The organism is Pseudoalteromonas sp. 120-MNA-CIBAN-0494 (assembly GCF_040308885.1).
Lineage (GTDB): Bacteria > Pseudomonadota > Gammaproteobacteria > Enterobacterales > Alteromonadaceae > Pseudoalteromonas > Pseudoalteromonas nigrifaciens.
This window is the reverse complement of sequence record NZ_JBEOOE010000023.1, coordinates 1-57,463: the sequence shown is the minus strand read 5'-3', so window position 1 is coordinate 57,463 and position 57,463 is coordinate 1. Positions and strand designations below refer to the sequence as shown.

The window sequence follows — 57,463 nt, the reverse complement described above, 5'->3', positions numbered from 1 at the left end:
AGGGCTAACTATTCCGATTCATCCCATCGACGCCGCTTCGCGTCGATCAATGGGTTTTCTCGGAAAATTTCGATAAAAACAGCAAGATTATAATAATAAAGAGATATAAATGAGTGACTTAACTGCAATAGCTAATCTATCAATATTATTGGTCGAGCCTTCAGAAGTGCAGCAAAAACTGATCATAAAATCATTAATACAAAGTGGTGTAAAACAAATAGAAACCGCCACTACACAAACCCAAGCTTTAACCCTACTTGCAAATTACAACCAGATTTAGTTATTAGCAGTATGTACTTAGCTGACGGCACCGCCGATTCACTGCTACAAAACATTAGGTCGAACCCGCGCACAGAGCACCAAGCATTTATGTTGGTGTCGAGCGAGCGTAATAAAAAGTATCTTGAGCAATTAAGGCAATCGGGCGTGTTAGCTATTTTACCTAAGCCCTTTACCAGCGAAGCTATTACCCGAGCGCTTAAAGCTACCTTAGATATAATTAGCGAACAAGAAGTAGAGCTTGAACACTTTGATGTTACTTTGCTGCGCGTATTAGTGGTTGACGATAGTCGCTTTGCTCGTAAACATATTATTCGGGTGCTTGCTGGTATGGGAATACCTGCGCCGGTAGAGGCTGAGAATGGCAAACAAGCAATTGAGCAGCTAAACGAGCAAGCGTTTGACTTAATAGTAACCGATTACAATATGCCGGAAATGGATGGCAGAGAACTAACCGAAGCGGTTAGAGGCTCAAATAGCTACTCGCACATTCCTATTTTAATGGTGAGCTCAGAAGCCAATGAAACCCACCTAGCAAACATCTCTCAAGCCGGAGTGGATGCCATATGCGACAAACCGTTTGAACCAGCAACAGTGAGAGATTTACTATTTAAAATAATGTCTTAACAAGTTTAAGCAAGTACTCGAAGAAATAGCAGTATTTTAAGTTATTAACCTGATCTCTGGTTAAGAGATTTACTAACGTATTGAATCATAGTTATATTTAATTTTATTTTCTCTAGCCAGAGGTTTTCAGTGAAAACAAGGCGAATTTACGCGTCAATAGCTGGCCTATTGCAAGAAAATTCAACGCAGTTAGCGCTGAAAATAGCTGCTTGAGATAAGTTTATTATCCGGAGCTCAGGTTTATTACTTTACCCCGAATATTTAGGGTATAAAGCAATAAAGAGACAATTTTATTTTTGCTATTTATATACTAAAGTATAAAGGTTAGTAACTCCTGACTACTTTAGCTAAGGACACATTATGTCTGATCCCGATATCAATAATCTCAATAGTAAAGACGCTGCTGGTGAGCAAATAGAGGCAATTGTTGCAGCAAAAAAAAATGGCTATAGATGAAATTCTCAAAGAAAAAAGAATTGCAATTGCAGAGATCAGAGCTGAAATGGACTTAGCTATAGATGAAATACTCTGTGAGTCGGACAACCCTGAAGAAGGGCTTAAAGTTAATGATATGGCCGAAGCAGTTAAAAGAAAACGCAAAAAAGGCAAAAGAGACAGTGATAGAAGAGTGCGCGATGCTGATTACGACAGCCATGAGAAAAAGCACCGTGAAACATAAAATTAATAGTACCAGCGTTGGTTATTGTAATAGTTCAATGGTGAGTTAACTACCCAGAACACCTTATACATGCAACATTACTTATGCAAAAGGCCAATTTTATTGGCCTTTTGCATACTTATTACCAGAATTAAAGCTAGACTAAAGAGTAGGGTGGCAGAGTTAATTAACCTGCTCTTGGGTTAATGGCATTAAACATAATTAGTTGGCTCACTGGTAGAAAACATTAAATAATAATCTTACAGCTGCCCTAACCTGTAAATAAGCAATGCGGTTTTTTTTATGTTTTTATCAAGGCTAGTTAAATCGGCAGTTTCGTTTTTAGTGTGCGCGCCACTGCCCATTAAGCCCAAGCCATCAAGCGCCATATTAACATGGCTTGCGGCAAACGAAATATCTGCAGCGCCTGCATTGCGTGGGTTGGCAGCTACTACTTTGTTGAAGCCTAAGTCGTGGCTTGCGTCGCTGTATAATGCTAATAGCTTTTTATTGCCATCAGTTAATGCCATTGGCGGGTAACCGTCTTCAAAAATAAGCTCTGCTTTACTGCCATTTAAACTGTTGCTAGCAATGAGTTGCATTGACCTTTTTGCGTTTTCGAATTGTTTTGGTGAAAGTGCGCGTAAATCGCCTGCTATATGTACGGTTTGTGCTATTACATTACTTTTACCAAACGCAGTTGCTGACGAATTAGCGCTGTCGTAGTCGGCATTTGTGCCACCCACAATAAGCCCTGGGTTAAAAGTTAAATTAGGTTGTGTGGCAAGTTGTTCTCTAAAGCTATTTAAAATACGCGATGCTTCGTAAATAGCGCCATAGCCTACATTATCACTAAATATTTGCGACGAATGCGCCGCTGCAGCACTTACGTTTAGCGTCCAGCCGGTATAACCACGGCGCGCCGCCATGGCGGTTTTAATATTGTTATCGCCATTTTCAAAGCCTAAAGCAACGTCTGCCCACATTGCCGCATCAACAATGGCTTGTTTAGATAAGCTAAGCGGACGACCGCTGCTTTCTTCATCGCCAGTGAGTATTACTTTTATGCTTACATTTTCAAGTAAGTTAAGCGCTTGCAAGCTTTTAAGTGCGGTAATTATTATCGTGTTACCGCCTTTCATATCGGCAACGCCTGGGCCACTGGCTGTATCGGCATCAAGCTGTTTGTAGGTTGTAAAATCATCGTGTTTGGCAAAGACTGTATCTAGATGGCCGATCATCAGTATTTTTATTGCATCGGGGTTTTTACTCTCAAAGGTAGCCAATACATGCCCTGCGCGGTTAAACGCACTGCCATCCAGCCATTCTACTTTAAAACCAATGGCCTTAAATTGCTCGCTTGTAAGCGCGCCTACTTTTTTTACACCTTCAATATTAAGCGAACCGCTATTAATATTTACGGCTTGCTCTATTTCTTTAAGTGCTTGGGGAATGTTTTTATCGACCTGTTTTACTATTTCACGCTCATTTTTATCAAGCGCAGCATGACTTATAAGCGGTAAGGTACTAGCAAGTGTGAGAATGATTGCATGGCTAAATTTTAAAAATGACATAACAGCATAATAAGTGAGAAATAAGAGTATTTAATATGAAGTAAAATTAATAAGGATTCAATAGAAGTAGATTGTGATTTTTAACTAATTTTATAAGCAATAACGAGTTACAAGTTTAAGGGTGAACGCGTTATTAGTTTAAACACAGGTATTTAAATATAACCACTTAATTAATAATCAACGGGTATAATTAATCAGCTATACGTCTGATATTACTGAACTCCACCATTTTGGGGTTTTGCTACATTTAGAAAAGGTAAGGCGAAGCTAACTAACTGTTTACAGTTGTTTATTTTATAGCTTGGTTAAGTTTTTGTAATATAGGGGTATTTCGATTTGTGAAATGACAAATATCGTAGGCTAATTTTTAGTCGTGCCGTTGTAACCTCCGGCTGCTGTGATACTATAGTGATACATTACTTAAGTTCTAGATAGGATTTTTTATGAAAGTTGAGCTAGTTACGACTCTTAAACGCCAAGCTACTAAAATATTAGCTGATCTTCATACTTCAAAAGAGCCTGTGTTAATTACAGAACATGGTAAACCATCTGCTTATCTAGTTGATGTTGATGATTATGAATTCATGCAACAACGAATAGCAATCCTTGAAGGTGTAGCGCGCGGTGAACAAGCTATTAAAAATGGCCATTTATTCTCTAATCAAGAAGCAAAAGAGAAAATGAGTAAATGGCTGAAATAATATGGACATCTCCAGCTCTCGATGATTTAAATTATGTTGCTGAATATATTGCTTTAAATAATCTGATTGTGGCTAAAAAATTGGTTCAAAAAGTATTTGAGAAAGTATCAAGGTTAGAAGATCATCCAGAATCAGGTAAAAGGCCTGCTGAGCTAAATAACTTAAACTACCGAGAAGTTATTGTTAATCCGTGTCGTATTTTCTATAAAATTGAAAATGATAAGGTTTATATTTTACATGTAATGCGACAAGAGCGAGATTTACGCAGGTTTCTTTTACAGAATTAAATACGGTTAACAAGTAAATCCACTAGTATGAAAATTTGGCTGAATCCATCTTGATTACTAAGAAAATCGCAAATTAAAATAGAGCGACAAGTGCAGTTTAAAAAATATAACAGGGCTTTTAAACGACCAAAATTTTTCTCTTAAACAGCTCTCAGCCCATATTTAGGACAAGCAACCACCAGGTTTAATACCACTTGTATTAAACCTGACAGCCAAAATCTACCAAGCTACATTTAATTAGTCGGCATTAAATAAATTTCGCGTACGCTGTTGCGCTGGTTTGCTTCAATAGCAAAAAGTACTGCGTCAGCGACATCTTGTGGGTCGAGTTTGTCGGGTTTAGCTTCATCAAAAAATGAGGTATTTACCATACCTGGTGCTATGGTTGTACAGCGGCCATTCCACTCACTCATTTCCTCAGCTAAGTTTTGTCCAAAGCCATAAGCAAACCATTTAGTTGCACCGTAAATAGAGCCGCCAATTGGCTTACGGCCAGCAGCAGAGCTGGTTAAAATGAAGTGTCCGGTGGTTTCGCGTAAATATGGCAGTGTTAATTTTGCGCTCCACAATAGGGCTTTAATGTTTATATCGATCATGGTTGACCACTCATCCGGATCACCTTTTTCAGTGCCAGCAGTTGAAACCCCCATGCCTGCGTTAGCAAAGGCTACATCTAATCGGCCAAACTTTTCAATGCCTTTGGTAACTACGTTTTCGAGCGCGGTAAAGTCGGTGGCATCTGCGGCTACAGCCATTGCGTTATCTGATCCTAGCTCGGCAACAAGTTGGTTAAGTTGCTCTTCTCTACGGGCGGTTAATATAACTTTATGACCGTTGTTTACTAAGGTTTTTGCCGTTGCTTCACCAATGCCACTAGAAGCGCCGGTTATGAGTACTATTTTCTCTTTTGCCATGGTTTTTTCCTTATTAACAAATGAATGAAGGCGCAGCTCAATGTGCGCCATGCAGTTATTGCGCTATGTCAAAATTGACTGATAAATCGTCAGCTTGCGTTAGACTAATTTGTTTCAGTTGATAAATATTAAAGTCTGCATCTACTTGCTCTGCATCGTCTATGTGTGCGCTACACGTATAACCAAGTTGGTAGTCGCCTGGTGTTATGAATGCGAGTTCAAATTCGTATTCATTATCGTCCGCATCAAATACAACATTGGCAGTCGCCAGCGGAGCGTTATCAGGCGTTTGGTCATCTATTTCATGCATATCTGTTGGGGTTTGTGCCTGCGCAGAGTAAAGGTAAACAGCATGGCCAAATGATGAATCATCAGCGGCAAGACCAATGTTGTCAGTCTCGCAATTGTTTATAAGTGTTTGGCTTACAGAGCCTTCAATATCTTGTGATTCAGAAAGGTTTTGTAAACGCACACCGCGAGGTTTTAAAAATATTTCGTCATTATTTTGTGGATCAACTAACGATTTTTTTAAATCAAACTCTAATACAAACTCGTTGTCGGTTTGATTGAGTGTAAAGCCATCTAGCTGAATTTCACCCACGCCATCGTTACCTTTTCTTTTTACGATAAGCGGTGCAATGCTGCCGTCTTCATAAACTACGTGAGATGTTAAGCTAAGGTTGTTCGTGTCGCCGTTTATCACTTGTGCGCGGATCCACGAATAATCCCCAGCAGGTACTTCTTGATCGTCAAGTAATTGAAAAATATCGTCGCCCGTATAGTCTAGTAAATTGACCATTTGCGCTAAGGTGGAATCGTTTTTAGAGCGAGTTGCAAAGCTAACTTCTTCACCTGCTTGGGCTTTAATTGTTATTGAATCAAACACTACGTTAACTTGTTTTAAACCAGTGACTGGTGCGTCGGAAATGCCTAAGCTAAAAGTGGTTTTATCACTTGCTTGCGGTGGGGTTGTTTCAGCCTCGTCATTTGATGAGCCACAGCCTGCTAAGGCAAAAATAATAGCGCTACTTAATATTGTTGATTTAAAGTTCATGCTTGTTTCCTTTTATTTGATTTGTTAAGTGTATGTATTTAACCCTTAACCTAAATTGAATTAAAAATATGAAGAGTTAGAACTTTTAACATGCTGTTTTAAATGGTTTTTAATTTTATCGATTTAATTGTTTTTTACTATATACTCGCGCCACTTCTTTTGAAGTCGTTTTTATTAAATTTAACCATAATTTTGCTGAGTTTCAGCCACATTTATCGGAACAAACATGAAAGATAAACTTTTAGCATTTTGGCAAAGCCATTCAGAAACAATCATCACTTTAGGATACAAAGTGATTTTAGCTTTGGTGATTTTAATTGCCAGTGGCGTAATTGCCCGCGCTGTTAAAAGAGCAGTTAATGGCTCTAAATCGCCGCTTAATAAATTAGATAAAACTTTGCTGCCTATTATCTCTCGCCTTTCGAGTTACTTGGTTTATATAATTGGCTCGTTATTTATTTTAGATATTTTTGGGGTCAATACCGCCAGTTTAGTGGCACTAATGGCCGCTGCAGGTTTAGCAATTGGTTTGGCGTTAAAAAGTACGTTAAGTAATATAGCTGCAGGTATTATGTTATTAATACTGAGACCTTTTAAAGTAGGTGACTTTATTGATGCCAGTGGTACATCGGGTACGGTGAGCGAAATAAACTTATTCACTACTATTTTTAAAACCACCGACGGCCTTTATATAGCCTCTCCTAACGGCAAAGTGTGGGGTGGTAATATTAAAAACTTTACCCGTAACGGTAAAAGACGCATGGATATTGTAGTGGGTATTTCGTATGCCGATTCAATAGACGATGGCTTAAATGTACTTAAACAAATAGCCAGCTCAGAAGGGCGTTTACTAGCAGAGCCAGCGCCAAAAGTAATGGTGGTATCTATAGCCGAAAGTTCGGTAAACCTACAATTACGCGCATGGACTGTAAATGGTGATTACTGGCAAACAGTGTGGGATCTTAATAAGCGCGTTAAAGAGTCTATTGAGCAAGCAGGGCTAACAATTCCATTCCCGCAGCGCACTTTGCACTTACCTGAGTCGCTAGCAACAAGCGTTACAATTAATAAAGACACTGCAAAAGTAGATTAATATTAGCAGTATCAGCACACATAAAAATAGCGAGCTAAGGCTCGCTATTTTTTGTTGTATCGTTTGTAATTATTTAACCTGAACTCTGGTTAAGAGATTTACTAACGTATTGAATCATATTTATATTTAATTTTATTTTCTCTAGCCAGAGGTTTTCAGTGAAAACAAGGCGAATTTACGCGTCAATAGCTGGCCTATTGCAAGTGAATTCAACGCAGTTAGCGCTGAAAATAGCTGCTTGAGATAAGTTTATTATCCGGAGCTCAGGTTATTTAGCTTAAGTAAGTAATTAACCTTCTAATTGAAAGTCGTACACTGAGCCTAAATTAAGTAGTTGGGTTAGCTCATCAAGTGCTTGGTAACTTTCGCTCAGCAGTGCTGGGTCGGCAAAGTCTTTAGCACCTAATTGATCGCGGTAGTTACGTTGTGCCCAGTTACACAATTGCGTGTATTTAGTGTCGGTTAAAATAACGTCTGGGTTTACTGCAGCGAGTTCTTGCTCGTTCAAAGCAACCCGTAAACGCAAGCAAGCTGGGCCGCCGCCATTTTGCATACTTTGGCGTAAATCAAAAAAGCGTACTTGGTTTATAGGATTATCGGCCATGATCATTTCTTCAATGTAGTCGTTAACCGCGCTATTACGTTGGCACTCTTTTGGCGCTACTAATAACATAGAGCCATCACTTAGGCTTACTAGCTGGCTGTTAAATAAATAACTACTAACTGCATCTTGAATACTTACTTTACTTGTAGGTACTTCAATAATATAAAATTGTTTATTACCAATGTAGGCTTCGCGAATATCTTGCAATGCTTGCTGCTGATTTAAAAATGCTTGCTGATGACACAGCAGTACGTTGGCATTACCTACAGCAATAACGTCGTTATGAAACACCCCTTGGTCAATCACATCTGGGTTTTGCTGCAGTAAAATTTGGCTGGTATCTTTTAAATTATGTAAGCGGCAAATAGCTTCTGAGGCTTCGAGGGTTTGCCTTGCAGGAAATTTAACCGGTTTTGGTAAATGGCTGTTAAATGCACTGGCCCCAAACACAAACATTTCTAGGCCTTGCTCGCCATGGCTGTCGCAAAAACGGGTGTGGTTTGCTGCACCTTCATCACCAAAAAAGCCTTGATCGGGTAAATGGGTATGATGCGCAAAGTGGTTTTGGTTATTAAACATTGCTTTTAACAACCGCGTTGTGGTGGCAGGCTCTAACGAGCGATGAAACTTATTGTTTAAATTTGCAGCGGTAAAGTGCACTTTACCATCGGTTGTATCGGGCGATGGCGACACAGTAGCGGCGTTTGCTGTCCACATTGCTGAGGCTGAATAACATGCGCGTAATAAAATAGGATCGGCGTTAAAAGCTTTATTAATAACTTGCGCGTCGTTACCGCTAAACCCTAGGCGGCGCAGTATATTTAAGTCGGGGCGTGCATGGGGTGCAAATACACCTTGAGTTAAGCCTTTATCGTGCATGGCTTTCATTTTTTCAAGGCCTTGAAGTACCGCCTCTTGGGGATTTGAAAAGCTAGCGGCGTTATTTAACGAAGCAACGTTACCATACGATAACCCCGCATAATTGTGAGTAGGGCCAACTAAACCATCAAAATTAACTTCTAAGGCAGGCATACACATTCCAAATAAATTGTTTAATAGAACTAACAATACAATGCATTGGGTTTACTTGCAAAGCGACACCAACAAGAAAAGCTTAACGGCTGAGAATACGCTCTTTATCAGCGGTAGTACGCGGATTATTTGGCTCGTTTACTTGCCAAAAACTAACATCTAAACGCCATAGTAAATAAAGTGTGTGATATAAATTAAACATAGCTTTTCCTTTGATTTTTTTTAAACACATAAAGTAATAGGAAGAAGTATGCCAACGTTTAATTGAATATTTTATGAATACGAATCAATGAATTAGTGTTTTATATAAAAAAGTTGCTAGCTTTTTGCACTTATATGGTGGGTTTTTTGGGCTGTATGCACTTATTTGATACACGCGCTATTTTAAACGGTTTATGCATTAATCAGATAAATCGTTAACGACTAAGTCGAGTAACTGCATTAGTTGTTTTGCTTGCTCTGTATTTACGTTATTAAATTTACACAGCACTTTGCTAGGTATATCAGCCGCTTTTAGCTTTAGTGATTGCCCCTGTTGAGTGAGTTGCACTAAACGCTTGCGCTTGTCGTGCTCGTCTTTTACTACGGCAAGTAATGACTTGTCGGTCATTTTTTTTAGTATTTGGGTCATTGCACCGCCATCAATCGCGGTGTTATTTATAAGCTCGGCAATGGTTATTTGGTCCTGCTCCCACAATGCCATCATTACTACATACTGCGGGTAAGTTAAATTAAGCTCAGCTAACGGCTCCCGATAAGCGCGAGCAATACTATTAGAGGCCATATATAAACGATGACATAACTGATTTTTTAATTTTAACTGCTCAAATGACATGCTTTAACCTCTTTGCTGAATAAAGTGCATTTTAATTTGCATGCAAAGTATTTGCAATCTATATTTAGTTGCTCTATTATTTTGCACACAAACTAAATAAGTTAATTAATTTTTTAAATTTTGGAGTTCATTATGAATGTATTACAAAACGTTGCCTATACAGCAAAAGCAACTGCAACCGGTGGCCGTGAAGGCACTGCTAAATCTGATGATGGTCGTTTAAATGTAGATTTATCAACTCCTAAAGGCTTAGGCGGCGATGATGGTAAAGGAACTAACCCTGAACAGCTATTTGCAGCAGGTTACGCGGCATGCTTTATTGGTGCGCTTAAATTTGTAGCGGGCAGCGAGAAAATTACTCTGCCAAGTGACACGCACATTAACTCAGAAGTGTCGATTGGCGCTATTGACGGTGGTTTTGGTATTGCAGTTAAGCTAGCGGTGTCGCTGGGTGATATGGATAAAGCGCAAGCACAGGAGCTTGTAGATAAAGCGCACTTAGTATGCCCATATTCAAACGCAACACGCGGCAATATTGAAGTTGAGCTGTCGGTTATTTAATAACGGCACTCGCTAATATTTAAAAAGCACACAATAACCTTGTGTGCTTTTTTGTTTTTGAGGTCATAAAAATAAATATACGAAAAATCGTATATTCACTATTTCATATATTCATTTTTTGTTTTATTGTGTACATATTAACGATACGAGGACGCTATGGAACAATTCAACCCCCTGCAATTTTATAAATGCCTAGCGGACGATACACGGTTAAAGGCCATACTGCTTATTGCTGATCAGCAAGAGTTATGTGTTTGCGAATTAGTTGCGGCACTTAATTTAAGCCAACCTAAAGTGTCACGTCATTTAGCACAGCTTCGCCAATGCGGATTGCTTACAGATCGAAAACAAAACCAATGGGTGTACTACAGTATTAATAAGGCACTACCAGATTGGGCACAAACAGTAATTACGCAAACACGTGTTGCAACAGCAGCATTTTACAAAAGTGATTTAGAGCGCTTAAATGCTATGGGTAATCGCCCTGAGCGCTGTTGCTAAGTAACCTGATCTGTGGGTAATAAACTTATCTCAAGCAGCTATTTTCACTGAAAACCTCTGGCTAGAGAAAATAAAATTAAATATAACTATGACTCAATACGTTAGTAAATCTCTTAACCAGAGTTCAGATTAAGTAATTAATATAACAAAAGGTATTTTATTATGACCATTAAAGTAGGCATTAACGGTTTTGGCCGTATGGGGCGTTTAACGCTGCGCGCAGCGGTTGACTGGCCAAATATAGAGTTTATAAAAGTAAATGATATAGCGGGCGATGCTAAAACCCATGCCCATTTATTGGAGTTTGACTCAGTGCATGGGCGTCTACATCATTCTGTTACTGCTACTAATAATATTATTGAGGTTGGCAAACACAATATAACTGTAAGCAACCATAAAACCATTAACGACAACGATTGGTCTGGTTGCGATGTAGTAATAGAAGCCAGCGGTAAAATGAAAACGACCCAGTTACTAAATGCGTATTTAGCCCAAGGTGTTAAACGCGTGGTGGTGACCGCACCGGTAAAAGAAGAGGGCATTTTAAATATAGTAGTAGGGGTGAACGATCATCTTTATAAGCCAAGTGAGCACAAAATAGTTACTGCGGCCTCCTGTACCACCAACTGCTTAGCGCCTATTGTAAAAGTGCTGCAACAAAAAGTGGGAATTAAACACGGCTCCATAACCACTATTCATAGTACTACCAACACGCAAACCATTATTGACGCACCACATAAAGACCTACGCCGAGCACGTTCTTGTGGCACAAGTTTAATACCAACAACAACAGGCAGCGCAACAGCCATTACGCATATTTTTCCTGAGCTTAAAGGCAAATTAAACGGCCATGCTGTACGTGTACCACTTACTAATGCCTCAATTACCGATTGTGTGTTTGAACTGCAGCGCAGCGTTAGTGAAGATGAAGTAAATGGCTGGTTTAAAAGTGCGGCTAATAACGAGCTTAAAGGTATTTTAGGTTACGAGGAAAAACCACTGGTATCGATTGATTACGCAACCGATCCGCGCAGCAGCATAATAGATGCGCTTTCAACTATGGTAATTAACAACACTCAGCTTAAATTATACGCTTGGTACGATAACGAGTGGGGCTATGCAAATCGTACTGCAGAGCTAATGCTTAAAGTTGGTTTAAGTGATCAATCAAATTAATAGGCTAATTTAATGTTTGCGCAACTAGCTAACTTACCAAGCTCACTAAAACAGTATTTTATCATTACCGGCAATTATTGGGCTTTTACTTTAACCGATGGCGCACTGCGAATGTTAGTGGTGCTGTATTTTCATCAGTTAGGTTATGGCGCATTAGCGATTGCTATGTTGTTTTTGTTTTATGAAATATTTGGCGTGATCACTAACTTAGTGGGGGGATGGTTAGGAGCGCAACTTGGCTTAAATAAAACCATGAATATAGGCTTAGGGCTGCAAATACTTGCGCTTGCTATGCTTTGCGTGCCAACAGATTGGTTAACGGTTGCTTATGTAATGGCAGCACAAGCGTTAAGTGGGATTGCCAAAGATCTTAATAAAATGAGCGCCAAAAGCGCGATTAAATATTTGGTGCCGCAAAACAGCAGCGGGCAAAGTAAATTATATAAATGGGTTGCCATACTTACTGGCTCTAAAAATGCATTAAAAGGAGTGGGCTTCTTTTTAGGTGGGGTACTGCTTACTTTATTTGGTTTTGTTGGTGCGTTGTTTACTTTAATCGTTTTATTGAGTGTTGCCTGGGTTATAAGTTTAGTCTTTTTAAAAGGCGATATAGGTAAGGCCAAAAACAAACCTAAATTTAAAACGTTATTCTCTAAATCTCGCGCTATTAATTTACTTAGCACAGCACGATTGTGTTTATTTGCCTCGCGAGACGTGTGGTTTGTAGTGGCTCTGCCTGTGTATTTAGCCACGCAATTTAACTGGAACCATACTTGGGTGAGTGGCTTTATGGCACTGTGGGTAATAGCGTATGGGTTAGTGCAATCGCAAGCACCGCGAATTACTGGGCAAGTTATTACCTCTGGTTTTAATACAGTTAATAAAGCATATAAATGGGTTACGCTATTGTGCGTTGTAACTGGCATTTTAGCGCTGCTAATGCAATTTAATAGTGCGGTAAATTATCCGCTTATAGTGGGCTTATTTATTTTTGGTGGGGTGTTTGCTGTTAACTCATCGCTACATAGTTATTTAATAGTGAGCTTTGCCAGCAGTGATGGTGTGTCGCTCGATGTAGGCTTTTATTACATGGCCAATGCCATGGGGCGCTTACTGGGTACTGTGCTTTCTGGTTGGGTATTTCAGCTTTATGGGTTAGTGGCGTGTTTATGGGTTAGTGTTTTTTTACTCATTATGGCTGCAATAGCCACCGCTTTTTTGGCTAAACATGAAGGCTAAACTTTTGTATGAGATTGCTGTTTTTACACTAAATTAATAGCTTCATTTTATAGAACAACTAAACTATATACGTTAATTAATTAAAGGGTGTGATGAATGCGGGAAATAGCGTTAGCAAAAAAGTTATTGTGGCTCTCAGTGGGCAGTATATTTATAACTGTATTAGTACTGTCTAGTATTTTATGGTGGCAGTTATCATTAAGTAATAAAGATTTAGCGGCCAAGTCTGAAGAATATATAGTTGCTGAAGTAGAAGAAAAACTTAATGCAAACGCGGCTGTTTACGGTGAAAGTATAGCTGGGTTTATTAACGAAGCCTACCGAATTCCCTATACATTGGCAGCATTACTTAGCGACGCAGCCCAGCAAAATAGCTTAAACCGAGATACAGTGGTAAGTATTAACCACGCTATTATTGAAAAAAACACTCTTTTATCATCGGTTTACTCACAGTTTGAAGCCAACGCTTTTGACGGCCAAGACGCCTACTTTCAGCAAGGCTATAAACATTCTGTTGATGGTGCTGGCACACTTGAAGTATATATTACCCGCGACGAAAACGGTGTTATTGAACAGCAAAAAGTAGCTAACGCCGCAGATAAATACATTACAACACTTAACGAGTTTGGTATTCGAGAGGCACATTGGTATTTATGTGCTAAAGACACACTTAAGCCGTGTATTATGGAACCCTACCTATACGAAATTCCCTCTGGCGATTCGGTTATGCTAACGTCTTTAACAGTGCCTATTTTAAAATCAGGGCAGTTTATTGGTATTACTGGCGCTGACTTAACACTACCTACATTTCAAACCATGACAGAGCAGCTTTCTAAGCAACTTTATAATGGCAAAGCAAAAGTAACCTTGCTGAGTGATTTGGGGTTAGTGGTTGGTAGCAGCCATTATAAATCTAAATTAGGGCGTCCTTTTAAAGAAGCTGTTAACGCAGTAACGATTAATAATTTAGAAAAGCTAAAAGATCACAGTGGTATTTTTAAAGCTAACGATCAGTATTTAGTTAATTACCCAATTAATATTAAGCTTGCTAATAGGCAGTGGTCGTTAATTATAGAAGTACCAGCAGAGCTTGCACTGGCAGGGCCGCAAGCTCTTTCGCAAAACATGCAGCAAACTGCGCAGTCACTAGGGGTTATTATTTTAATAACCGGTTTAGCAATTGCAGTTGTTGCTTTTATTGTTATGAAGCTAGTTATTGGCAGTATTGTTGCTCCACTGCAGCAAATTCAGCAACGCGTTGATAACCTTGCCAGCTCAGAGGGCGACTTAACTCATACGCTGCATGTAGAGTCGCATGCAGAGCTAATTGCATTAGCCGATGGCTTTAATCGATTTTTAACTAAGCTTAGAGTGTTAATTGCACAGCTAAAAGATGTGTCTGATCAAACTAAGCAGCAAGGTAAAATTGCCCAGCATATTGCTATTGATACTAAACATAATGTACAGGCGCAGTTTCACGAAATTGAAAGCGTAGTTACCGCAATGAATGAAATGAGCGCAACTGCGCTTGAAGTTGCTCGCGCATCAGAACAATCGGCGCAACAAGCGGGTGAAATTAATAACTTAGTGGTAAGCAGTGAAACGAGTTTGTCATCAGCCATGAGCCAAGTTAAAACCATGTCTGAGGAAATCAAAGAAGCTAACCAAGCGGTGCAAAAAGTGGCGTCGCGCAGTAACGATATAACGCAAATTTTAGATGTGATTCGTACTATTTCAGAGCAAACCAATTTACTTGCGCTAAATGCTGCAATTGAAGCTGCACGAGCGGGTGATCATGGTCGAGGCTTTGCGGTTGTTGCAGACGAAGTGCGTGCACTGGCGTCAAAAACGCGCTCATCAACCGATGATATTAGTCGATTAATTGATAGCTTGTTGCTTGAAGTAGGTAATGCCTCAACGGTTATCGAAAAAGGCGTAGTACGGGCACAAAGTGCAGTTGATGAAACTTCAGTAGCGTTTGATGCACTGCACAGCGTGGTAATTAAAGTGGACGAAATTACCAATCAAATTACGCATATTGCTACCGCAGCTGAAGAGCAAAGCTTAGTGAGCGAAGAAATAAACCGTAATTTAACGCTGATATCAGACGCGGCTTCGCAGCTATCTGATTTATCTTCACAAGCAGGCGACAGCAGTGAAGTACTTAATAAATTAGTTGCGCAACAAGACTCAGAACTTAATAAGTTAAAAACGTAATAGTTATTTAGCACTGAGACAAAATAAAAACGGCAGTAATTTAAATTACTGCCGTTTTTGTTCAAATAACTAAAATGAGACGTTTATAAGCTTTTTATGATCTTAAACATTTGATCTATCATTGGCTGAGCCAGTGACTCAACACCCGGGCGATTAAAATAACCACGTAAACCAGTAAACTGCACTTCAAAAAAGCGTGCATACTCTTGCGCAGATATATTATTACTTAACTCATTTTTTGCTATTGCTTGTTCAAAAAGAACCGAAAGGTAGTTTTCAAATTTATCAATTAAATCTAAGCTTAGTTGATATAAATTGCTGTCTTTATCTGCAAATTCACAGTTGGCCTTTACCAGCATACAAATAGCACTAGGCGCACTTTCTTTTTTTGTTATTACATTTTCAACAAAAGCGCGCAGCCCACCCAAAATAGTATCTGATGTGGATAGGCACTCTTTAATCTGGCTCTCCATTTGTACTGTGTAGTCTCGTAAAGACTCAATATAAAGCCCTTCCTTAGAGCCAAAAGCAGAGTAGATACTGCCAGGTCGCATATTAATAGCTTCTTGTAAATCACGCGTCGATGTTGCATGAAAACCCTTTTCCCAAAATAGCTGACTTGCAAGGCGGACAACTGTCTCACGCTCAAACTTAATCTTATTCGCCATCTCATTTCTCAATTATTTGAACACATGCTCAATTTTAACTTGAACAACTGCTCAAAATAAAATGGTATGTGTCTCGAAGTTAACTAACTAATTATTTATTGGAGCTAAACATGACAGAATTTACTTTATATACAGCAGAAAATGCACCTGAAGAATCAAAATCTCTTATGGCCGATTCAGTAGCTGCGTTTGGTATGGTACCGAACCTACATGCAGTAATGGCAGAAGCACCTACTTTACTTAAAGGTTATCAAGTACTGCATGAGCTGTTTCAAAACACGTCATTTAATGCTGAAGAATTAACGGTTGTATGGCAATCAATTAACGTTGAACATAACTGTCATTATTGTGTGCCAGCCCACAGTGCAATTGCAGCGTCAATGAAAGTTGATCAAGGTATTGTTGATTCGCTAGTAAATAAAACACCACTTGCTGATCCTAAGCTTGAAGCACTTCGTGAAACCACACTTGCAATGGCACGTGACCGCGGTGTGATAAGTGATGAGCAGATTGAAAAGTTTTTTGCAGCGGGTTATGGCAAGCAACAACTGCTTGAAATTATTGTAGGCTTATCGCAAAAAGTAATGAGTAACTACACTAACCACCTTGCAGATACGCCAGTTGATGAACCATTTAAAAAATTCATAAAGTAGTTTATAAATTCTAAGTAGTTATGAAAAAGGCAGCCTTGGCTGCCTTTTTCAATTAAATGTTGTTATAAACGCTTTATTGAAACTTAACCTGCTGGTTACTGCGTGTATAGGTTCGGGTTGCAGGTTTAGTCCACTCGCCTTTTTTTAAGTACGAGGTTGATACAATAAATTCATCACCTTTAATTTCGCTGGTAGACTTAACTTTAGTTATGCCTTCTTTATTTCCCGTTACTTCTTCATAGGCTACAAACTGAGTAGGGCTAAGTATCTTCATTGTGCCTTTAGTGTAAAACCCCGCCGTAGTGAAATAATAAAATACTAATGAGTCTTTTTTACTATCGTAAAATATCATCGACTCGCCGCCATACTCTCCTTCATTGATTGAATGTATAGTACGAATAGCTTTACCGTTTAAAGCCCGCTGCCATTTACTAATGTCTTGCTTTGGCTTTGCGCCTTCAGGGACTGTAAAATTAGCCTGCCATGTGCCTAAATATGGCTTAAATGCGCTGAGCTCTTTAGCTAAATCAGCTGGATGTGCATTTACAATGGTTGTAAATACAATGCAAAAGGTTAGTATCAGTGTTTTTAAATATGACATAATTACTGCCTAGTATAAGTGAATCTGGGTATGGCCTAGATACAGTATAGGTGAGAGTTACTTGATTAAAAAAGCATTATTACTTTTTTCGATTGGTTTTTTGTGTGTATTAACCGTAGGAGGGCTGTTTAGCTATTGGCCCACAATTGCCGCAAGTGTGTACGTAGTTATGAGTACAATTACCATTTTAGTTTATAAATGGGACAAACGTTTGGCCATGAGTAAAAAGCAGCCAGTGGTGAGAGTGCCTGAGCGAACTTTACACCTTTTAGCATTATTATGTGGCTGGCCGGGGGCGTTAATCGCTCAGCAATGGTTTAGGCATAAATCACAAAAGCGTATTTTTATAGCCGTACTTTGGCTCACCATAATTATTAACTGCAGTGCGTTATTTGGCGGCTACTATTATTGGCAACTAGGGTAAAACATTACTCGTAGATAGCTTAAAGTAGTTCAAAAAATGACTATTAATTAAAATATTAAAAATAAAAAGGAATAATATTAATGAAATCTTTTATTTTAGGTCTTGGCCTAATGTTTGTAAGCCTGCCAGTATTTGCGAATGACTTAGAGCCCGCAATAAAAGACTTTGGCTTTTTTTATAATGTACCCTCACATGCACCTATAACGCAAAACACACATTTTAAAATTGCCTTTGATGTTGGTAAAGGCGCGCAAAAAGGTGAGCAAAATAATGGTATGAATTCTTTAGCGCGGTTTATTAATATGCATATAGCACATGGTATTAAACCAGAAAATATAGAGCTGGCACTCGTAATACATGGCAGTGCAAGCGTAGATGTGCTTGATAATAATACATATAAAAACCGCTTTGAAGTCGATAACAAAAATCAAAGCTTAATTGAGCAATTACTTGTTAATAATACGGTGGTTTATGTATGTGGGCAGTCGGCCACGCACTATAAAGTAGCTCCTGAGCAGTTAATAAAAGGCGTAAAAATGTCGTTATCGGCAATGACAGCACATGCGCAGTTACAACAGCAGGGCTATACGCTAAACCCTTTTTAATGATAAAAAACATATTATGCTTTGGGGATTCCAATACTTGGGGTTTAAATCCGCAAACAGGAAAACGATTTAGTGCTACAGTGCGCTGGCCAGCGAAGCTTGCTGTAAAGTTAGGGGCTAATTTTACAATAATAGAAGCTGGGCAGCCTAACCGTGCTTTAGTAAACAACCCACCGTTTGCAGGTGAGTTATCGGGCGTAACTTATTTACAGTCTTACTTAAATGAACTTAAAATAGATTTAATTATTATAGATTTAGGTACTAACGATCTGAAAAATCGGTTTAGTTTAAATGCGCACGATATTGCCGCTGGGTTAACAGCATTAATAGATTCAATATTGAATTTTTATGAGCAAAGCAATGCGCCAGGCTCTCCAAAAATTTTAATACTTAGTCCCGCTCATGTACGAGAAGTCGGAAGTTACGCAGGCGTGTACAAAGGGGCAGAGCAAAAAGTAGTGCAATTAGCTGCAGCATTTGAAAATGTTGCTAGTATAAAACAATGCTCATTTTATGACTTGGCAAGGATTGTGAGTGTTTCAAATGAGGATGGTGTGCATTTAGACGAAAAACAGCATCAAAAAATTAGTGATGCATTAGAGGCGATTATTCGTGAGTTTTAATTTTTAAATATTTATTGTAAATATATTATCAGAAACTTGAATTTTCAGTTACTTATGTAATTATTAAAGGACTTTGCATAAATGGGGATACCTCAATTTACAATGAAACAGCATCCTAAAAAAATAATAGTAGTACTGCTATCAGGTGGATTTATATTTGCATTAGGTTGCTTTATTTTATTGTACTTTGCGGGTCAAAAATTAGTAGCGCAAACACATTCAGACTCACAATATTTACTCTCCCAAGTAGACGATGGTGTAGAGGAAAGCGTTCGTGTTTTAACTAAATTAAATAACCTAAATTTTACTACTTGTAACGAAGCGAATTTACTTGCTATGCGGCGGATGCTATTTGATGCCAAGTTTGCTATTGATATAGGCTACTTTAAAAATAATACATTAACCTGTACTACAGGTACTGGTATGCTTGAAAATCCTTTACCAGATAACCAACCAGATTATATTGTAAATAAAAATAAACCCTCACAAATAGGCATACGCTTTGAGCCTGAACTTTACTTATTACTCTTTACCGAGCGCCCACTAAAAGTACTAATTATTCGCCAAGGCAATTATAACCTCATACTAAAATCAGAAGTATTCGATCCTAAAATTATTGTAACGCCTAATTGGCAGGTTTTTTATAAAGAATCTGAAAACTTATTTCATTTAGCTGGGCAAACAGGGATTCATAATAATATAAAAAGTAATGACTATTTACATTACGAAACGAATATAACGTGCAGTAATAATAATAGAAATTATTGTGTTGCTTTGTATTTGCCATGGGATATATTTTTTGCCGATAATCGTCAACTATTTATTATTTCGTTTATTTTAATTTGCTTGGTGAGTATTTCGTGTGGCTTATTAGTTGATGAGCACCTAACTACGCGCCGCTCAATTGTAAGCAGGATACGTAGGGGATTAAAGAGCGGTAATTTTTATTGGGTTTATCAGCCAATAGTTAATTTACAAAGCGGAAAAATAATTGGTTGCGAGGTACTTGCGCGCTTTAAAGATGATTACGGGGTGCTTACACCGGATCAATTTATTCCTATACTTAGACAAATTAATTTAACTTGGTCTTTTACCAAAATAATGATTAACACTGTACTTAATGAGTTAGAAAGTGCAGAGCAGTTACCAAGTGGATTTAAGGTGTCATTAAATATTTTTCCTTGTGATGTAGAGCAAGGGAATGTGTTGTCATTACCGAAAATAACCGGATTAATGCAATCTAAATTTGTAATTTGTTTAGAAATAACCGAAGACGAGTATTTAGATTCAACTATTGCTCATGGCTATTTTAAAACATTAATCGAGTCGGGTTTTCGCTTGTCGCTTGATGATTTTGGCACTGGGTATTCAAACCTAAAAAACTTACATAATTTGAGTTTCCATCAGCTTAAAATAGACCGTTCATTTGTACAAGACATAGCTACGGAAGGCTTAAAAGCCTCTATGATCCCTAATATTATGGAGTTGGTACATAAATTTGGTTATACCTGTGTGGCAGAGGGCATAGAAACAACAGAGCAAGAAGTCATTTTAAAAGAAGCAGGGGTACATTACGGGCAAGGCTGGAAGTATGGCCGGCCTATGCCTATTTTAGAATTTAAAGAGTATATAGCTAGATCGATAAAGTAACGCTTAGCGTATATAAAAGCACAGGTATTACTTTAAAAATTATAATTAGGATTTACTATGGCTAAATCAATACTCACTGCTTTTTTATTTATATTTTTAGCGGCATGTTCTACTCAGTACCCAAATCAGCAAGTAATTGGTAAACAATTTCCAACGATTGACGGCGAAAGTTTAACGCAAAATAAAGTGACTATTCCAAGCGATTTTAATGCAGATAAAACACTTTTGCTTATAGGCTATAAGCAAGATAGTCAGTTTGACATTGATCGCTGGTTAATTGGCTTAGATATGAGTGGTGTAGTTATTCCTACCTACGAACTACCCACTATTGCTGGTATGGCACCTCGCATGTTTAGTGCATTTATAGACAGTGGTATGCGCAAAGGAATTCCAAAAGAGCTTTGGGCTGGGGTAATCACTATTTATAAAGACGGCGAAAAAGTACAAAAATTTACTGGTAATCAAAATCCCAATAATACCCGTGTAGTCCTTATAAATAACAGCGGTAAAATACTTTATTTTTACGATAGAGGCTTTTCAGTTGATGCGTTAAATAAGTTAAAAGCGACTATAAACTAAATTTATTGATTGCTTTTGTTTTACAGCTTTATTCTAAATGACTATTACTAGTTTTCCTCTACTGATGTTAATTTTGGCTTCGTTAATTACGGTGTGTTATGCAATAAGTAATAGTTAGTTTGGGTTAAATAAATAGATACGTAAGGCAGCAAAGCATGCTTATCGTGAGCTGTAAAACAGGTGGTTAACAACTGTGAACGAATGTAAAAACTGTATTGTAAGTTGTTCAAAAATTAGGTAGTGTTACATAAGAATTCTAAGGAAGAGTTTTATGTTACAGCAATCAGCATTTATAAAAACAAATTTAAAATCATCGGCTTGCTCGTATAATTATCAAGATATTTTAAGAACTCTCCGAGCCTTATTCAACACTATAAATATGGATGATGCACTGCCAAACGTTGAGCAACGTTCACAATATACTTTGTATTTAATTGATGGCGCCACGCATAATTGGCACAACCTTGTACCTGCAGATTTAATCGCTTTAGCGAGGCAGTATAATGTGGTGATATTTAATGTTGAGCGTAAAGCAATATGTGAGAAAAACTTACTACTTAACCATGTTAATGGTGTGTTTTATAAATCGACGCCAAGTGAGGAAGTTTTTAAAGGTTTAGTTAAAATAAATGCAGGCGAATTATGGTTTACTAGAATGATACTCTCCCAAGCATTCAGCGACATTTTAGTTGCGACCTCTTCGTTTAGTAGTTTACACGAAGGCATAGAATTAAAGCAGGACGATTATCAACATTTAACTAAACGAGAGCGTTCAGTTATTCATCTTATCGCGCAGGGGGCGAGTAATAGTGTTATCGCAGATAAATTAAATATTAGCGATCATACAGTCAAAACTCATTTATACAGTGCATTTAAAAAAACAAGTTCTCGTAATAGGGTTGAGCTGGCCAACTGGGCGCAGCGTTACATATCGGTTTTATTACCAATGAGTAAACAATAATTACATACATTAAAAATGGCTACTTTAATAAGTAGCCATTTTTATTTGTTACTTAACTTGCTTTTTTAGCCCACAAGCCTTTATCAATACCTTTAGTTATAAGATCAGTGAGTGCTTTTTCAATTGCTTGAGTAACACAAATACTCATTGGCTCGTTATCACTATAACCGGCTTCTGCCTCGGCAAGGCGCTTATAACTTACATATCTAAAAAAGCCTGCACGCATCTCTTGGCTCAATACTTTTTTACTGGTTGCTACCGAGAGTAATACTTGCCCTGTACGTACGTCTACGGCACGTAAATAAATAGATATAGCATCTTCTCTATATAATTCAGATGCACCTATACCAAAGTACTCCATTCCTAGGCCACCGGTTTTTACATTGGTGTCATAACTAATAATACCGCCTTCTAAAATAATTTTAGCTGTTGTTAATGGCGGTAAATCGGCTTGATTTGGGTTTTCTGACTGGGCAGCACGAATGATTTTCCGCTCAGTTAGAATGTTTTGTAACCCTTCGCGCTCAACCGGTGTAAACCAATCTGATTCATGCAATGCCTGAATTAATATGGAATTAGCCCCTTGAGTAACTGCGGTTGAAAAAGAGCTAACATTCGTTTGCGGTTTGTATTGACCCGTTTGATCTCTAAATGAATAAACAGAGACGGGAATGCTGCCCATTGGCTTGGGTAAGTTTTTTAAATCAGCAAAAATCTCAGTAGGCTCTAAACTTATGGCTTTTTGTTGCGATGGCGGAATTAAATTTCCTATCGTTGTACAGCCCGTTAAAGTAAGTAATATTATTGTTATTAGCAGTTTATACATTATCCAAACCTCGGTACTTCGATGATTACAATGGTGCCATCTAGCATATTTGTTATTTTTACAGTAATAGTATCTGTGGTACTGGTGATCACTTCAATTTGGTAGTCACCACTCATAAATATAGAGTCTTGATTAAATATGCTGTCTTCAGAGTCTTCACCAAATGCCATATTGGTAATTTCTCTGACCATTCTATTTAGGTAAGTACGCTGTAAAGAGTCTTGAAATTGTTCTGCATAATCTCTTTCGATGACAGGTGCTTTGTGTTTGTTTTGCGCTTGAGCTTTACTCAACAACATATTTGCATTGAGTGGGTTGCCGCCAAAACTTGGGTTAATTGGGGTGTAAATTAATTCAGTTGCACTAGCTGAAAAGCTTAGAGTTATTATTATAAGTAGTATTTTATTCATTTTACCATCCGTTTACAGCCATATCGGGAGACGATACAGCCATGTTTGAGCGAGCCATTGCATCTATTACAATATAAACTGCTTGTTCAACGCGTTCGTCAAGAGGCTCTAACCTACGACCTAAATAAGTTGCATAAATAAGTTGGTTATTCATTATTAAAGAAAGCCTGGTGCCAGCCTTAGGTAGCACGGTTTCTTTTATTTCAATATTAAACCCCGCAGTTGAAGGTAAGTCTCTCCAGTAGTTTGAAAACTTGTAATAAAACTGATGGCCAAAACGGCTAATACTTCTATCGAGTAATAAGCCATCTATTTCTAGTTCATCATTTGCAAATGCTGCAGGTGAGAAGCACAGTAAAACTGATAGTAAGTAGCTAATATATATGCTTTTATTATTTTTCATATTATAAAAGGGGGGAAGTATACCTCCCCCCCACCTTAGCAATTACATTTGCGTAACTGTAGCTGTATTTCCGTCACCAATTTGCGTAACAGATACCATGTTATTCGAGCCGATTATGCCGCCTTGAACAAGGTTATCGTTACCAATTTGATTAACAGTAAATGAAACATCCTCTCCAGCAATTAAAAAGGCTGACTGATCCATACCTGTAACCCAGTTTCCTTCACCTTCTTGTGAAATATCAATGCTATGGCCGCTACCTTCAACCATAATGTCAACTAAGTTGATTTCACCGGTTTGCGATATATCAATTCGGTTTGTATTACTATCTAATATACCAGCAAGAGTAACCATGGTTTCATTTGCTACACCACTTTGCATGATATCAATATTGTTATCATTAGAAGTTAGTGCCGTATTAGGGTAAGAAGACTCTACAACTGTTGTATTTTCGTCACCATTTTGAAATACATCTACATCGTTACCAGTACCATTAAAGTTAACCAGATGTGCGGCATTTAAATCACCAACTTGGTTAATTAAAAACTCATTATCTGAACCAATAACACCCATGTATGCTTCGTTCCCAAAGCCATTTTGAGTTGCAGTTAATTCGTTATTATCACCAATTAATTCAGCTGTAGCTGAGTTGAGAGTATCTAACTGAGTAATAGTAATTTCATTATTATTGCCTAAAAATAGAGCCGAATCTGCTGTATTGCTAGTACCTTCTTGATCAAGGTCTATTTCGTTATCACTACCAACAATAGCAGCAAAGTTAACTGCATTAGATTCACCATCTTGCTCAACTTTTAGCTCATTAGCATCACCCGATACATCGCTAAAGGTTGCTATGTTGCGCGAGCCATCTTGTTCAATATCAAGGTCGTTATCATTACCTTGTAAAGAATTGATTGTAAATGCGTTCCAATAAACCCCTGATTGCTCAATATCAATAGTATTTTGATCACCGGTTAATGACGTTATTTCAGCTTCGTGCCATTCACCAGTTTGTACTGCACTGATTTCGTTGGCATTACCTTGCATATCAAGGTTATAAAACCAATGGCCACCAGCACCCTGAGCTACATCAATCGTATTATCGTCACCCGTGATAATGTTTATAGCTTCGTTATTTACTAAAAAGCCAACACCCTCTTGGGCAACAACTAAAGAGTTGTAATCACCGGTTACTTGCGAGATTAAACCGTTAGCAACACCATCTTGAGAATACTCTTCTGTATTACTATTGCCCACAGTAGCAACGCCTGCGTAATTACCAGTTTGGTTTTGCGTAATTTCTGTGTAATTTTCATTACCATCAATGGTAGCAAGCATGGTGTTGTTATCACCTACTTGTACTAATAATGCATCGTTATTGTTGTTGTTTTGTATCAAAGTCATGTTATTTGATGCGCTCATTACAGAAATGGCCGTACCTATTTCTGAATTTGAGGCTGATTTAGTATCTGTATTTGCATAAGAAGCGAAGCTTGCACCCATTGCAACTGCAACTGCGCAGCTTAAAATTGATTTAGTTAATTTCATTATTTATTCTCCTTGAATAGTAAAAATAAAATACCTAGATATTATCTGTTTTAATTAGGTATTTTCTGTTTCAGCATGCCGTGCTGATATAATGTGTTGTGATCCACTTGATTACTTTTAAGTATGTAAAGTGTTAAGTATGACCAGCGCTCACTGCTTATTTGCATCTTAGATAAAGTACAAGCTGCTCACAGTGAAACAATAATCATGGTGTTAACTGTATTAGTTAATTTTAATTTGTTAAATCATCATTTTTTACCAATTTTAAAGTGCTTATATTTCATGTGCTTATGGTTGTTTTTTGTTTTTATTATGGTTTTATGCAAAAAGCAGTAAAAAAGAAGGAGGTCTACGCTTTTTAACTTATTTAACAAGTTCATAACAACGGCTGTATTTTATGTTTTTCCGATGAAAATCTAGTCAAAATGATTGGTTTTTGCTTTTCTTGCTTGTGTAATTTTATCTTTAGCTGTTTTCTAATAGCTTGCCATGTGATCCCTTGTACTGAAGTAGTAAATAAAATTACTTAGTGTTACTAAGTTAACCCAAACTATGGATAGAACAATGAAAACAAAATTATCTATTATTACACTTGCACTCCTACCTTGCTTAGCCGCCGCTAAAGTGCCCGATGTTGGTGTGATGCAACAACAAGATGCAGCGACTAGTGATTCTTTAATTGTTAAATATAAAAAAAATGCCACCCCAGCAATGCGAAAGCATGCAAGATCTTTAGTTAGAGCTAAAATTTCAGATTTAAATAATGATGAAATAGATGACAGCTATACCTCATTACTTTCAGGTCGCCTTGCTAAGTTTAAAGTAGCGGGCATGAGCACCAAAGAAGCGATTGAGCGCTTAAAGTCGCACCAAGCCATTGAATATGTAGAACCTGATTATAAAGTTAGTATTGCGAATGTACCCAATGATCCCCGTTTTGATGAACTTTGGGGCTTACATAATGTAGGCCAGTCAGGTGGTACCGTTGATGCAGATATTGATGCTCCAGAAGCATGGACTATTTCTATTGGTAGCCGAGATGTAGTGGTAGGTGTAATCGATACCGGTGTTGATTATAGCCATAATGACCTTGCAAGTAATATGTGGGTAAATACCGCTGAAATTGCAGGAGATGGTATAGATAATGACGGGAATGGTTACATAGATGACATTTATGGTATCAATGCAATTACTGATAGTGGCGATCCAATGGACGACCAAGGGCATGGTACTCATGTGTCAGGGACTATTGGTGCAAGTGGCAATGATGCGATCGGTGTTGTAGGGGTAAACCATGAAGTGTCTATTGTTGGCTGTAAATTTTTAGCTGCTGATGGCACGGGGAGTACTTCTGGGGCAATTAAATGTATTGATTATATGATTAGCCTTAAAAATTCAGGTGTTAACCTTCGTGTGCTAAACAATAGCTGGGGCGGCGGCGGGTTTAGCCAAGCACTTGCTGAAGCGATTGATGCAAGCGAAGCGGCAGATATACTTTTTGTAGCTGCGGCAGGTAACGATGCATTAGACAATGATCTTAACCCTCATTATCCATCAAGCTATGAGCACGATAGTATTTTATCTGTAGCAAGTACAGATCGTAATGATGCTATGTCGAGCTTTTCACAATGGGGCTTAACAAGTGTTGATTTAGGTGCCCCAGGTACTGCCATTTTATCTACTGTGCCAGGAAACGCTTATAGTAGTTACTCAGGCACCTCTATGGCAACGCCTCATGTTGCTGGTGCTGCAGCACTTGCTTTATCAGTTAACCCAGATCTAACAGCGTTAGAATTAAAAGAGTTATTAATGAGTAGCGGCGATGCCAACGCAGCACTACAGGGTAAAACGGTTGCTGGTACACGATTAAATGTAAACCAAGCGCTAATTGACGCAGATCCAACCCCAGGCTTTAAACTCAGCGTTAGCCCTTTGTCACAGGAGATCACTGCGGGTGAGTCAGCAAGCTATACGTTTAGTGTAGGCTCAATTGCCAATTGGGATGGTGATGTTGCGTTTGCATTGACAGGTAATTTAGATTCAGCGTCACTTTCACGAAACACTGCTCGCCCAGGTGAAGAAGTACAGTTAGTAGTACCTACCACTGAAGAGACGCAGTGGGGTGAATATGAGTTTACCGTTACAGCAACGTCGGATGATAGAGTTAAGGAAAGCACTGTAAAATTAATGGTTAAACCTATGGGGTTGAATGATTTTACTTACAGCAGTGATGAAAATATTGCTATTCCTGATAATGCGCCAGAAGGTGTAAGCTCTGTAATTACGATTGCAGATGAGTTAACCGTTTTTAATACAGTTGCCGATGTTAACATTAGTCATACTTGGTCTGGTGATTTAATTGTAAAGCTTATCTCAGCGCAAGGCACTACAATAACGTTACAAAATAAAGAGGGCGGTAGCTCAGACGATATTATTAAAAGCTTCACTTCGGATGCATTTAATGGCGAAGTAGCCACTGGCGATTGGGCATTACATGTACAAGACACTGCCGGTGCTGATACAGGTAATATAAATGGCTGGTCACTTACTTTAAGTGCAATTGGAGAGGTAAGCCCGCAACCACCACGTGCTAGTTTTAGCGTTGAAACACAAGGCTTAACGGCTTCGTTTACCGATAGTAGCACAGATGCTAATAACGATATTACACAGTGGCAGTGGAGCTTTGGTGATGGTGCTACATCAACCGATGCAAGCCCTTTGCATGCTTATGCAGTGGCGGGTAGCTATGAAGTTGAATTAACTGTTACCGACAGCGAAGGCAATACCAACGCATCAACTCAAACTGTAGTAGTGAGTGATGTAGAGATTGAGCTAAGCCTTAAGCGCGCTAATAAATCACGCTTAGGCACAATGCGTGTAGAGCTAAGTTGGCAGCAAGTGGGTGCTCAGTCATTAAATGTATATCGTAATGGCGAGTTAGTAGGCACAACCTCAGATAACGGTCGTTATCGTGATTATGTACGTGGTGCAACACTACCTGCGTACGACTATCAAGTGTGTGTAACTGAAAACGTGTGTTCAAACATAGTGACGGTAACTTTTAACTAATAAAATAGTTACCTATTAATATGACACAAGCCCAGCAATGCTGGGCTTTTTTGTTTCAGATTTTATTAAAAAAGCGGCAGCTAATCTATTTTAGTTGTGATTTAGCAACTAACTAAGTTTATATTTACTCACAATTAGCCCGTTCACATCGGCGTAAAGCCAATCATTAGGCTCAATGCAGACGCTTAACATGGCAATAGCTTGATTATTTTCACCACAACCTCGCTTTAACGTACAGCGTGGTGTTGAGCCAAGCGCCATAATAGGTAAATTTAAGGTAGCAAGAATCTCAATATCTCGGCAACAACCATTTATAACTATACCTTCCCAGCCATTTTTTAAAGCACGCTCTGCCATAATATCGCCAATAAATGCAAAGCGTTTACTAGCAAAGCCGTTAATAACCAGCACTTTACCTACGCCATTTTGATGAAGTATTTCAGCGGCAAACGAATTGTCATCGGGGCACGTTACAGTAACGACTTGACCACTAAAGGTGGTTTTGTTGCCAAAGTGCTGTAATCCACAGTCGGCTACTTGTACGCTATCACGGTGTTCGTCGTATAGATCGGGAGTCGTGAACTTGTTCATATTTGCTTTCTCTGTTTAGTGAGTTATTTAACCACACCACTGTAAAAGTGGTAATACGAGACAAAAGAGTCAGTAACTTTAATTTATCTAGCGTTTGTGCTGCTTTGCTAAATTTAAACACTGAATGGCTGTTTACGCTTATTGCTTATAACTATAGTGATAATATTTAGCTTTGATAATGCTAGTTATGCACTGCAGATTAACGGCATGTTATTGTTAAAACAAAAAATTACTGTTAGTTTAGCTGCAAATTATTAAGTAGTACTTTAGGTTTAATATGGATTTTATAAGCAAAAATAAATATACACTTTATGGAGTCGCTGCAATATTACTGTGGAGCTGCTTAGTGGCATTACTACGGGATATTTCTGAGTTGTTTAGCCCCATTGGTGGTGCTGCGGCTATGTACTCTGTAAGTGCGATATTTTTAATTTTGGTTATGGGAGTGCCTAAGTTTAGTGGATTTTCGAAACGCTACTTGGTAGTAGGTACTTTATTATTTGTGTCGTACGAAATTTGCTTGGCACTTTCTATCGGTATGGCAAATAGCCGCCATCAGGCTATGGAAATGGCGGTAATTAATTATTTATGGCCCACGCTGACTATATTGCTCTCTATTATTATTGGGCGTAAAAAAGTAAGTTACTGGGTTTACCCAAGTATGATCATTGCTTTTTTAGGGGTTGCTTGGTGTATTACGGGCGATCAAGAAATGTCAGTCGATACGTTAGTTACTAACTTTGCTGATAATCCTGCTACTTATTTAATGGCATTAGCTGCCGCGTTTATATGGGCTATTTATTGCGTAGTAACGCAAAAAATAAGTAATGGTAAAAATGCTATTACGTTATTTTTTACTGTTACGGCAATGAGTTTGTGGGCGCAATATGGTTTTAGTAATGAAGCGCCATTAACGTTTTCAATCAGCTCAAGCATGACATTGTTACTTGCGGGTGTAGTTGTTGGCAGTGGTTATGCACTGTGGAATCAAGCGATTATTGGCGGTAACTTAATGCTGCTTGGAACGCTTTCGTATTTTACGCCGGTGTTTTCTACTATTATTTCGGCGTTGTATTTGTCTATTACGTTAAGTGCTTCGTTTTGGCAAGGAGTGGTGCTGGTAACACTTGGCTCGCTAATTTGCTACTTTGTAACGCGAGATAAACCCCAAAAATATAATGTAGAAGTAACGACTTAAATAAGCAGTCCGCTAAAGTTTAGTTACACCTAAAGCTCTTTTATAAGGGCTTTTGAACTTTATTTAGAGTTTTAACCTGCGTGAGTAAATTGAGCACTTTTTGCTGGCCAAATGTGTGTGCAAATTGCTCGGCTGTTTGGCCTGCTTTGTTTTGATGTGCGTTGTCGCAATCAAGTGATACCAGTGTTTTGGCTATACTAAACTCACCTCTAAAAATAGCGGCCATAAGGGCTGTGTTACCTCGGTTGTCTTCCATGCAAGCATTAGCGCCTAAGTGTAAAAGTGTGTTTACCGTATTTTTATTACCATGGTAAGTGGCAATCATTAATGCGGTGTAACCTTTATTGTTATAGCTGTCGATAGGAATGCCGGCACTTACAAATTGCTTAATTACAGCGGTATCGTTGGTACGTGCAGCAGCAAAGTAATAAGCAAATAAACTCTCGTATTGTGTTTGCGCTGAGTGTTGGTTTTCAAGTTGTGTACTAGGTGTTTGTGTATCCGTTGTATTTTGAGCGTAAACACTACTGGTAAAGCTTATTAGTAGCACTACTATAATTAATAAATTACGCATTACTTTATACCTTTTAAAAAGAGGAAGGGGATTGGTTGCCTCCTTCCTCATGGTTGTGGTTACTTATATAACAGCTTGTTTAGTTGGGACTAATGTTTTGTAACTTGCTAATTACAGGTTAGCTGCAAGCTGCTTAACTATTTTAATATCGCCATTAACGGCTTTAGTTAAACGTGTACCGTACTCACTATCAGCTTTGTAAAAGTGGCTAAGCATTTTGTGCTTAACGTTACTGTCTTTTATTTTTACTAAATCGCCCGCTAGGTTATTGATCAGATTAGTACGCTCTTGCTTACTAAAACCTCGGTATAAAACACCTGCTTGCGCGAAGTTTTGCTGCTTTTTAATGGCGGCTTGTTGTACGTAACCTTGCAGTTGCGTTTGGCTTCTACGGGCAATTGGGTTTTCAGCTACGTTTTCTTGGCTTGGTTGATAGTTTACGTTGCTTTGAGTATTACCATAGTTCATTGCGCCGTCTTGGTTGTAGTTAACTACCTCCACTTTTGCACGGTTAATTGGCAACTGTTGATGGTTAGCACCAAGGCGATACATTTGCGTATCTGCGTATGAAAATACACGCCCTTGTAATAACTTATCTTCTGAGGGTTCAATACCCGCAATAATGTTAGACGGTGCCATTGCTACTTGTTCTGTTGACTGAAAAAAGTTAGTTGGCATGCGATTAAGCGTTAATGTACCTGCCTTCACTTCTTTTACACCTAACCACATTTTTGTTGCATCTAATGGGTTGTAATCAAAGTCGTCAAGCTGCGACGGATCAAGCGTTTTAATGTATAGATCCCATTCTGGGAAGTTACCTTTATTTACTTCGCTGTATAAATCACGCGTTAAATGTTGAAAGTCTTGGCTTTGAACTTCAGCGACTTCTTTTGCATTTAAATTCTCAATGCCTTGTTTACTTACCCAATGAAATTTAACGTACTTAACATCGCCCGATTTATTGATCATTTTATAAGAGTGAACACCCCAACCATCCATTTTACGTAAGCTTGCTGGTGTGCCGTAGTCGCTATAAACCCACGTTAACATGTGAGTAGAGCCTGGTTCGTATGAAAAAAAGTCAAAAACACGGTTAGGATCTTGAATGTTATCTACAGGTGATGGCTTTAATGAATGGATCATATCTGGAAATTTAATTGCATCACGAATAAAAAACACCGGTAAGTTAAGGCCCACTAAATCCCAGTTACCTTGATCGGTGTAAAATTTAATCGCAAAGCCACGTGGGTCGCGCAGTGTTTCTGGGCTACCTTTTGAGTGAATTACCGATGAAAAACGTACAAAAACGTCAGTTTCTTTACCGGCCTCGGTAAAAGGTGCTGCCATGGTTAAATCATCTAAACTTTTAGATGCCACAAATACACCATGAGCACCCGTACCACGCGCATGTACCACACGCTCAGGAATACGTTCACGTGCAAAGCGTTGTAGTTTTTGAATTAGTTGTACGTCTTCTAATAACACACTGCCGCGCTCGCCTGCAGTTATTGAATTTTGGTTGTCGCCAACAGCTGCGCCGTTGTCTTTAGTTAATGTAGCCGCGCTTGCTGGTAATGCCATCGCAAGTGTTAACGCGCTTAATGTTAGTTTTGTATTCTTGTTTATTGCGTTTAATAAAATATTCATGTCGACCTTATTATTTAAAATTGCCGGCAGTGCTGCTGGCTGTTTAACTGTTGAGGAGTGTATGAATATTCCTTTGTTCGGTAAAGTTGATTAAATAGATTGGAATAATTCATAAATAAGATTGCAAGAGGGGCTTAAAATATACTTTTAGATCCAATTTTAGGTTTATATATTTTTTGTAAACTTGATTAAATACAGCGGCTTTTAGTTTTGTTTATTTATGTTTGTAGTAGCGACAAGTAAATTCGTTCACTTTTTGTTGACATTCAAAAACAACAAAGGGAATATGCTCGCTAGCCGGGCTTATGCTCATCTGGTGTTTTGCACAAAAAGTAAATGTTTAAGGTAACCCAATGAACGCTAAAATTGATTTAGTAATATTTGATTGCGATGGGGTAGTCATCGACAGTGAAATACTCAGCGCTCAAGTGTTGATTGATATGCTTGCGTATTTAACGGTTAACATTGACCGCGGATATGTACAGCAACACTTTTTGGGGTGTAATTTTAAAACCGTAAGTCAAAAAATCCAAAACGCCTTTAATGTCACTTTGCCAAATAGCTTTGAAGATGATTACCGAGAAGCGCTCTTAAACGAGTTTGGTTCAGCGCTCAGTACAACCGATGGCATAAACGAAGTACTTAATAACTTAGCTGTGCCCAAATGTATTGCCACAAGTAGCAGTCCAGCACGTACAGCTAAAGCATTAGATATAGTTAATTTAAGTAACTGTTTTAGCAATACGATATTTACCAGCAGTGAAGTAAAGCGTGGTAAACCCGCCCCCGACTTATTTTTACATGCAGCTAAGCAAATGGGCGTAAAACCAGAGCATTGCTTGGTAATTGAGGACAGCGAAGCTGGCGTATGTGCAGCCATAAATGCCAATATGCAAGTACTGCATTACAGTGGCGGGCAGCACATGCAAACGGCCATTAACTATGTTCATAAAGCGTATCCAAATATTGCTCACTTAACTCATTGGCAGCAGTTTTTTACAGCTTATCCTGCACTTAAAAGTAAAAACATTTAAACATGGCTACTTATACCAACACACATTTATAGGGTTTATAAGTGGCAAAATATAAGCGTTGTTAGTACTGGTATTAATTATAAAAACTAAAACAAGTGGTTACGCGTTTATAAAACTAAATTATAAGAAGCAAAGTCTTTAGGTATTAAGTACTTTGCTGTTAACAACTAGGAAATACCATGGCAACGAGTCCACACACACACACATTTAAAGATGTAAACGAAGAGCAACTTCCGGTTGCTAATAATAAGCTTCACGGCTGGAAACATTTTGCAGGGCTATACGCTGGTGAACATGTTGCTGCCACTGAATTTGTTATTGGCGCAACCTTTGTTGCATTAGGCGCATCAACCATCGACATTCTATTGGGGTTATTAATAGGTAACCTGTTAGCAATGTGTTCTTGGTGGCTAATTACGGCACCCATTGCAGTACAAACCCGCTTAAGTTTATATAACTACTTAAACAAAATTGCTGGTAACTCAATGACCAAGCTCTATAACTGGGCTAATGTAGTTATTTTTAGTGTTATATCAGCGGCCATGATCACGGTATCCTCCACGGCCGTGCGGTTTTTGTTCGACATACCCGCGCAGCTTGATTGGTATCCAAACAGTTTTTGGTTTGTCGCTATTGTTTTAGCCGTTGGCTCTATTGTTGTATTTGTTGCTATGTATGGCTTTTCAACCGTTGCTGACTTTTCAAAACTGTGCGCGCCCTGGCTATTTGTTATATTTATTGCAGGCTCGTTCGCGTTATTCCCTGAACTTTCAAACCACGTATTAGGGTCTACCTCTTTAACTAGCTTTAGCGACTTTATGACCATAGGCGACTCCTCCATCTGGACGGGCACCAAGGCCGATGGTGAAAAAGGCATTGGCCTACTAGAAGTGATTGGCTTTGCATGGGCTGCTAACTCAATTACTCACTTTGGTTTAATCGACATGGCTATTTTTAGATTTGCTAAACGCAAAAGCTATGGCTTGTTCTCTGGTGTGGGTATGTTTTTTGGTCATTACTTAGCGTGGATCTCTGCTGGTATTATGGGCGCAGGTGTTGCGGTATTACTTAAAACAACCATTTCGTCACTTGATCCGGGCGATGTTGCATACCATGCATTAGGTTGGACTGGCTTTGTTATTGTAATTATTGCCGGTTGGACTACAGCTAACGCAAACCTTTACCGCGCTGGCCTTGCAGCACAATCTATATTTGTTAATCAGTCACGTGAGCGCACCACCGCCATAGTAGGTGTGGTAACCGTAATTATTGCGTGCTTCCCGTTTGTATTTTCACAAATGCTACCACTACTTACCTACGCCGGTTTATTAGTTGTGCCAGTGGGCGGCATTGTATTTGCCGAGCATGTGTTATTTCCTAAAATTGGCTTAACACGTTACTGGGCTAAATATAAAAATATTACCCGCAGCATCCCTGCTATTGCCTCATGGGCACTTGCACTTGTGTTCGGTTTTGGCTTAAACGCAATTGATATAATGTCGTTTTACTACTTGTTTATTCCTACCTGGATTTTCACCATCGTTATTTACACACTTTTAGCTAAAAAATACGGTGCCGGTGAAGATTACACGCAAGAGATTGCAGCAGAAGAGCAAGAGCAACGTAATATTAAAGAATATCAAGCAGCTGAGGCTAAAGACATTCCAAAGCCAGTAATTGATAGCTCTGTATTTACCAAAGTTCTTAATGGCATATCGACTATTTCATTAGTGATTATTTTTATATTTGCCAGCCAAGTGATGTTTTTCAGTGACACTATGGTGATGTACAGCGCTAATAAGTCGCAGTTCGAAATTGCCTGTTTTATTTGTACTGTTATTTATTTTGTTACTGCGTACTGGTCGTTAAAACGCCATAAAGTACTCAATACAGCATCGTAATTACTTATCGTAATACAGTATCGTAATTTATATTTTATTTTTGTTTAGTAAGGTCGCACCATGACGCAACATCAACACACAAACGCTCTTGTTACAGGGCTAAACCAACAAAGCTTGGCTCAATTACCAAGCCATGTTGACACACCAAGTTACGACCGTAGCGCCGTTAAAGCGGGGATTATTCATATTGGCGTGGGCGGTTTTCATCGTGCTCACCAAGCGGTATATGTTAACGAGCTTTTAAAAACCCCAGGCTCTGAGCAGTGGGGCATATGTGGTGTTGGCCTGTTAGAGGGTAACCGTGGTCTGCGTGATATTTTAAAGCAGCAAGATTACCTTTACACGCTAACTGTTAGACACCCAGACGGTAAAATAGATAACAAAGTAATTGGCTCAATGATCGACTTTTTGTTTGCTCCAGAGGACAAACAAGCGGTAATTAATAAACTCGCACACAGCGATACTAAAATTGTATCGCTTACTATTACCGAAGGCGGTTATAACTTTAACCCGGCAACGGGTGAGTTTGATTACAGCAATCCAGATATTATTAACGACATTAATAACCCGAACGACCCAATTACGGCGTTTGGTTACATTACTGCTGCGTTAAAACTGCGTAAAGAGCAAGGCTTGGGCGCGTTTACAGTACAGTCGTGCGATAACATTCAGCATAATGGTAACGTAACACGTAAAATGCTTTTAGCCTTTGCCTCAGAGCAAGACAAAAACCTAAGTGAGTGGATTGAGCAAAACGTATCGTTTCCAAATGCGATGGTTGACCGCATAACACCGGTATCTAAAAAGAGTGATATTGATTACGTGGTTGATGCCTATGGTGTTAGCGACGAGTGGCCAATTACTTGTGAGTCGTTTACACAATGGGTAATAGAGGACACATTTAGTGACTCTCGCCCAAATTGGGATGTTGTTGGTGCACAGTTTGTAACTGATGTGACGCCTTATGAAACCATGAAAATACGTTTACTTAATGCTGGGCATTCTGTGCTTGGTTTATTAGGTTCAATTCATGGTTATGGCACAATTGACGAAACGGTATCTGATGAATTATTTGCCACATACCTACGTGCTTTTATGGATAAAGAAGTAACGCCAAACCTTGAACCGCTTGAAGGTATTGATCTTCAAAGCTACAAAGATACGTTAATAGAGCGTTTTGCTAACCCTAATATTAAAGACAGCCTGGCGCGTATTTGCAGTGAAAGCTCAGCTAAATTACCTAAATTTATTATTGCTACAATTAACGAAAACCTAGTACAAGGTCGAGATATATCGTTGGCAACACTTGTCATTGCTACTTGGTGTTTATACAGCGATAAAGGTGTAAGTGAAAAAGGCGAAAAGCTTGAAATTCAAGATGCTATGCAAAAAGAGCTAAATGCATACGCGCAGCAAAGCCAAGCTAACCCAACTGCATTTTTAAAGCTAGCAAGCTTGTTTGGTAAGCTTGAGCATAACGAAACGTTTACTGCTGAATATAAAAAGTCGATTGCTGCGTTGTATGCACCTAATAGTAAAATTAAAGCCATTATGCAGGCTGTACTTGATCAAAAGAGTAACTAATTATGAGCATTTTAATTAATCATAAATCAGGCGAAAACGTAAGTGTTAGCTGTTTTGGCGAAGTACTGTGGGATTGTTTTGATTCAGGTAAACGCTTAGGTGGCGCGCCACTTAACATGTGTGTGCGTATTAACTCACTTGGCATTAAAGCCGACATGATCAGCGCTGTTGGTAACGACGAGTTAGGCGCTGAGCTACTAGGCGAAATTACTAGCAAAGGCGTAAGCTGCGAATACATTGCTATTAATAGTGACAAAAAAACTAGCACGGTTGAGGTAACGCTCGACAGTGGTGGCTCTGCAAGTTATGAAATAGTGGCAGACTCTGCGTGGGATAATATAGCGCTTACCGATGAGTTACTTAGTAAAGTTAAAAGTAGCGATGTATTTGTATTTGGCAGCCTAATAGGGCGAAGCGAAACGTCTTTGGCAACATTAAATCAATTAGTTGATGTAGCAAACTTTAAAGTATTTGACGTAAACCTACGTGCGCCTCACTACACATTAGCAACACTCGTAGATTTAATGAACAAAGCCGACTTCATCAAATTAAACGATGAAGAGCTATACGAAATTGCTAAAGCTATGGGTTGTAAGTTTCATTCGCTTGAGCAAAACTTAGCCTTTATTGCTGCACAAACTAATACCGAATATTTATGTGTAACTAAAGGCAGCCATGGCGCATTACTCACCATTAAAGGCGAAAACTACTATAACTCAGGCTATTTAATTAGTGTTGTTGATACAGTTGGCGCAGGGGATTCGTTTTTAGGCTCGTTAATTTATCAGCTGTGCAGTAGTGATTGCGCACAACATGCGGTTGACTTTGCTTGCGCTGTTGGTGCTATGGTCGCCGAAAGTGCCGGAGCAACACCTACTTTAACGCATCAACAAATAAATGAGTTTATGAACCCATAAATAAATTGGTGATAAGGTATTATTAATTTTTATCGATAACTTATCGGGCAGATTAAAAAAGGCAGATTTACTCAGTAAAACTGCCTTTTTTATTACTCTAAATCTTTACATTCTGCACAGTTAATACTCAATAAGGCCACGAAATAGGTCTAAGTTATTTTATTCGACTATAGTATTAGCTAAACGTCTTATAGTAAGAATATTAATCCTTTGTTAATGTTCGTCGATTATTCACGGAATGAAAGGCCGGAGCGGCAAACAGTGCGCTCTTTAATACAAATACAAAAAGAGAAACATGCTTTATGATCATCTTTTTTATCTGCATCACAATTTTAATACTGGGTTACAAATTTTATAGTCCCTTTGTTGAAAAGCAAGCAGGTTTAGACTCAACGATTGAAACACCACAAAAGCGCTTTAGCGAAGGTGTTGATTACGTGGCTATTCATCCTGTGCGTGCATTTTTAATTCAATTTTTAAACATCGCCGGTGTAGGTCCTATTTTTGGTCCTATTCTTGGTGCCTTATACGGACCCGTTGCACTAGTTTGGATTGTACTAGGTAACGTGTTAGGTGGTGCTGTTCACGACTTCTTCTCAGGTGTTATGAGTATAAAAGAAGACGGAAAAAGCCTGCCAGAAATAGCCGGGCATTACTACAATATTGTATTTAAAGGCTTTATGCTGATATTTACTGCCATGCTACTGTTTTTTGTAGGTGTAGTATTTATTATGAGCCCTGCGGGCTTATTAAGTAACCTTGATTTTTTTGAAGGTACAATGCTGGCAAATAACACCTTTTGGGTGTTGGCTATTTTAGCGTATTACTTTTTAGCGACCTTGCTACCAATTGATAAAATTATTACTAAGTTTTACCCAATTTTTGGCGCTTTAATGATTGTAATGACTGTTGCTATTGCAGTTTCGTTATTGATTAACGCGCCACACTTACCCGTTGCAGGTGACTTTTTAGCTTACTTTAGTGGTGACCATGCACATGACTTTTTAGAGCCAAATCCGGATGGTTTACCTACGTGGCCATTGTTATTTATAACAATTACCTGTGGCGCTATTAGTGGTTTTCACTCAACGCAAGCACCTATTATTGCACGCTGTTTAACAAACGAAAAATATGTACGCCCGGTATATTACGGCGCCATGATGTGTGAAGGTATTGTTGGTTGTGTTTGGGCACTTGCTGGTATTGCTGCATTCCCAGAAGGTTATGCCGGTTTAAAAGCATTACTTGATCAAGGTGGCCCAGGTTTAGTGGTTAATCATATTGCTAATAGCTACTTAGGTGTATTTGGTGGTGTTATGGCTATTATTGCTGTAGCTGTATTCCCAATTACTTCAGGTGATACTGCGTTCCGTTCACTGCGTTTAACCGTGGTTGATGCGTTTAATATTCCGCAAAGCTTACGTAACCGCTTATTAGTAGCGATTCCAATTTTAGCAATTGCTTACTTTATGACTAAACTCGACTTCTCGCTTATTTGGCGCTACTTTGCGTTCTCAAACATGCTGCTTTCTACTAGCGTATTATGGCTGGCAACTAAGTACTTGTTTGACCGCGGTGCATTCCATTGGATTGCCAGTATTCCTGCAGTAATTGCTACAGCAGTGACGCTTTCATACATTATGACAGCGGCAATTGGTCTTAACTTATCAAGTGATATGGGTAAGCCAATTGGTGCAGTGGTAGCGGTAATTGGTTTTATTACACTTGCCATAGTGCACTCTAAGCACAAAGGCAGAGTAAAAGTTATTAATTAAAAAATGATCATAAATTATAAGTGTTAATTAAAAACGAGCAGCTAAACCTGCTCGTTTTTTATGCCCAATAATAAAGCTCCATCACACTTACGGCTAAATAACATGACTTAATTTAATGCCACTAATATAACTGCTATTATTTGTTAATTGCTTTAACTGAGTTAGGAAGTACAAAATGAAAATAGCCGCTGATTTTAGTAAGCGCGTTGTTGTACATAGTGAAAAACTAGAGTGGGTAGCCTCGCCAATAGCGGGAGTGCATAGACGCCCTTTAGATAGAGTAGGCGATGAAGTTGCTCGCGCCACAAGCATAGTACGTTATGCGCCTGGTAGTGAATTTTCGCCGCATGTACATACAGGTGGTGAAGAGTTTTTAGTGCTCGATGGCGTATTTCAAGATGAGCACGGCGATTACCCTGTAGGTAGTTATATTCGCAATCCTCCCCAGTCAAAGCACAAACCGGGATCTCAGGGGGGCTGCGTAATATTTGTAAAATTGTGGCAGTTTCAACCACAAGATAGACAGCATGTGTGTTTACACACTAAAAAAATGCAAGGCGTTACGCACCCCCAGTTTAATAATGTTAGCGTAATTTCTTTATATAAAGATAACTTTGAAGAGGTAAGCTTACTGCACTTTAAACCTAACGCCGACATGGTTATAAATGCAAAGGATGGGGCTGAGCTGTTAGTACTTGAGGGATTGCTTAACGAGCAAACAGATACCCTTATTAAAAATACCTGGTTAAGAGTGCCTATTAATAGCACTGTTAATGCTAAAGCAGGAAGTACAGGCGCAACAGTCTGGCTTAAAACCGGTTATTTAACTGATGTAGCAAACCAAATCACTCGATTAAAAAATGCATAATTAATCACTTCAAATGAAGTAGCAAAACACCCGTTATAGCTGATCTTTGAGTTGTATCAGTATGGGCCTTAAGCTATCACCTATACTCAAAGAAAATCATATTTTGCGAGGTTCGATATCTTTAAAATACCACCGCAACTATAGATTGATTAGCAGTTTCGCTGTAAACCTTTGTCCTATGAGAAGTCACACGGATAAATTACTTTAAAGCCTCATAATATGGGGCTTTAATCGTTTAAATTACATCAGCTAATACAGGTAATGCCGGAAAGGCTCCTTTAGTTAAACAGGCTTTTGAGCCACATTTAAGAGCAAAGTGCAGGGCGTCTTTTACGCTCGCTTTATCATTTAGTTTATCTGCTAGTGGTAAATCACTTCCCAATTTATTTAAGTAGTATAAAACCCCCGCTATAAATGCATCACCCGCGCTTGTTGTATCTACGGCGTTTATTTTTGGTGCCGATTCGTTAAGTGTAAATGCGCTGTGGTAAACCTTTGCAGGCTCTGGCCCATCGGTTAAAAACACCAGTTTTACTCCGGTATTTAATAGTGTTTGAATGTAATCATCGCTCGTTGTATCGCTATGTTGGGCTAAAAAATTAAGCTCATCACGCGAGAGTTTTACTATGTCACAATAGGTGTAACAAGCTTTTACATTGCTTGCTATATCGTTTGTGTTTTCCCACAAGCTGTAGCGTAAATTCACATCAAAACTGACGAGCTTATTATTCGCTTTTGCAAGTTCTAGCGCTTTAACCGTTGTGCTGGCAATGGCTGATTCGGTCAATGTGTTTGAGCAAAAGTGTAGTGTACTTATTTCTTGCCAATTTATACGCACTAAATGCGCCTGGGTTAATAGTACATCGGCTGTGTTATGGCGATAAAAGCCAAAACTACGCTCGCCGGTTTCATCAAGGCTTACTATAACCATAGCGGTTTGTGAGCCTGCAATGGTAAATAAATAGTCTGTATTTACATTGTATTGCGCTAATGCATTACTTAATTGATTGGCAAAATGATCGTCCCCTCTACCACCACAAAATGCAGCTACACCTCCGAGTTTTGCATAGCCAACAGCTACATTGGCAGGTGCGCCACCTGGTATAGGTAAATAGGCAGAGTTATTCGCATCTTGTGGCAGCATATCAATTAATAGCTCGCCTAAGCACAGAAGTTTGGTCATTTGGAATATCCTAAAAAGCCTAGCAAGGCTAGGCTAAAAAACGTGAAGGGTGTTAATTATTCATACTTTAAAAGGCGCTACAGTGACTACTCACCGCAGCGCAATACACATTTAGTTAAAAGCGTATTTTAAAGTTACCGACGTTGTGCGGCCGTTAATAGCACGGGCACGAATAATGTTGTTTTCAGGTACTGAGCCTTCTTCTGCTTCTGTAATACCTACTGTATCAAATAGGTTGTTCACATTAAGCGCAATATTAAGGTTTTCAGATAAATCATAGCTTACAAAGCCATTTACCTGTGTGTAGCCGTCAAATTGCAAGTCGTTATTATCTTGAGCGTACGCATCGGTAGTACCAATGAAACTTACCCCTGCAGCGCCTTTTTCATAGTTGTAACGTGCCATTAATGAGTAAATTAAATCGGCTTGACGACGTGGCGTATTACCTACAACATCTGGGTTAAGCGCATCTTTTGCTATTTCTGCATCGGTCCAGGTTAAATTACCGCGAAAATCCCATGCATCAATAAAGTAAGTAGATTCTATTTCAATCCCTTTTGCTTCGTATTCACGGTCAAAAAATGTTTGTGATGTTGCTTCAAAGTTTTGCTCTTCAGTTTCGGCAAAAAACGCAGTAGCAAATACTGATAACGAATCAAAGCGCTTCTTAACACCAAACTCAAACTGGTTTACTTCATCAACAGCGTCTTCTTTTGCAACAGAGCCGTCGGCGCGTACTTTACCAAATAAAAGACGGTCAGCATTTGCACGACCACCTTTACTAATACGTGCAAACGTAGCAAGGCTTGGGTCAATTTGATAATTAGCACCAATTGAATAAGAAGAATAGTTCCAGTCATAATTTACTGGACTTGCGTTTGCAGTATCAATACCTGCAACGTTTTGCTCAGGGATTGATATTTCACCGTCGCGGTTCATATCTACTGTTGAAGTCACTGCACCTGCGTATGTTCCGCGAGCTTCACCGCTATCGTAGCGAGCACTAGCATCAATACTGACATCACCTAGCTTAGTAGAAAATGCTACGTAAGGGGCGCGTGTATCGTATTCCGTATCGTAATCACGTTGGCAGCAGTTACCAAATGCACTGTAAGCGTATAAACCGTTTTCAGATAACTCAGTGCCATCGGCACCTGTTACATTTAATAATGCAGCATTGTCACCCTTGAGCTCCATTACGTAAGAGTTCCATAACCACGACATCGCAATGTTTTGCGTAGATGCATAGTAACCAAATGTAAGACTGGTATCATCGTCGAACGATTTAGTTAATTTAAAGTCATTAACTATAGATCCAAAGTCATTCATTGTGACATCAAATGTCACCATCTTCATTGCTAAACCATCGTTAAACGCTTCACCGGTGTTCGCGTTACTCAAGGTTGCACCTGCGCCACCAATGCTTTCTGCTATTGATGTTGCACTGCCTACTTGTTCTGTGAAAGGTGAATTAAAGTTACCGCTAATTGATGATTTACGAAAACGGTTTTCGATACGCCAATCGTTATCTAAATCAAATACAGCTTCGAAACCAACAGAGTCAACCTTTGGATTCATACCATCGTGGATATCGCCGCTACTGATTTGGTTTTCACTATTTAAACGTACTGTTTTAGTAAATAACGCTGAGTGAGGTGTGTCTGATTGCGCATCAAAGCCAGCAATAGAGTCACCATTTGAGTACATTGGCATAGGAAGGTAGCCAACACTTTTATCGTCTAAGTGTTTGTAATAAAGGCGCACGTAACCGTTGTCGAAATCTTTAGTAAGGTTAGCTTTTATTTGGCCACCTTTATTAGACGTGTAACCTGTTTCGCGCGGGCCTTCGCCTTGACGAACAAAACCACCAACATGAAAACGCACGCTATCGGTTAAGTAAGTACCGTATTCGAAGTCTGTACGAACGCTGTCATAATCTAGGCCTAGAGTTGTAGACACACTGCCAGATTCGCTTTTGCCATTTTTAGAGATAAAGTTAATAATGCCACCAGGTGCATTACTTGCTGCAGTAGATGCTGAGCCACCACGAATCGATTCGATAGTCTGCACCGTATTATCTAATCGCATAAAAATATCTGAATTACCAAAGGCAACATCACCAAACTGCATAACAGGAAGGCCATCTTCTTGTAGTTGTAAAAACTTAGCGCCACCCGATGCTACAGGTAAACCACGAACAGCAATGTTAGCGTTACCTTCGCCGCCAGTTGATTCGGCGCGAACACCCGGAATAATTCTAAATGCTTCAGCCGTTGAGCGAGGTGTAGACACCTCTACTTGTTCAAGCGATAAACTGCTTACTGATGAACTCGACGCCATAATGGTTGTTCGGCGAGGTACACCGGTAACAACAATTGTTTCAAGGCCCTTGTTGGCTTGGACTTTGGTTTCTTGCTCATCTTGTGCATGAACGCCTTGGCTTACAGCAAGTGCCAAAGCACTGATTAAATATAAAGGTGTGTGGTGTGTTGTCATGTTAACGCCTCATTGTGTTGAACCCAATAGGATTTGTTATTTTTACTTAATCGATTAAGTAAAAATAACAAATATTTTACAATAAGCAAATCATTTTGTGTTTAATTTGTTCTTTTATTATTCATATGTTGATTTTAAAAGTGTTTTTTATTGTATTGAGATACAAGTTTATTAAGCTGTTGGGTTACTTTCTTGTAAAGCACTCATTGATGGGTCGCGTAAATAATTGAACAACATAGCTACAAATAAAATCACGGCAAACCCTGTTGCTAAGTAAAAGCCATAGCGCACATGGCCAAAGTAATCGCTGATCATACCCATAAATAAAGGAGCTAAAGCAGCTGATAATGCGGTGAAAAATAATATAACGCCGGCTACGGCTCCATGGCGCTCAGCAGGAAAACACGATATACCTTTAGAGTTTAAAGTTGGATAAACCATAGACATAAATAAACCTGAAAGAGGTAATAACCCTACAGCCCAATCAACCCCCCCAATAAGTGTGCCCACATAACAAAGCGCAATACCTAAGCTTAAATAAGCCATAACACCTTGCCAGCTATAACGGTTTAGTAACCATACGGCAATAAAACGACCTGCAGCACGTAGTATAAAAAATATAGTAAGTGCATAAGTTGCAAGGAGCGGCCAAGAGCCTGTGTAGTCCTTTAATAGCGTTGGCATCCATACATAAATAGCCACTTCAGTCGCTACATAAAGTGCAATAGCCAAAGAAAAGCCAAGTGCATAGGGGTTTTTTACCATTTTTAGGGTGGTGGCCAAAGAGGCTGGCTTTTCAGTTGTTTTTACTACGTCAGGGTAGTCTGCGCGCCATGCTAATAAAGCAAGAATTAAACACATTACGCCCGCAGTAATATACAGGTATGTCCAACTTACGTTTTGCACTAATAAAACACCAACTAGGGCAGGGCCTACAATAGCGCCAATGCCAAAAAAGCCCTCAACCTTGTTCATGGTTTTAGTGTGGTCGTCGTTACTATGCGAAATATCGCCAAGCAATGCCAGTGCGCCGGTTTTAAATAAACCAATGGCCAAGCCTATGCAGCAAAGCAATACTAAAAAGAAAGTAAAACTGGTGCTAAATGCAAATAAAAAACAACTCGCAGAAAATATTAATAGACCTAGCATAATGGTTTTCTTACGGCCAAGGCTGTCAGCTAAAAAGCCTAAAAATAAGCCACTAAAGGCTATTAATGCCATGGGAGCGTAATGAAATGCACTAGCTTGAGTCATGCTCAAACCGAAATCTTTTATAAGTTCGGGGATTATCATGCCGACTGCGTCAGAGGTCATGGCAAACATAAAAAACATCATGTATGTAAGCCAGCGTATTTGTTGCAGTGGGTCGCTGCTTACGTGTGTGTGTGATTTTGTCATGTGTTTATTCCTCGTTAAATTCTCTATTAACACTTCGTAAGTCAGTCAGTTGCTTACTGTAGTATTACGTGAGCCACGAAATTTGTATGTAAAATTATTAAAAATTACTTGTAAATTCTTACTCGCTAGTTAAAGATATATCTTAATCGATTAAGTTTCAACATGGTAATCACACAATGATGAAGAATAAAGTTCAATTGATCACATACGCTGATCGAATCACTGGCCAAAATATAGGCGCGCTAACTACACTTTTAAACGGCCCTTTAAAAGGCGTATTTGGTGGTGTGCACTTATTGCCATTTTACAATCCTATTGATGGCAGCGATGCTGGCTTTGACCCTATTGATCATAGTGAAGTTGATTCTAGAATAGGTACTTGGGAAGACATACAAGTATTAGGTAAAGATCTCGACTTAATGGCAGACCTAATTGTTAACCATGTATCGGCGCAGTCTTTTCAGTTTCAAGATGTATTAGCTAAAGGTAAGCAATCAGAATTTTGGGATTTATTTTTAACCAAAGAAGATGTATTTCCAAATGGTATGAGCGAAGCTGAGCAAAAAGCAATTTACCGCCCACGCCCAGGTAGCTGTTTTACGCCAATGCATTGTGGCGACGGCCAAACGTATGATTTTTGGACCACTTTTACCGACAATCAAATCGATATAAACGTAAAAGCAGAAGCCGGTGTTGCGTATTTAAATAACGTACTTACTAAATTTTCGGCTAACAATGTAAATATTATTCGTTTAGATGCGGCGGGCTACGCCATTAAGCAAGCGGGCACTAATTGCTTTATGCTTGATGAAACATTTGGTTACCTAGATAACTTATCTAAGCAAGCAAACGATTTAGGCATGGAAACCATTGCAGAAATACATAGCCATTATCAAACTCAGGTAGAAGTGGCAAAACGTGTAAATATGGTTTACGACTTTGCGTTACCACCACTTATTTTACACAGCTTATTTAACAACGATGTAGATGCACTGCTCAAATGGTTACAAATTTCGCCACGCAATTGCTTAACCGTACTTGATACACACGACGGTATTGGCATTATTGACGCAGGTCCAATGGGCGACAAGCCAGGGCTATTAAATGCACAGCAGATTGATAACCTAGTAGAAACAATGCACGCCAACAGTAACAACCAAAGCCGCCAAGCTACGGGCGCTGCGGCGAGTAATGTCGACTTATATCAAGTTAACTGTACGTACTACAACGCATTAGGCGCTAAAGACTTTGATTACTTACTGTCGCGTGCAATTCAATTTTTTGCACCAGGTGTACCACAAGTATATTACGGCGGCTTATTTGCCTGTGAAAATGATATGGATCTATTAGCTAATACAAATGTTGGCCGTGATATTAACCGCCCATATTTAGATGCAAATATAATCGACAAAGCCTTGAATAAGCCTGTAGTAAAAGGTTTAATTGAATTAATTAAAATTCGCAATTCACACCCCGCGTTTGCAGGTGAATTTAGTGCCCAAGGTGAAGGCAGTATGTGTTGTTTATCGTGGCAACTAGGTGAGCAAACTATTTCACTTACTGTTGATTTTAAATTACGCCATGCACTGATTACGCAGCTAAACGGTGATGAAGAAACAACGATTAACTTAAATTCATTTTTAGCTTAATGCTGTAAAAGTAATTTATAAACGCCATGTAAAACAAAAGCCAAGCTACTTAAGCTTGGCTTTTTAATACATAAAACAATTACAAGGCTTGTAAGCTAACTACTCGCACCAATCTCTAATTCGTAACTGACTTCCTGAGTTTTTTCTTCTTTAGAAATAAATAATTCAGCGGCTATAACGCCTTTTTCTTGGCTGTTTTGATGAATAGTGGTTAGGCGAGGTACAAACCGGGCTGCTTCATCAATACCATCAAAGCCCACAATACGCAGTTCTTCACCTATTTTTATGCCTTGCTTTATTGCTTCTCGCATTGTGGCAAGGGCAATTAAATCACTCATACAAATTATAACGTTAGGATGCGGTGATGCACTAAGTACTTCTTTTGCAGCAATATTGGCAAAACGTTCGCTACTTTCAGGTATATTCCAAATACGATCGTCAGCTACCGTAATATTTGCCTCGCTTAAAGCGCGTTGATAACCACGTAAACGTTGATGAGAAATAGATTGTCCGGCTTCAAATTCGTAATGCTCATACACGCGGCACAATACGTTTTCATCAAGTAATCTAAGTCCCAAAATAGCGACTTTATCATTTTGATTATGTATAACGTGCCTAGCAATTTCGTAACTGGCTTGCTCATTATTTATATTTACAGAGGCATTGCGGGCTATATCAAAGTCAATAGTCACCACATGTTTAGACACTATTTTTAACTGCTCAACCAATGCATTATTACGAGGACGGCCATAACAAATAAAACCATCAACAAAGTCGACTATGTTATTAAGGGTATCGCTATTACCTGAAAACAATAAAACATTAATGCCGTTTTTTTCAAGCACCGAAGTAACACCGCGCATAAAGCTGCTAGCCACAGGATCCGACACCATGTATTCCACACTATCGGGCAGTACTAAAGCGACAATATTAAATGTGCCATTACGCAATGATTGCGCGGCCTTATTAGGCCCGTAATAGCCCAAATTTTTACACGCTGCAAGAATATCTTCTCGGCGTTTAGCCGATAGCTGATCAGGGCGATTAAACGCATTAGAAACCGTAGCATTAGACACACCTAATTCTAGAGCGATACTTTTTAAGGTCCAGTGGGCCGGTTTTCTCATGAGTTATGATTATCCTTTAAAAAGACTGTGCTTAAATTAATAGAGATAGTATAAAATCAAATAATAGTTATAGCTATAAACTGGCATAAAGTATGATGACTTAATACTTTCATTTTATTTTTTAACCTCGGCCCACTGGGCTTTTAGCCAGCGGCTTAGGGTAATAATATCGGTTTGTTTTGCTCGCGATTTTTTATATACAAAATAAAATTTACAGCCGGTTTCAACTCCATGCAGTGGCAACTTAACTAAGTGGTTATCGTGCTGTGAGGCAATAAAAAACGCATCAATAAGCGTAATACCTAAATTATAACGCGCAGCTTCTGCGGCCAGTATAACGTGACTAAAGTGATTAACTCTTACGTTTTTAGGCAGCTCAAAGCCGCCGCTTTTACACCATTGCTGCCAGTCATTGGTGCTACGTTGCTCTGACTCATCATACTGCACCGACAACAGCGGGTGCTTCCATAATTCATTGGGCAGCGATTGATTTTTTAATTGCTGCCACATGCCTTTGCCACAAGCAGGGTAAAGCTTTTCTGCAAATAAAAATAAGCTGACAAACTCACCTTTAGGTGGCGTTGTGGTAATAAAACAATCGGCAACACGGTCGCTAAAATCCGCCTCATCTACAATCATATTTAAAGTTAAGTCGATATCTGGCGAGTCATGTTTAAAGCTTTCTAATCGCGGTATTAACCACTTTACAGCTAATGAGCTATAAAGTGCTAAACGAATATGCCCAGGCTCGCCGTAACGTATTTTTTGTGTGGCAGAGGCTAAACTGGTTAATGAATGACTCACTTCTTGATAGTAACGATTGCCCGCGTCGGTTAACGAAAAGCTACGGCCACTGCGGTTAAATAGCGGCTCGTTTAAATATTGCTCTAGTAATTTAACCTGATGGCTCACGGCACTTTGCGTCACATTTAGATGTTCTGCTGCTTTAGAAAAACTATTTAATCGCGCTACAGATTCAAAACACTGAACAGCACGTAATGGGGGCAATTTCATTATTAGTTAAACTCATACTAAAAGTATTTTAATCATTATACATAATTAAACGAATTGCTCTATGCTAGCGTTTTTAATTTGCGGGCACGGAGTAACAATGCAAAAAATATCGGTTGGCTTAGGCATGACATTACTTGTGGTGGGTAATATTATTGCGGTTTTTTCTGATGCTATAATCAAAACTTTACCAGCAGAAAGTCCCACGTTTCAGTTTGTATTTATGCGCCAACTTACCGCAGTATTAATTTTGCTCCCGTTTTGTTTGTCGGCGAATAAAAAACATTTATTTGCCGGTTTAAAATGGCATGCGGTACGCGGACATGTATGGTTATTTGGTATTATATTTATGGTGTTTGCGCTCAAAGCTTTACCGCTTGCAACCGCTAACGCTATTTTTTATGCAGCGCCTTTATTAATGCTGCCTTTAGCAGTAATGATATTTCGTGAACAGCTAACAAAAAGCAGCATAGCTGTGGCTGTTATTGGCTTTATAGGGGTACTTATTGTTATTCAGCCTACCGACATTAATTGGGCGGCTATATTTGCACTTGTAGTCGCAATTACACTGGCAATAAATAATGTACTAATACGAAAGTTACCTAAACACCATAGTATTATGCAAACTTTGTTACTTACCAATTTAGTAGGTATGCCTGTGGGATTAGGTTTGGCGCTGTGGGAAAACGAGCCATGGCATTGGGCCGCACTTATTACTGCGTTTGGCTCTACACTGTTTATTTTAATTTATGCGGGAATTTGCGTGTATGTTTATAGCAAAATCGAATCGAGCCAAGTTGCTAGCGCTGAATATAGTGGCTTAGTGGCAGCTGTCGTTGTTGGGTTATTTTGGTTTGGCGAAGTACCTACACTTGGCTTAATAATTGGCGCATCGTTAATTATTTTACCCTTAGTATGGTTGGCTAACGTACAAAAAAACAAACAGCGATTGGTTAAACGTCAACTCACAAAATAAACTACTGCGCGTGGTGTGCACTGCGCAGTAGTAAATAGTCGTTTAAGCCAAATAAACAAATGTAAGTTAATTAGAGCTTATATTACCTTTGTAAACCAAACGGGTCGTCAATACTGTGGCTAGGCTCGGTAAACCATTTTGCACCACTGTCGGTCATATAAAAATGATCTTCTAAGCGCACCCCAAATTCATCCGGTATAACCAGCATTGGCTCGTTACTAAAACACATGCCAGCGGCTAGTGGCGTTTTATTACCGCCTACCAAATAAGGCCATTCGTGAATATCTAAACCAATGCCGTGGCCTGTACGGTGCGGGCAACCAGGTGTTTGATAATCAGGGCCTAAACCTTGCTCAGCTAAGTAGCTGCGCGCAGCTGTATCTACGTCTTCACATGGCACGCCAATTTTTGCTGCATTGAAAGCTGCAATTTGTGCTGCTTTTTCATTATTCCAAAATTGACGTTGGCGATCAGTTGCTTCACCAAACACATAAGTGCGGGTAATATCAGATAAGTAATCATGTACTTTACAGCCAGTATCAATAAGTACCATGTCGCCTTTTTTGAGGATTTGCGGATCTTTTACCCCATGCGGAAATGACGTTGCAAGCCCAAATAACACGATACAAAAGTAGTTACCCGGCGCGCCTACTTTTTGATGCGCTAGCTTTATAAACTCTTCAACTTCAGTGGTACTAATACCCTCGTGCAGCATGCTTGCCGTAGCTTGGTGAACCACTAAGGTCATATCCATAGCGCGTTGCATTAATGCCAGCTCATTGGCTGATTTATGCATTCTACAATGTGCTGTAACAGGTTGAGCATTCACTAAATTTAAGCCCGTTTGCGCTTTATTAATACCATCAAAAATAAAGAACTGCGCGCTTTCGTCAATACCAATAGTGCCATTAGCCGCAATACCCATTTCCGTTAATATATTAACAAATAACTGATATGGGTTTTGATGCTCTTGCCAACCACGGATTGGCCCGTCAATTACTTTAAAACCATTGAGTGAGCCAATTTCAAAATAAGGAGCTATGTATTGCACTTCACCTTTAGCAGGCAAAATTGCGCCAACTAAACGCTCACTTGCATACCAACGCATACCGGTAAAATAGGCGAGGTTAGTACCTGCATTTAAATAAATGGCATCAATGCCATTGTTTTGCATATACGTTTGCGCTTTGGCTATACGAGATAAATATTCTGCCGGTTGAATAGGGGTTAAATCGCTGGTCATATTGCTTAAGCTAGCGAGTGCTTGTTCTTTGGTTTGGGTGCCAATACCAATTGTGGTCATAATGATCTCCTCTTTTATGCGGCTATTGTGCTTGTGCGGCAGGTTAACTGCAAGTTGCTTGCGGTAAAACTTTGTAATCTGAGCATGTATTTAATAAAGCCAATGCGCTATATTAATCTAAGTGCTAGGCAGTTTGATTGCTGCGTATGTTGTTAGTAAACTATAAAAATAAAAACAAAGGTGGGTGTATGGCTCTGTTGTGGTTGGGGGTTTTATTTATAATAATTGGCACTTTGCCATTTGTACGCTGGTTAAAATGTAAAGTAAGTAAACGCCACTGGCGGGTTTGTGTGGTAGAACAAATAACTGCCGTGGCAAATAATCAAATAACAGCACCCGAAATGTTGCATCAGCCAACTATGCTAGTGAGTTTTCGTTTTGATGGGCAGGTGCACAGTGTATTAGTGGAATATCGTGAAAAAATGTTTACCCGTTTTAAACAAGGTAAAACCTGCACACTGTTAGTTGACAAAAATAACCCGCAGCAGGTTTATAATAACGCAATACTTTGGCAAAGCTACGGATTAGTATGGTTATTAGCCGGTATTAGTTTATGTGCTTTTAGTTATTTTAGTTTGATTTAGCTTGATTTAAATCCCCTCGTTATCCCTTAATAGCGTTTAAGTGCAGCGCTTTTGAGGGAGCTTATCATGCGTTTTATTACTCTGTTTACTCTTCTTTTATTTCATCCTAACCCTCGTTTTACAGCTACCAGATTAATTTTACAGTTGCGCAGATAATCAAAAAACTCGTCATTAGTTTAATTATTGCGCGGTGGTTTTTCACGCTGAAATGTAAGTAAGTGGGCTCATTGTTTCCTCTGTGTTTTTGTTATGTTTACTTTGTGTTTTCCTTTTTTAATCAATGGTTTGTGACCCCTGTAAAATCTTATACTATCGCTGTTTGCTATATTGAATAACCCTCAGTGGTTGGATAAAATCCTTTTCAAATTGGTTATTACTGATCACAGCTCATTTACTACGAGTTATCGTAGCTGATCATTATTAGCGCCAAAATAGTTAGCTTAAAGTTAACGGCTTTATGCCTTTAATTTTTACTGACACAAAGTTAACTAAAAACTCCATCTTTAAAAGTAACTAATTTCGTATTTGTAGCTAGCAACCAGCACTGCTTAGCTAAATTACGGCTGCATTTTAATTAAATAGCGCTGCAAATACATTTAATGTAACCCCACAACGACTATGGTAAACATGAAATATAACAAACGAATTAAACCCTCTTTATCACTACTTTCAATATTATGCGCAGCTACAATGAGTGTTCACGCAGCAGAGCGCCCCGCTGGTTTATCGGATGAAGATATTGCATACGTTAAACAGTTAATTAATAATGAAATGCAAGCGCAGGATGAGGCTAAAGCTAAGCAAGAATTGGATAATGGGTTTGAATTTAATGGGTATTTTCGCTCAGGTACAAACACCATTATAGGGAGTGGCAGTAAAAATAATGGCTCTTGTTATTCACTAAACTACCCTAAAAATGATGGGGGTTTATTATCGCTTAGGTAACGAATGCAGAGACTACAGCGAGTTTCAGCTGACTAAAAAACAGCAGCTAAATGGGGTTAATTTTAAAGCCGTATTTATGATGGACTTTGCCGGGGATTCAAGAGATCCAACCGCAATGGAGGAGTGGTCTAGACGCTCAAGGCAGCTTTATGTAGAAACAGACAACTTACTCGATAATGGTACGCTATGGATTGGCCGCAGATATTATTACGATAAGGCAGTTGGTAGCGTACATATATTAGATTACAAACATATGCAAAGCTCGGGTAACGGCGTGGGTGTGTCCGACATTACGGTAAATGAAACCGATAAGCTGCATCTTGCTGCCATCACTTATGGTGGCGAGGGCGAACTTACAGGTAACAAAGCCACTGCAGATACTAACTATCAAAACTTTATGGCCGACGTACGCTATGAAATGGATGTAGGCGATGCGGGTAAAGTGGTATTTGCACTGCAAAACTTATTTGTAAATGATGCAATTGATGAAGCAGGGCTTACCGATGGCAGAACGTTTACAGTGCAATGGCAAAAGCAGTTAGGCAATGTTGATCAAAAAACAGTGATTCAATATGGTACCGGCGCCATGGCGCAAAACCCAGGCGCTGCCGGTACTGATGGCGGAAGCTTTGATTATGCCGCAGATAGCAGCTCAAGTGGCTTTCGTATTTTTAATAATGGCTTAATTGATATTACCGAAAAATTTAAACTAGATTACATGGTAATGTACGAAAAATCATCTGATTACCACACCCTAAAAAGTGTTGGTGTGCGCCCGCATTATTCAATATCGCCACATTGGAGTGTGCTTGGTGAATTGGGTTATAACGCTTATCAAACCAAAACAAACGGCATTGAAAATGATGAGCAAACACTTATGAAATATGCGCTAGCATTACAAGCAACAGCCGACTCTACCGAATATTGGTCGCGTCCATCATTACGCTTTTATCTAAGTAACTTTGATTGGAACAAGGCTGCTGGGCAAGAATCTGGGTTAAGTGTTGCAGGCAAAGAGGGCGACGAAAGTGCCTTAGTTGCAGGCGCTCAGGTTGAAATTTGGTTTTAATACGCAGTATTAATGCGCCATAAAAAATACAATAAAATAAGTTTCGTAGGCGTATTTAGTGCCTACGAAACGTTAATTAACCTCGCTATAAAATTAATCTAAACCACCACTTAATGGTTTTTCTTGGCAATGTTTGCTGGTGGTACGCCATAGGCTTGTTTAAATAATCGGCTAAAATGGCTAGGGCAATTAAAACCCAGCTCATAACACGCTTGGCTAACCGTGCGCCCCTGTAACAATTTACTATAGGCTTTTTTAAGCCTAAGTTGCTGTTGCCACAGTGATGGGCTCGTACCAAACGCCAACTTAAATTGTTGATAAAACTTGCTGCGACTCATACAGGCAATTTTACACAGCCTCTCTATATCCAATGCTTCATTTAAGTGCTCTTCTATGTATTGCAACGCATTATTTACCGGTGTTTTAAGCTGCGGATTATTGCCGTGTTTTAGCAATAAATCTCGACTTTGCTGCTGTAGCAAACGGGTAATAAGCTCGTTTAACGATAAGTCGATTAAATAACCTCGCTGCTCGTCGGGCTCACTAAATAAATGCACCATACGCGCTAAAAGTTGTTGGGTTTGGATATTGTGCTGGCTATGTACCAGCTGTGGTGTATAGGCAAATAAGTCATCGCTGGCAAAGCGTTGCTCAATATTGAGTGCATTAGCCACCTGCGTTATTTTGTCTGTGCTTATTTCAATAGCAAGGCAGGTAGTAGGCGCGTTTAAAGATGCTTGTTCAAAGTCAATTAATACCCCTTGCTCTGGTGCTAATACAAAGGATTCGTGAGGTAAAAATGCCTTATGATATTGGCAGCTCTCTACATGCATTACCTTTTTACCACTAAGCATGGCGCAAAAAAGTAATTCTTTTGAATGCAAAGCTACTTTTTGCGCATTTTCATAAGTATCGTAAATACTTAGCTCGCTATTATCGGCAGCAAAGGTCACTTTATTTTCAATTAGCACCTTTAATTGCTGGCGTTGCTTATTTAATTGCGGAGTATGCATTTTAATCCCTTTTAAATCTGGACTCATAGACAACTTTTGTGGACAGCAATACATGCTTTTAAGTGTTTGATAGTCTAATGTCAATCAATGCTGATTAATTATAAAACAGCACTTGATTAAATATAAAGCAAAAAGACTTATTTAATAGCTCGACTTTTAGCTAATAACAACAAGAGAGTGTCACTATGATTTATGCAAATCCAGGCGAAAAAGATGCACTAATTACCTTTAAAGCGCAATACGAAAACTACATTGGTGGAGAATGGGTAAAGCCAGTAAACGGCCAGTACTTTGAAAATATTAGCCCTGTAAACGGCAAAGTGTTTTGCAAAGTAGCGCGCTCCGACAAAGACGACATTGAACTTGCGCTCGACAAAGCCCATGCAGTAAAAGCGCAGTGGGGCACCACATCGGTTACCGATCGTAGTAACGTATTACTAAAAATAGCCGACCGTATTGAACAAAATTTAGAGTTACTTGCGGTTGCCGAAACGTGGGACAACGGCAAAGCAATTCGCGAAACACTCGCGGCCGATATTCCACTAGCCGCCGATCACTTTCGTTATTTTGCAGGTTGCCTGCGCTCACAAGAGGGCGGTATTAGTGAAATTGATGAAACTACCGTTGCCTATCATTTTAATGAACCGTTAGGTGTAGTTGGGCAAATAATTCCGTGGAACTTCCCTATACTAATGGCAGCGTGGAAGCTAGCCCCAGCCTTAGCTGCGGGTAACTGTGTAATACTAAAACCAGCAGAGCAAACCCCTGCCTCTATTTTAGTGCTGATGGAAGTGATTGGCGACTTATTGCCAGCGGGCGTACTCAACGTAGTTAATGGCTTTGGAAAAGAAGCAGGTGAAGCTTTGGCTACCAACACCCGCATTGCTAAAATCGCCTTTACGGGGTCTACCCCAGTGGGTTCACATATTTTAAAATGCGCCGCCGAAAATATTATTCCGTCAACGGTAGAGCTAGGTGGTAAGTCACCCAATATTTTCTTTAGCGATGTAATGGACAAAGACGACGCGTTTTTATCTAAAGCAATAGAGGGCGCAATATTGGCCTACTTTAACCAAGGTGAAGTATGTACTTGCCCATCGCGACTATTTATTCAAGAAGATATTTACGAGCAATTTATTGAACGCATTTTACAGCGTACAGCACAAATTAAACGCGGTAACCCGCTAGATACCGAAACCATGGTAGGTGCGCAGGCGTCTAAAGCGCAATTCGATAAAATATTAAGCTACATCGAAATTGGTAAAAAAGAAGGTGCCGAAGTACTTACTGGTGGTAACGTAGAGCAGTTAAGCGATGATCTTAACGGCGGATATTACATTCAGCCTACGCTATTAAAAGGCACCAACGACATGCGGGTATTCCAAGAAGAGATTTTTGGCCCGGTTATTTCAATGTCGACCTTTAAAGACGAAGCCGAAGCGTTGGCACTTGCCAATAGCTCTGAATTTGGTTTAGGCGCCGGTGTATGGAGCCGCAACATGAACCAAGCGTATCGTATGGGGCGTAAAATTGAGGCAGGCCGTGTATGGACTAACTGCTACCACATGTATCCGGCCCACGCCGCGTTTGGCGGTTATAAAAAATCAGGTATTGGTCGCGAAAACCACAAACTCGCACTGGGTCACTACCAACAAACTAAAAACCTATTAGTAAGCTACAGCGAAGATCCGCTCGGCTTCTTTTAATTTTAAGTACAAAGTTAAAATAAACAACCGTTAAGTAATGACAGCGCTGCATATTTGCAGCGCTTTTTTGTACATTGATTTAATTAATTTAAAACGACTCAACCGCGTTATCGCTCTTAGCACTAGGATAGTGCGTACCATGAAATTACATAAAAGTTGTAACCCATACTCATTGAAGGTAAGCATCAATCGTGTTTTTGCACACTTTTCATTATATGTGTTCTTTTTTCCGTGTTAAAAAAGGGTGTTTCACACCAGCTAAATTTTATAATTAATAACTGTATAAATTGGCAATAGTTGCGGTTTTGTCCGATAACATTATTAAAAGTCGTTTTGGGGCATTTTAACAAGGGCAATTTTATAACACACGTAATTACTTGTTTACATTAGAGTTGTTTGATGGAATTATTAAGCTATGTAATATACGCCGTTTTGGGGGGTTATAAACCCCCATAGTGGTGTTCTATAAGCTGTTGAACAAAGCCGCTACGCGGAGCTAGCAACTTCTAGCATAATTGCCACACTTGTCATTGGGACTTCCC

At 39.1% G+C, this 57,463-nt stretch carries 51 protein-coding genes and 1 pseudogene; 31 read left to right on the top strand and 21 right to left on the bottom strand.

All coding sequences use genetic code 11. From position 1 onward, the window contains the following. Nucleotides 1–109: 109 nt before the first annotated feature. Both AAEY55_RS13315 and AAEY55_RS13310 read left to right on the top strand, forming a co-directional pair. Nucleotides 110–906, top strand: a pseudogene (locus tag AAEY55_RS13315) (response regulator). Between the two features lie 442 nt (nucleotides 907–1,348). Next, entirely contained in the window at nucleotides 1,349–1,585 is a 237-nt protein-coding gene (locus tag AAEY55_RS13310; RefSeq protein WP_089369122.1) for a hypothetical protein, read from the top strand. Between the two features lie 239 nt (nucleotides 1,586–1,824). Here AAEY55_RS13310 and AAEY55_RS13305 read toward each other — a convergent pair whose 3' ends face one another. Next, nucleotides 1,825–3,138 carry a M20/M25/M40 family metallo-hydrolase gene (locus AAEY55_RS13305; protein WP_350551748.1) on the bottom strand — a complete coding sequence of 438 codons (1,314 nt, stop codon included), beginning with the start codon at nucleotides 3,136–3,138 and terminating at the stop codon, nucleotides 1,825–1,827. Between the two features lie 443 nt (nucleotides 3,139–3,581). Here AAEY55_RS13305 and AAEY55_RS13300 point away from each other — a divergent pair, with 443 nt between their 5' ends. Together AAEY55_RS13300 and AAEY55_RS13295 are read left to right on the top strand one after the other, a co-directional pair. Beyond that, nucleotides 3,582–3,839: a type II toxin-antitoxin system Phd/YefM family antitoxin gene (locus AAEY55_RS13300; RefSeq protein WP_011329809.1), complete on the top strand. Its 258-nt coding sequence runs from the start codon at nucleotides 3,582–3,584 to the stop codon at nucleotides 3,837–3,839. Next, nucleotides 3,827–4,126 carry a type II toxin-antitoxin system RelE/ParE family toxin gene (locus AAEY55_RS13295; RefSeq protein WP_350551745.1) on the top strand — a complete coding sequence of 100 codons (300 nt, stop codon included), beginning with the start codon at nucleotides 3,827–3,829 and terminating at the stop codon, nucleotides 4,124–4,126. Before AAEY55_RS13300 ends, AAEY55_RS13295 begins: the two co-directional genes overlap by 13 nt. Before the next feature lie 233 nt (nucleotides 4,127–4,359). On the opposite strand, the gene AAEY55_RS13290 is transcribed toward AAEY55_RS13295, so the two are convergent. Together AAEY55_RS13290 and AAEY55_RS13285 are read right to left on the bottom strand one after the other, a co-directional pair. Next, nucleotides 4,360–5,040 (bottom strand): SDR family oxidoreductase, encoded by a 681-nt coding sequence (locus tag AAEY55_RS13290; protein WP_350551742.1) that lies wholly within the window; start codon nucleotides 5,038–5,040, stop codon nucleotides 4,360–4,362. 55 nt (nucleotides 5,041–5,095) lie between these two features. Next, nucleotides 5,096–6,094 carry a DUF4382 domain-containing protein gene (locus AAEY55_RS13285; RefSeq protein ID WP_089369125.1) on the bottom strand — a complete coding sequence of 333 codons (999 nt, stop codon included), beginning with the start codon at nucleotides 6,092–6,094 and terminating at the stop codon, nucleotides 5,096–5,098. A gap of 226 nt (nucleotides 6,095–6,320) precedes the next feature. Between AAEY55_RS13285 and AAEY55_RS13280 the strand changes: the two genes are divergently transcribed. Next, nucleotides 6,321–7,187, top strand: a complete 867-nt coding sequence (locus tag AAEY55_RS13280) for a mechanosensitive ion channel family protein (RefSeq protein WP_011329813.1) — start codon at nucleotides 6,321–6,323, stop codon at nucleotides 7,185–7,187. A 289-nt stretch (nucleotides 7,188–7,476) separates the two neighbouring features. Here AAEY55_RS13280 and astB read toward each other — a convergent pair whose 3' ends face one another. Both astB and AAEY55_RS13270 read right to left on the bottom strand, forming a co-directional pair. After that, nucleotides 7,477–8,823: an N-succinylarginine dihydrolase gene (gene astB, locus AAEY55_RS13275; RefSeq protein WP_089369126.1), complete on the bottom strand. Its 1,347-nt coding sequence runs from the start codon at nucleotides 8,821–8,823 to the stop codon at nucleotides 7,477–7,479. Nucleotides 8,824–9,223: 400 nt separating this feature from the next. Next, nucleotides 9,224–9,658, bottom strand: a complete 435-nt coding sequence (locus AAEY55_RS13270; RefSeq protein ID WP_089369127.1) for a MarR family winged helix-turn-helix transcriptional regulator — start codon at nucleotides 9,656–9,658, stop codon at nucleotides 9,224–9,226. A 132-nt stretch (nucleotides 9,659–9,790) separates the two neighbouring features. Here AAEY55_RS13270 and AAEY55_RS13265 point away from each other — a divergent pair, with 132 nt between their 5' ends. The 5 genes from AAEY55_RS13265 to AAEY55_RS13245 all read left to right on the top strand — a co-directional run bounded on the left by AAEY55_RS13265 (nucleotide 9,791) and on the right by AAEY55_RS13245 (nucleotide 15,352). Next, nucleotides 9,791–10,219 (top strand): organic hydroperoxide resistance protein, encoded by a 429-nt coding sequence (locus AAEY55_RS13265; protein ID WP_011329816.1) that lies wholly within the window; start codon nucleotides 9,791–9,793, stop codon nucleotides 10,217–10,219. A gap of 156 nt (nucleotides 10,220–10,375) precedes the next feature. Beyond that, complete coding sequence (locus AAEY55_RS13260) at nucleotides 10,376–10,720, top strand: metalloregulator ArsR/SmtB family transcription factor (RefSeq protein ID WP_089369128.1); 345 nt, start codon at nucleotides 10,376–10,378, stop codon at nucleotides 10,718–10,720. 162 nt (nucleotides 10,721–10,882) lie between these two features. Beyond that, nucleotides 10,883–11,896: an ArsJ-associated glyceraldehyde-3-phosphate dehydrogenase gene (locus AAEY55_RS13255; protein WP_089369129.1), complete on the top strand. Its 1,014-nt coding sequence runs from the start codon at nucleotides 10,883–10,885 to the stop codon at nucleotides 11,894–11,896. A gap of 12 nt (nucleotides 11,897–11,908) precedes the next feature. Beyond that, nucleotides 11,909–13,135, top strand: coding sequence for an organoarsenical effux MFS transporter ArsJ (arsJ, locus tag AAEY55_RS13250; protein ID WP_089369130.1), 1,227 nt, complete (start codon nucleotides 11,909–11,911; stop codon nucleotides 13,133–13,135). Between the two features lie 96 nt (nucleotides 13,136–13,231). Further along, nucleotides 13,232–15,352, top strand: a complete 2,121-nt coding sequence (locus tag AAEY55_RS13245) for a methyl-accepting chemotaxis protein (RefSeq protein WP_089369131.1) — start codon at nucleotides 13,232–13,234, stop codon at nucleotides 15,350–15,352. Nucleotides 15,353–15,435: 83 nt separating this feature from the next. On the opposite strand, the gene AAEY55_RS13240 is transcribed toward AAEY55_RS13245, so the two are convergent. Beyond that, nucleotides 15,436–16,020 carry a TetR/AcrR family transcriptional regulator gene (locus tag AAEY55_RS13240; RefSeq protein WP_011329821.1) on the bottom strand — a complete coding sequence of 195 codons (585 nt, stop codon included), beginning with the start codon at nucleotides 16,018–16,020 and terminating at the stop codon, nucleotides 15,436–15,438. A 110-nt stretch (nucleotides 16,021–16,130) separates the two neighbouring features. Between AAEY55_RS13240 and AAEY55_RS13235 the strand changes: the two genes are divergently transcribed. Next, the gene (locus AAEY55_RS13235; protein ID WP_011329822.1) at nucleotides 16,131–16,673 is read left to right on the top strand and encodes a carboxymuconolactone decarboxylase family protein; all 543 of its coding nucleotides are present in this window, start codon (nucleotides 16,131–16,133) and stop codon (nucleotides 16,671–16,673) included. 73 nt (nucleotides 16,674–16,746) lie between these two features. Here AAEY55_RS13235 and AAEY55_RS13230 read toward each other — a convergent pair whose 3' ends face one another. Then, on the bottom strand, nucleotides 16,747–17,274 hold the full coding sequence (locus AAEY55_RS13230; RefSeq protein ID WP_089369133.1) for a hypothetical protein: 528 nt from the start codon (nucleotides 17,272–17,274) through the stop codon (nucleotides 16,747–16,749). Nucleotides 17,275–17,335: 61 nt separating this feature from the next. Here AAEY55_RS13230 and AAEY55_RS13225 point away from each other — a divergent pair, with 61 nt between their 5' ends. The 6 genes from AAEY55_RS13225 (at nucleotide 17,336) to AAEY55_RS13200 (ending at nucleotide 22,116) form a co-directional block, all read left to right on the top strand. Then, nucleotides 17,336–17,698 carry a DUF1294 domain-containing protein gene (locus AAEY55_RS13225; RefSeq protein WP_089369134.1) on the top strand — a complete coding sequence of 121 codons (363 nt, stop codon included), beginning with the start codon at nucleotides 17,336–17,338 and terminating at the stop codon, nucleotides 17,696–17,698. 110 nt (nucleotides 17,699–17,808) lie between these two features. Next, nucleotides 17,809–18,303 (top strand): DsrE family protein, encoded by a 495-nt coding sequence (locus tag AAEY55_RS13220; protein ID WP_370446755.1) that lies wholly within the window; start codon nucleotides 17,809–17,811, stop codon nucleotides 18,301–18,303. Continuing rightward, nucleotides 18,303–18,926 (top strand): SGNH/GDSL hydrolase family protein, encoded by a 624-nt coding sequence (locus AAEY55_RS13215; protein WP_089369136.1) that lies wholly within the window; start codon nucleotides 18,303–18,305, stop codon nucleotides 18,924–18,926. The genes AAEY55_RS13220 and AAEY55_RS13215 overlap by 1 nt, the downstream gene beginning before the upstream one ends. An 81-nt stretch (nucleotides 18,927–19,007) precedes the next feature. Beyond that, nucleotides 19,008–20,576: an EAL domain-containing protein gene (locus tag AAEY55_RS13210; RefSeq protein WP_089369137.1), complete on the top strand. Its 1,569-nt coding sequence runs from the start codon at nucleotides 19,008–19,010 to the stop codon at nucleotides 20,574–20,576. Between the two features lie 57 nt (nucleotides 20,577–20,633). Next, on the top strand, nucleotides 20,634–21,155 hold the full coding sequence (locus AAEY55_RS13205; protein WP_011329828.1) for a hypothetical protein: 522 nt from the start codon (nucleotides 20,634–20,636) through the stop codon (nucleotides 21,153–21,155). A 271-nt stretch (nucleotides 21,156–21,426) separates the two neighbouring features. Continuing rightward, nucleotides 21,427–22,116, top strand: a complete 690-nt coding sequence (locus tag AAEY55_RS13200; protein WP_089369138.1) for a LuxR C-terminal-related transcriptional regulator — start codon at nucleotides 21,427–21,429, stop codon at nucleotides 22,114–22,116. A gap of 52 nt (nucleotides 22,117–22,168) precedes the next feature. Here the strand turns inward: AAEY55_RS13200 and AAEY55_RS13195 are convergent, their stop codons facing one another. From AAEY55_RS13195 to AAEY55_RS13180, 4 genes are read right to left on the bottom strand one after another with little or no spacing between them, the layout of a single operon-like run. Then, on the bottom strand, nucleotides 22,169–22,942 hold the full coding sequence (locus AAEY55_RS13195; protein WP_011329830.1) for a CsgG/HfaB family protein: 774 nt from the start codon (nucleotides 22,940–22,942) through the stop codon (nucleotides 22,169–22,171). Then, on the bottom strand, nucleotides 22,942–23,352 hold the full coding sequence (locus tag AAEY55_RS13190; protein WP_011329831.1) for a curli assembly protein CsgF: 411 nt from the start codon (nucleotides 23,350–23,352) through the stop codon (nucleotides 22,942–22,944). The genes AAEY55_RS13195 and AAEY55_RS13190 overlap by 1 nt, the downstream gene beginning before the upstream one ends. Before the next feature lies 1 nt (nucleotide 23,353). Continuing rightward, nucleotides 23,354–23,755, bottom strand: a complete 402-nt coding sequence (locus AAEY55_RS13185; protein WP_011329832.1) for a curli production assembly/transport protein CsgE — start codon at nucleotides 23,753–23,755, stop codon at nucleotides 23,354–23,356. A gap of 42 nt (nucleotides 23,756–23,797) precedes the next feature. Further along, nucleotides 23,798–25,303 carry a curlin gene (locus AAEY55_RS13180; RefSeq protein ID WP_011329833.1) on the bottom strand — a complete coding sequence of 502 codons (1,506 nt, stop codon included), beginning with the start codon at nucleotides 25,301–25,303 and terminating at the stop codon, nucleotides 23,798–23,800. A gap of 564 nt (nucleotides 25,304–25,867) precedes the next feature. Here AAEY55_RS13180 and AAEY55_RS13175 point away from each other — a divergent pair. Then, the gene (locus AAEY55_RS13175; RefSeq protein ID WP_089369139.1) at nucleotides 25,868–28,372 is read left to right on the top strand and encodes a S8 family serine peptidase; all 2,505 of its coding nucleotides are present in this window, start codon (nucleotides 25,868–25,870) and stop codon (nucleotides 28,370–28,372) included. A 108-nt stretch (nucleotides 28,373–28,480) separates the two neighbouring features. Here the strand turns inward: AAEY55_RS13175 and AAEY55_RS13170 are convergent, their stop codons facing one another. Next, complete coding sequence (locus AAEY55_RS13170) at nucleotides 28,481–28,963, bottom strand: putative 4-hydroxy-4-methyl-2-oxoglutarate aldolase (RefSeq protein ID WP_011329835.1); 483 nt, start codon at nucleotides 28,961–28,963, stop codon at nucleotides 28,481–28,483. A gap of 277 nt (nucleotides 28,964–29,240) precedes the next feature. Between AAEY55_RS13170 and yddG the strand changes: the two genes are divergently transcribed. Further along, nucleotides 29,241–30,161, top strand: coding sequence for an aromatic amino acid DMT transporter YddG (yddG, locus tag AAEY55_RS13165; RefSeq protein ID WP_011329837.1), 921 nt, complete (start codon nucleotides 29,241–29,243; stop codon nucleotides 30,159–30,161). Between the two features lie 40 nt (nucleotides 30,162–30,201). Here the strand turns inward: yddG and AAEY55_RS13160 are convergent, their stop codons facing one another. Both AAEY55_RS13160 and AAEY55_RS13155 read right to left on the bottom strand, forming a co-directional pair. Continuing rightward, nucleotides 30,202–30,735, bottom strand: coding sequence for an ankyrin repeat domain-containing protein (locus AAEY55_RS13160; protein ID WP_089369141.1), 534 nt, complete (start codon nucleotides 30,733–30,735; stop codon nucleotides 30,202–30,204). Nucleotides 30,736–30,846: 111 nt separating this feature from the next. Further along, complete coding sequence (locus AAEY55_RS13155) at nucleotides 30,847–32,382, bottom strand: catalase (RefSeq protein ID WP_089369142.1); 1,536 nt, start codon at nucleotides 32,380–32,382, stop codon at nucleotides 30,847–30,849. Nucleotides 32,383–32,735: 353 nt separating this feature from the next. Between AAEY55_RS13155 and AAEY55_RS13150 the strand changes: the two genes are divergently transcribed. From AAEY55_RS13150 to AAEY55_RS13125, 6 genes are all read left to right on the top strand, one after another. Next, on the top strand, nucleotides 32,736–33,416 hold the full coding sequence (locus AAEY55_RS13150; RefSeq protein WP_089369143.1) for an HAD family phosphatase: 681 nt from the start codon (nucleotides 32,736–32,738) through the stop codon (nucleotides 33,414–33,416). A 179-nt stretch (nucleotides 33,417–33,595) separates the two neighbouring features. Continuing rightward, complete coding sequence (locus tag AAEY55_RS13145; protein ID WP_350551733.1) at nucleotides 33,596–35,317, top strand: hypothetical protein; 1,722 nt, start codon at nucleotides 33,596–33,598, stop codon at nucleotides 35,315–35,317. A 60-nt stretch (nucleotides 35,318–35,377) separates the two neighbouring features. Continuing rightward, a complete protein-coding gene (locus tag AAEY55_RS13140) occupies nucleotides 35,378–36,901 on the top strand; it encodes a mannitol dehydrogenase family protein (RefSeq protein WP_350545282.1) in 1,524 nt (507 codons plus the stop codon). 2 nt (nucleotides 36,902–36,903) lie between these two features. Further along, nucleotides 36,904–37,818 carry a carbohydrate kinase gene (locus AAEY55_RS13135; protein WP_182679116.1) on the top strand — a complete coding sequence of 305 codons (915 nt, stop codon included), beginning with the start codon at nucleotides 36,904–36,906 and terminating at the stop codon, nucleotides 37,816–37,818. A gap of 302 nt (nucleotides 37,819–38,120) precedes the next feature. After that, on the top strand, nucleotides 38,121–39,593 hold the full coding sequence (locus AAEY55_RS13130) for a carbon starvation protein A (protein WP_086996854.1): 1,473 nt from the start codon (nucleotides 38,121–38,123) through the stop codon (nucleotides 39,591–39,593). A 175-nt stretch (nucleotides 39,594–39,768) separates the two neighbouring features. After that, the gene (locus AAEY55_RS13125; RefSeq protein WP_350545286.1) at nucleotides 39,769–40,461 is read left to right on the top strand and encodes a cupin domain-containing protein; all 693 of its coding nucleotides are present in this window, start codon (nucleotides 39,769–39,771) and stop codon (nucleotides 40,459–40,461) included. Between the two features lie 235 nt (nucleotides 40,462–40,696). Here AAEY55_RS13125 and AAEY55_RS13120 read toward each other — a convergent pair whose 3' ends face one another. The 3 genes from AAEY55_RS13120 to AAEY55_RS13110 form a co-directional block, all read right to left on the bottom strand. After that, nucleotides 40,697–41,644, bottom strand: coding sequence for a carbohydrate kinase (locus tag AAEY55_RS13120; RefSeq protein WP_350551730.1), 948 nt, complete (start codon nucleotides 41,642–41,644; stop codon nucleotides 40,697–40,699). A 111-nt stretch (nucleotides 41,645–41,755) separates the two neighbouring features. Next, nucleotides 41,756–44,140 carry a TonB-dependent receptor gene (locus AAEY55_RS13115; protein ID WP_339685559.1) on the bottom strand — a complete coding sequence of 795 codons (2,385 nt, stop codon included), beginning with the start codon at nucleotides 44,138–44,140 and terminating at the stop codon, nucleotides 41,756–41,758. A gap of 171 nt (nucleotides 44,141–44,311) precedes the next feature. Continuing rightward, nucleotides 44,312–45,538, bottom strand: coding sequence for a sugar MFS transporter (locus AAEY55_RS13110; protein ID WP_024597775.1), 1,227 nt, complete (start codon nucleotides 45,536–45,538; stop codon nucleotides 44,312–44,314). A 176-nt stretch (nucleotides 45,539–45,714) separates the two neighbouring features. On the opposite strand from AAEY55_RS13110, the gene gtfA reads away from it, so the two are divergent. Continuing rightward, nucleotides 45,715–47,187 carry a sucrose phosphorylase gene (gene gtfA, locus AAEY55_RS13105; protein WP_024605392.1) on the top strand — a complete coding sequence of 491 codons (1,473 nt, stop codon included), beginning with the start codon at nucleotides 45,715–45,717 and terminating at the stop codon, nucleotides 47,185–47,187. Nucleotides 47,188–47,282: 95 nt separating this feature from the next. Here gtfA and AAEY55_RS13100 read toward each other — a convergent pair whose 3' ends face one another. Beyond that, entirely contained in the window at nucleotides 47,283–48,314 is a 1,032-nt protein-coding gene (locus AAEY55_RS13100) for a LacI family DNA-binding transcriptional regulator (RefSeq protein ID WP_182194981.1), read from the bottom strand. Between the two features lie 114 nt (nucleotides 48,315–48,428). Then, entirely contained in the window at nucleotides 48,429–49,328 is a 900-nt protein-coding gene (locus AAEY55_RS13095) for a LysR family transcriptional regulator (protein ID WP_010553616.1), read from the bottom strand. A 97-nt stretch (nucleotides 49,329–49,425) separates the two neighbouring features. Between AAEY55_RS13095 and AAEY55_RS13090 the strand changes: the two genes are divergently transcribed. Continuing rightward, nucleotides 49,426–50,301 carry a DMT family transporter gene (locus AAEY55_RS13090; RefSeq protein WP_010553617.1) on the top strand — a complete coding sequence of 292 codons (876 nt, stop codon included), beginning with the start codon at nucleotides 49,426–49,428 and terminating at the stop codon, nucleotides 50,299–50,301. 82 nt (nucleotides 50,302–50,383) lie between these two features. Here AAEY55_RS13090 and AAEY55_RS13085 read toward each other — a convergent pair whose 3' ends face one another. After that, complete coding sequence (locus tag AAEY55_RS13085; protein WP_350551727.1) at nucleotides 50,384–51,604, bottom strand: Xaa-Pro peptidase family protein; 1,221 nt, start codon at nucleotides 51,602–51,604, stop codon at nucleotides 50,384–50,386. 188 nt (nucleotides 51,605–51,792) lie between these two features. On the opposite strand from AAEY55_RS13085, the gene AAEY55_RS13080 reads away from it, so the two are divergent. From AAEY55_RS13080 to AAEY55_RS13070, 3 genes are all read left to right on the top strand, one after another. Next, complete coding sequence (locus AAEY55_RS13080; RefSeq protein WP_033012968.1) at nucleotides 51,793–52,188, top strand: hypothetical protein; 396 nt, start codon at nucleotides 51,793–51,795, stop codon at nucleotides 52,186–52,188. Nucleotides 52,189–52,878: 690 nt separating this feature from the next. Next, entirely contained in the window at nucleotides 52,879–53,133 is a 255-nt protein-coding gene (locus AAEY55_RS13075) for a hypothetical protein (protein ID WP_024597732.1), read from the top strand. Beyond that, on the top strand, nucleotides 53,105–54,202 hold the full coding sequence (locus tag AAEY55_RS13070) for a carbohydrate porin (protein ID WP_080668950.1): 1,098 nt from the start codon (nucleotides 53,105–53,107) through the stop codon (nucleotides 54,200–54,202). Before AAEY55_RS13075 ends, AAEY55_RS13070 begins: the two co-directional genes overlap by 29 nt. Nucleotides 54,203–54,312: 110 nt before the next feature. Here AAEY55_RS13070 and AAEY55_RS13065 read toward each other — a convergent pair whose 3' ends face one another. After that, nucleotides 54,313–55,215, bottom strand: a complete 903-nt coding sequence (locus tag AAEY55_RS13065; RefSeq protein WP_350551751.1) for an AraC family transcriptional regulator — start codon at nucleotides 55,213–55,215, stop codon at nucleotides 54,313–54,315. A gap of 185 nt (nucleotides 55,216–55,400) precedes the next feature. On the opposite strand from AAEY55_RS13065, the gene AAEY55_RS13060 reads away from it, so the two are divergent. After that, nucleotides 55,401–56,921, top strand: coding sequence for an aldehyde dehydrogenase family protein (locus tag AAEY55_RS13060; protein WP_011329851.1), 1,521 nt, complete (start codon nucleotides 55,401–55,403; stop codon nucleotides 56,919–56,921). The last annotated feature ends 542 nt before the right edge of the window (nucleotides 56,922–57,463 follow it).

Bases quoted from the DNA above. Each gene is read 5' to 3' on its own strand.
- AAEY55_RS13145 (WP_350551733.1), top strand. From the start codon at position 33,596: ATGGCAACGAGTCCACACACACACACATTTAAAGATGTAAACGAAGAG.
- AAEY55_RS13190 (WP_011329831.1), bottom strand. From the start codon at position 23,352: ATGAATAAAATACTACTTATAATAATAACTCTAAGCTTTTCAGCTAGT.
- AAEY55_RS13220 (WP_370446755.1), top strand. From the start codon at position 17,809: ATGTTTGTAAGCCTGCCAGTATTTGCGAATGACTTAGAGCCCGCAATA.
- AAEY55_RS13135 (WP_182679116.1), top strand. From the start codon at position 36,904: ATGAGCATTTTAATTAATCATAAATCAGGCGAAAACGTAAGTGTTAGC.
- AAEY55_RS13095 (WP_010553616.1), bottom strand. From the start codon at position 49,328: ATGAAATTGCCCCCATTACGTGCTGTTCAGTGTTTTGAATCTGTAGCG.
- AAEY55_RS13080 (WP_033012968.1), top strand. From the start codon at position 51,793: ATGGCTCTGTTGTGGTTGGGGGTTTTATTTATAATAATTGGCACTTTG.
- AAEY55_RS13130 (WP_086996854.1), top strand. From the start codon at position 38,121: ATGATCATCTTTTTTATCTGCATCACAATTTTAATACTGGGTTACAAA.
- AAEY55_RS13235 (WP_011329822.1), top strand. From the start codon at position 16,131: ATGACAGAATTTACTTTATATACAGCAGAAAATGCACCTGAAGAATCA.
- yddG (WP_011329837.1), top strand. From the start codon at position 29,241: ATGGATTTTATAAGCAAAAATAAATATACACTTTATGGAGTCGCTGCA.
- AAEY55_RS13245 (WP_089369131.1), top strand. From the start codon at position 13,232: ATGCGGGAAATAGCGTTAGCAAAAAAGTTATTGTGGCTCTCAGTGGGC.
- AAEY55_RS13115 (WP_339685559.1), bottom strand. From the start codon at position 44,140: ATGACAACACACCACACACCTTTATATTTAATCAGTGCTTTGGCACTT.
- AAEY55_RS13285 (WP_089369125.1), bottom strand. From the start codon at position 6,094: ATGAACTTTAAATCAACAATATTAAGTAGCGCTATTATTTTTGCCTTA.
- AAEY55_RS13270 (WP_089369127.1), bottom strand. From the start codon at position 9,658: ATGTCATTTGAGCAGTTAAAATTAAAAAATCAGTTATGTCATCGTTTA.
- AAEY55_RS13280 (WP_011329813.1), top strand. From the start codon at position 6,321: ATGAAAGATAAACTTTTAGCATTTTGGCAAAGCCATTCAGAAACAATC.
- AAEY55_RS13155 (WP_089369142.1), bottom strand. From the start codon at position 32,382: ATGAATATTTTATTAAACGCAATAAACAAGAATACAAAACTAACATTA.
- AAEY55_RS13255 (WP_089369129.1), top strand. From the start codon at position 10,883: ATGACCATTAAAGTAGGCATTAACGGTTTTGGCCGTATGGGGCGTTTA.
- AAEY55_RS13160 (WP_089369141.1), bottom strand. From the start codon at position 30,735: ATGCGTAATTTATTAATTATAGTAGTGCTACTAATAAGCTTTACCAGT.
- AAEY55_RS13290 (WP_350551742.1), bottom strand. From the start codon at position 5,040: ATGGCAAAAGAGAAAATAGTACTCATAACCGGCGCTTCTAGTGGCATT.
- AAEY55_RS13170 (WP_011329835.1), bottom strand. From the start codon at position 28,963: ATGAACAAGTTCACGACTCCCGATCTATACGACGAACACCGTGATAGC.
- AAEY55_RS13310 (WP_089369122.1), top strand. From the start codon at position 1,349: ATGGCTATAGATGAAATTCTCAAAGAAAAAAGAATTGCAATTGCAGAG.
- AAEY55_RS13060 (WP_011329851.1), top strand. From the start codon at position 55,401: ATGATTTATGCAAATCCAGGCGAAAAAGATGCACTAATTACCTTTAAA.
- AAEY55_RS13260 (WP_089369128.1), top strand. From the start codon at position 10,376: ATGGAACAATTCAACCCCCTGCAATTTTATAAATGCCTAGCGGACGAT.
- AAEY55_RS13070 (WP_080668950.1), top strand. From the start codon at position 53,105: ATGATGGGGGTTTATTATCGCTTAGGTAACGAATGCAGAGACTACAGC.
- AAEY55_RS13215 (WP_089369136.1), top strand. From the start codon at position 18,303: ATGATAAAAAACATATTATGCTTTGGGGATTCCAATACTTGGGGTTTA.
- AAEY55_RS13195 (WP_011329830.1), bottom strand. From the start codon at position 22,942: ATGTATAAACTGCTAATAACAATAATATTACTTACTTTAACGGGCTGT.
- AAEY55_RS13175 (WP_089369139.1), top strand. From the start codon at position 25,868: ATGAAAACAAAATTATCTATTATTACACTTGCACTCCTACCTTGCTTA.
- arsJ (WP_089369130.1), top strand. From the start codon at position 11,909: ATGTTTGCGCAACTAGCTAACTTACCAAGCTCACTAAAACAGTATTTT.
- AAEY55_RS13100 (WP_182194981.1), bottom strand. From the start codon at position 48,314: ATGAGAAAACCGGCCCACTGGACCTTAAAAAGTATCGCTCTAGAATTA.
- AAEY55_RS13305 (WP_350551748.1), bottom strand. From the start codon at position 3,138: ATGTCATTTTTAAAATTTAGCCATGCAATCATTCTCACACTTGCTAGT.
- AAEY55_RS13085 (WP_350551727.1), bottom strand. From the start codon at position 51,604: ATGACCACAATTGGTATTGGCACCCAAACCAAAGAACAAGCACTCGCT.
- AAEY55_RS13210 (WP_089369137.1), top strand. From the start codon at position 19,008: ATGGGGATACCTCAATTTACAATGAAACAGCATCCTAAAAAAATAATA.
- AAEY55_RS13120 (WP_350551730.1), bottom strand. From the start codon at position 41,644: ATGACCAAACTTCTGTGCTTAGGCGAGCTATTAATTGATATGCTGCCA.
- AAEY55_RS13140 (WP_350545282.1), top strand. From the start codon at position 35,378: ATGACGCAACATCAACACACAAACGCTCTTGTTACAGGGCTAAACCAA.
- AAEY55_RS13090 (WP_010553617.1), top strand. From the start codon at position 49,426: ATGCAAAAAATATCGGTTGGCTTAGGCATGACATTACTTGTGGTGGGT.
- AAEY55_RS13065 (WP_350551751.1), bottom strand. From the start codon at position 55,215: ATGCATACTCCGCAATTAAATAAGCAACGCCAGCAATTAAAGGTGCTA.
- astB (WP_089369126.1), bottom strand. From the start codon at position 8,823: ATGCCTGCCTTAGAAGTTAATTTTGATGGTTTAGTTGGCCCTACTCAC.
- AAEY55_RS13295 (WP_350551745.1), top strand. From the start codon at position 3,827: ATGGCTGAAATAATATGGACATCTCCAGCTCTCGATGATTTAAATTAT.
- AAEY55_RS13200 (WP_089369138.1), top strand. From the start codon at position 21,427: ATGTTACAGCAATCAGCATTTATAAAAACAAATTTAAAATCATCGGCT.
- AAEY55_RS13110 (WP_024597775.1), bottom strand. From the start codon at position 45,538: ATGACAAAATCACACACACACGTAAGCAGCGACCCACTGCAACAAATA.
- AAEY55_RS13075 (WP_024597732.1), top strand. From the start codon at position 52,879: ATGAGTGTTCACGCAGCAGAGCGCCCCGCTGGTTTATCGGATGAAGAT.
- AAEY55_RS13265 (WP_011329816.1), top strand. From the start codon at position 9,791: ATGAATGTATTACAAAACGTTGCCTATACAGCAAAAGCAACTGCAACC.
- AAEY55_RS13240 (WP_011329821.1), bottom strand. From the start codon at position 16,020: ATGGCGAATAAGATTAAGTTTGAGCGTGAGACAGTTGTCCGCCTTGCA.
- AAEY55_RS13125 (WP_350545286.1), top strand. From the start codon at position 39,769: ATGAAAATAGCCGCTGATTTTAGTAAGCGCGTTGTTGTACATAGTGAA.
- AAEY55_RS13205 (WP_011329828.1), top strand. From the start codon at position 20,634: ATGGCTAAATCAATACTCACTGCTTTTTTATTTATATTTTTAGCGGCA.
- AAEY55_RS13180 (WP_011329833.1), bottom strand. From the start codon at position 25,303: ATGAAATTAACTAAATCAATTTTAAGCTGCGCAGTTGCAGTTGCAATG.
- AAEY55_RS13185 (WP_011329832.1), bottom strand. From the start codon at position 23,755: ATGAAAAATAATAAAAGCATATATATTAGCTACTTACTATCAGTTTTA.
- AAEY55_RS13150 (WP_089369143.1), top strand. From the start codon at position 32,736: ATGAACGCTAAAATTGATTTAGTAATATTTGATTGCGATGGGGTAGTC.
- AAEY55_RS13230 (WP_089369133.1), bottom strand. From the start codon at position 17,274: ATGTCATATTTAAAAACACTGATACTAACCTTTTGCATTGTATTTACA.
- AAEY55_RS13300 (WP_011329809.1), top strand. From the start codon at position 3,582: ATGAAAGTTGAGCTAGTTACGACTCTTAAACGCCAAGCTACTAAAATA.
- gtfA (WP_024605392.1), top strand. From the start codon at position 45,715: ATGATGAAGAATAAAGTTCAATTGATCACATACGCTGATCGAATCACT.